Below are 52,447 nucleotides of genomic sequence, written 5' to 3'. Positions count from 1 at the left end.
CGCGCAATGATAAGCAGGCCGCGCCGGGACGTAAAATCCCGGTCAGCGTCGACGAATGTTTCACCTGTTTGTCAGTAGGCTCTGGAGTGCCCGGCTTGCCTGGCGCTGAGCGCGCATCCTGGCGCGAACCATCGGCAAAGTTACGGTCTAAACCGGGCATACGCCCCGCCCATTCATCACAAGGTAATCAGATCCGTGAAATCCCTTCTGGCGCTCATCTCTCTGCTGGCATTGCCGGTCATGGCTGCCGAGCCGACGCTGTACGGCCGATACGAATACATCCAGGTCTCGGAGATCGGCGAGACGTTCAAAGCCAAGATGGACACCGGCGCGCTGACCGCCTCGCTGTCGGCCAAAGACATTGAACTGTTCAAGCGCGATGGCGATGACTGGGTGCGCTTCCGTCTGGCGACCAAAGACGCCGACAGCAAGGTGTACGAGCACAAGGTGTCGCGCATCAGCAGGATCAAGGGCCGTTCCGAGGGCGACGATGACGAGGAGCCCGCTGACCCGACCAAGCGCCCGGTTGTTGATTTGGAGCTATGCCTGGGCAACGTGAAACGCACCGTGGAGGTCAACCTCGTCGACCGCAGCCACTTTAACTACCCGTTGCTGATCGGCGCCAAGGCCCTGCGCGAATTCGGCGCAGCGGTTAACCCGGCTCGCCGTTACACGGCCGACAAGCCTGAGTGCTGATGGCTTCCAGCAGAGATGTCTGCGTCGGGAAGCGGGGCGGATCAGAAGCCCTGGTCCCTCGCGGGGCAAGCGCTTCTTGATGGACGTCAGCTAGGTCAGGAAGGCGGCTGAGTCTCCAGCATCGACGGCCGCTGACTGACTTCGTAATACCAGCTCGCCAATCGCGGGTACCTGCCGCGCCAGCCTAGATCGGGCTGGCGGAAATCCAGATATCCCAGGGCGCAGGCCACGCTGATGGACGCTACATCAAAGTGCGAACTCAGCTCGGTCACCGCGTCATTCTCGAAATAGGCAAGGGTGCGGGCAATTTTTTCCCTTTGACCATCCAGCCACTCCGGCCAGTGCTTTTCCTCGGGCCGCAGGAACGTCTCGTACCGAATCAACAGCGCAGCGTCCAGAAGGGCGTCCGCCAATGACGCAAGCGTCAACCGCCGCCAGCGCGCCGAGCCTTCTTTGGGGATGAGGGGGTTGCCGACATGCTGCTGGTCCAGGTATTCGAGGATTACCCGGCTGTCATGGATCACGTTGCCGTCGGCCAGGCGCAGCGCCGGGATCTTCCCGCACGGGTTGTTGGCACAGACTTCGGCATCGGGACTGACAGGCGTGAGCGCAACGGCGTGCAGCGTGATTCGGTCTGCCTGACCCGTCTCGTGCAGCAGAATAAGCACCTTTCGAGCGAAGGGCGAAGCAGCGTTGTAATACAGGGTCATGCTGGGCGCAGACATGGACATTCCTCTGATCGGCACGGCCCTCCAGACTAGTCAGGGCCAGTGCGCTGTGCAATATCCCGATGTCACTCCGGACCGACTATAGTCGGCCCGGATTCAACGGTCAGGCTGTCGGGACGACGTCTGCCGAATCAGTCGGTGCGCTTCCGGATTGCTCCGAAGGAGTGCCGGTCAGCAGCGGCTTGGCGACAAACCAGATGATGGTAGCGGCGATGAGATCAAAAGCCGCCAGCGCTACAAATAACGGACTGTAGCCGACCTTGGTGACCATGATGCCGAGCACCAGCGTAAACAGGGCCGCGCCGAGGAAACCGAACATCCCACCCAGGCCGGTCGCTGTCCCCACTTCGTTCTTGCCAAAGGAGTCGGAAGTGATTGCGTACAGAGCACCCGACAGCGTCTGGTGCGCGAAGCCCCCGGCGCACAGCAGTGCGATGGCGACGTAAGGGCTATCGACGAGGCCAATGCAGCCAGGGCCGATCATGCACAGCGAGCCCAACACCATCACCATCTTGCGCGACGTCAGCAGCGACACGTTGAAGTGCTTGTAGAAGAAAGGACTCAGGTAACCGCCCAACACGCAGCCGATGTCGGCCGCGAGAAACGGCAGCCAGGCAAACATCGCGATTTCCTTGATGTTCATGTGGCGTTCGGTCATCAGGTACAGCGGAATCCACGCGTTGAAGGTCTGCCAGGCCGGCTCGGAGAGCATGCGTGCCGAAGCGATCGCGTAGAAGTTACGAGTACCGACGATTTTCTTCCAGCTGGCGTGCTTGGTTGGCGCGTCCTTGAGGTGCGATTCCTGGCCGGCCAGGATGTAGTCGCGCTCTTCATCTCCCAGCAGGCGCTGGTTGCGCGGATGCTTGTAGAAGAACAGCCAGCCCGCGCTCCAGAGCAGGCCCAGCGCGCCAACGATAATGAACGCGATCTGCCAGCCGCTGTGCAGAATTGCCCAGACCACAAGCGGCGGCGCCAGCAACGCACCGATGGACGAACCGATATTGAACCAGCCAATGGCAACGGAGCGCTCTTTGGCAGGAAACCACTCAGTGGTCGCCTTGATCGCTGCCGGAAATCCTGCCGCTTCAGTGATGCCCAGCAAGCTGCGCAGGAACGCCAGGCTCTGCCAGCCGGTGGCCATCGCCGCCGAGGCGCACGCAACTGACCAGGCGATGGCGAAAACCGCGAAGCCGATTTTGGTGCCGATGGCGTCGATCACGTAGCCGGCAACCGGCTGCATAAAGGCATAGCCCATCTGCCACGCGATGACGACGTGCGAGTACTGCTCTGTGGATATGTTCAGCTCGCTCATCATGGTAGGAGCAGCGACGGAGAGGGTGTTGCGTGCGAGATAGTTGACGATCAGGCCGCCGGTTATCAGCGCGACCATCCACCAACGGATGCCTTTGATTTTCATCGAGTCCACTCTGGGTATTGTTTTTATTGGGCGGCGATCGTTATACGTCGTCGTACGACTGGATTTAGTCAAACGCACGATTTCTTGTCAATTGAAATACCCATGAATTGCCATTGTATTTCTATATGTAACTGGATTGTCACCGGCGGGGCTGGGTTTTGGGTGATTGAGTGGCTGTGGAGTCGTGAGTTTCAGGGGCAGAACCCAAGCCTGCTGGATCTGTAAATTGCGGGAGGTCATGTGATGACCAGGATGGCGGAAAATGCTTGCCCCGCGCGAGGAGGAGCGTGGGACAAGCCAGTGGCTGGTGAGGCAAGGCGATTCGCTATTTTGGCTCCTCGTCACGCCACCAGCTGTATATCACTAGGTCTACACCGAGATAAAAAATGCCAAATAACAGTGTTTCGTAATCCAGGAAATAAGCACCTCGCACTTCTTCCACTGCAACAATCCAAGAGATGACGTACTTGAAGTAGAAGACTATCAGCGCCAAGCCAGTCAAGCATTGATAGAGTCTTGGTACGGTGATTCGACGTATACCCCAGATTACAAAACACATGATTGCCAGGGACAGACCAGTTCCCATCAGCGGCCGCCGTTCACTTTCAGGATTAAGGATGCTGACGAGCGTTGAGGACCGATGCCACCGGACACTTGGGCATCAATACTGACGATGACGTCTCCTGAATGAAAGGTCGGTAATCTGTTTTTGGTCGCCGAGGCGGATGTTGTTCCAGCGATCTTTTCCGCGATGCTCCCTAACGGTGACGCAAGTTTTCCTCCGATGGAGCCAACCAGGGTTCCTATCGTAGCCCTCTGATCATTAAGCAGGTCTGCTGAGTTTCGGCTCACTGGTTGTGACACCGCAAGCACCATCCGGCAAGGCCGCCCCTGTGCAAGCATTCGCTCGTAGGTTTCCTCGATCAACCGGATGACCTCAAAATGACCCTTGGTTATTTCCGGTAGGTTGATCGTTCTCAACGATGCGGCATCGTGCGGCTGCACGGTGAAGTGAATAAGCGTAAACACGACACCGTAATGGCCGACATGTTGGGTACGTTCGAAGTCCATGACATGTCCCTCGCTCAGCAATATTGCTTATTGCCGATCCTGTCCCATCCGCCCGTCACGCTGCCGGCCGCGCTTCCGTCGTTTCTTTTTTGCAGGGTGTAGGTCGAGCGGATCCGGCCGTAGTTGAGCTGGATGAGTTCGGTGGGAATGCCGTCGTTGGCGAGTTGGTTGTATTCGGCAATGATCACTTCTTCGAGAATGATCTCGTAGAACTTCATTTTGTCGCCCCCTGCACGGTGTACGGAAAGCTTCACTTCCTTGAAGTGCTCTCCGGCGCAGTTGGCTGCCATCAGCTTGCAGCTCGACTTGTCGAGCATCTTGGTCAGCGTCAGGTTGCTGAGCGTGGTACGCCCGGAAGTCGCGCCGCCTGCCGTGCTGGCTGTAACGGACGCGCTCTGGTAGGTGCCGAACGAATACCCGGTGATTTCAATCCAGTCTTTGCACTGCTCGTCCAGTGCTTCGCCAGGAATGCCTTCGATCCTCAAAAATGCGTCGAGCGCCATGGTGGGTCTTCCCGATGGATAGTGTGGATGCCCTGCCAGGGCGGAATATCGATTATCGGGAGGGTGACTCGCAGGGGGAGGCCAGCTTAGGAGTCGGAGCGTGCAGGACGCGTAGTGTTGTTTTGAGGGAAGCTTCTTACAGACTTGTTCGACTGATAACCAAGGGATGCCAGGCAGGATGCGATGTATCACCGCGGATGCGCGCGCCCCTGCCATCGTCAAAGCAAACCGGTCTCTGGGTACGGTTCGATGTAAATCATGTAGAAGCGGGGGTTCGGTGAATCAAACCCGCTTGCGCGCCATCAATCCCTTGCAACTAAGCCAGGCGGGGATCGCCATGCCAATCCACGAGAGCACGTCCCACGCTCCATCGCCGAGCAGGGCAGCGAACAGGCCGATCACGGTCAGCAGCGCGATCCAGCCCGGTTTGGCGAATGTCTTCCAGAACGCTGAGTGCTTTTTGTGTCGGGTCATGCCACTTCTGCCTCGACTGCGACGGTTTTAGCCGCAGCGACTGTGGCGCGACGGCGGACCCACCACAGGTACAAACCACTGCCCAGCACAATGATTGTCAGTACATCCAGCGCGGCCCACAGGATTTTCATCGGCATGCCGCCGTAGTCACCGAAGTGCAGCGGCTGCGACAGCAGGAGCGCGTCCATGTACCACGGGCGTCCCAGCGTCGCGGTCACGTGCAGGTCCTGGGCGTCGATCAGGACAGGGGTGAGCAAGTGGGAGGTCAGGTGCGTGTCGCCTTTCATGAATACGGCGTAGTGGTGTTCGCTGGAAAAGCGCGAGCCGGGGAAGGCGATAAAACTTGGCTCGGCGCCGGGGACGGTGGCTTTGGAGATATCGATCAGCCGGGTCGCCGGTCCGCGCTCGGCCAAGGGCGGGGCATCTTTGTACGGTGCGATCATGGTCATCAATGCGTCGGTGCGCCATTGGGCAATCACCAGATCCGCGCAGGCATTGAGCACGCCGGTCAGGCCGACGACGATGGCCCAGGTCAGCGTAACGACGCCAATCAGGTTGTGCAGATCAAGCCAGCGCACCCGCGTGGATTTATTCGGCCGCACCGTGGCGAAATCAAGACGGCGCATGAAGGGCGCGTACAAGACGATGCCGGAAACAATTGCCATGACAAACAGCAGGCCCATAAACGCCAGCAGTAGCTTGCCCGGCAGCCCTGCGTACATGTCGACGTGCAGGCGCAGCATCACCATCATGAAACCGCCATTGGCATTAGGCGTTTCCATCGCCTCCCCGGTGCGCGCGTCGAGCATGAAGCTATGGGATTCGTTGGGATCGCCGCCGGCGGTCTTGCCCATGATTGCGTAGACGCCGTTCGGGTCATCGTCGTCCCAACCGAAATACTGCATCACGTCGCCAGGACGATGCGCCTCTGCCGACCGGACCAGTTGCTCAAGGTCCAGGTGCGGTGTGCCGGCGGGCATTTCCTTAAACTCAGGAGCGTCGCCGGTCAGGTGAGCGATTTCGTGGCTGAAGATCAGCGGCAGGCCTGTGATCGCCAGCATCAGCAGGAATGCCGTGCAGATCAGGCTGGACCACGTGTGGATGAACGACCAGCGGCGGATGGTTTGGCTCTTCATGGGAGAAATCCGGAGTAGGCGAAAGCAACAAAGGCCGCTCTGTGGGGCGGCCCTTGCTTCGGGTAATGAGAGTTTAAACCATTACCATTTGTAGTTCACGCTCGCAACCACGCTCCGTTGGTCGCCGTAGTAGCAATAAAAGCTGTCACAGGTTGAGAGGTAGTCTTTGTCAAAAATGTTGGTCGCCTTGACTGCGACCGTCGTGCCCTTGAGCGTAGGGACTACCTGTCCAAGATCGTAATGCACGGCCGCATCGAACACGGTGTAGGCATCTGCCTTACCTAGCCATGTGTTGGCTTGATCGCCATAAGTGTTACCTGTGTAGCGAACGCCCCCACCAATACCGAAACCGTCCAGCACGCCGTCATGCCAGGTGTAATCCGTCCAAAGCGAGGCCTGCTGGTTAGGCATAAGTTGTAGGCGGTTACCCTTGAAATCACCTTTTTGCACGTCAGACTTCGCAAGCGTATAGGCGGCAATGATCTTCAGGTTATCGGTGAGGTCTGAGACGGCTTCAAGCTCTAACCCCCTCACTTTCACTTCACCGGTCTGACTGGTTATCGTGACCCCGCTGCTGTTGGTCGTCGTTACTGCGACGTTTTTCTGTGTCAAATTGTAAATGGCTGCGCTAAGAAGGGTGCTGCTGCCTGGGGGTTGATACTTGATGCCGAGCTCCCACTGCTTCCCTTCCGTAGGTTTAAAAGAGTCAGTCGGGGAGGCAGTTGCGTTACTGGTAGGCTGGAAAGATTCGGCATAGGACAGGTACGGTACGAAGCCAGATTCGAATACATAGCTGATTGCAGCGTTTCCGCTAAAGGCCTTGTCGCGTTCCGTGTTCGTTGCATCATCTTTGTTGAAAAACCTGGTGCCAGTGTGAACCCAGTCTTCACGACCGCCGAGCGTCACCCTCCATTGATCGAGCGCCATCTGGTCTTGAACATACACGCCAGTTTGAACGGTTTTCTGATCGTAGTCGTAGAACGCCGAGGAACGGGGTGGCCGGGTGATGGGTAGACCATACACGGGATTATTCACGTTGATACCCGGTGCGCTGCCAAAGATCGACGTGTAGTTGGTGTTGCTACGCTGCTGATCGAGACCAATCAACAACGTGTGAGCTATTTCGCCGGTGGTGAAGTCGCCTTGTAGGTTGTTATCTATGGCGAACTGAGAGATGTCCTCATCAGTGCTGGTAGTGGTGCGGGAGCCCAAGTTCCCTAGATTATCAACTTGGGTAAATGGGTAGGAGCCTGGTGTTATGGCTTGGAATGACAAGTCTGATTTCGTGTACCGCAGATTTTGGCGAAACTGCCAGGTCTCATTGAAACGGTGCTCGAATGCATAGCCCACCGCGTAAAACGTACGGTCGTAATACTCCCAGTTCGGATCCCCCAGATTTTTGTGGTGTGAGATGTCGCCAAAGGGCATCGTGATCTTCGTGCCCTGAATCGGGCGGAACTGACTGGTGATACCTGTATCGTCGCGGGTGAACTGGCTGAGCAAAGTCAGCTTGGTGTCCGGGTCGATGTTCCATGTGAGGCTTGGGGCGATGTTATAGCGCTTGTTATCGATATGGTCGATTTGAGTGCCGCTGTCACGCACCACTCCGCTTAAGCTGTAGAGAAACTGTCCCTCATCATCGATCATGCCTGTCGTCGCGAAGTCGATCTGGCGATGGTTGTCGCTGCCGTACTGCACCTCTAATTCATGGCTAGCCTCGGCTTGGGGGCGCCGGCTGACCATATCAAGCAGACCGCCAGGTGGCGTCTGCCCATATACCGATGACGCTGGCCCCCTAAGCAGAGCGACCCGGTCCAGGTTCCACGTGTCGAGTTTCGGATTCGCGTATACGCCCTTTGCCAAGGGCAGACCGTCGAGAAATTGAGTGGGCTCGAATCCTCTTACGCGCAGCCAGTCAGCGCGAGTATCACTGCCAAAACTGCTGGAAACGATACCCGGCATGTACTTCACAGCATCATCGAGATTTTGCACACCACGATCCTGCATCTGCTGTCGGGTCGCGACAGAAATAGAGCGCGGGGCTTCAACCAGCGCGGTGTCGGTTTTGGTACCCGCGGCGGTGCGCGTCGCCACGTACCCTTGCGCCGGCCCCCACGCATTTTCGAAACTTTCCTGACTGCCCTGAATGCTCGTGGCGGGCAGTGCCATCGCCCCTTCAGGTGCTGCCACCAGCGTGTAGGTGCCTGCCGTCGTCAGATTCAGTTGCAAGCCTGTGCCACGCAACGCCTGGCCCATCGCGCCAGAGGCGTCGGATTGTCCTTGGACCGGCGCCGATGTGCGACCTGCTGCGAGGGTCGGATCCAGCGACAGGGCCAGGCCTGCCTGACTGGCGATCTGCGTCAGTGTGGTGGAAAGCGGCGCGGCCGGAAGATTGTAGTCGCGGACGCTGGAAGTCTGGGAAGCGGCCATCAGCGGTGCGCTGAGCATCGGCGCGGCAATGGCGACGGCAATAGCCAGCAGGCTCGGTCGCAGGAAGGTTTGAAGCGTGCGGGACATGAACGGCACCTCGATGGAAATGGTTCTCAATGCCTATGTGCCGAACGAGATCAGAAAAGTGATAGGGCCGAGCGAAAATAATCTGGAGCAGTTGGCGAAGCTTTGGTTACAGCGCAGTGGCCGGCGGCTTATCGCGTCCGACCACCGTCACCCACCAGTGCGTCCGCGCTTCGATTTGCACCGGCAGCGTAGGTGTCAGAGCCTTGAGCGCCAGGTCAGTGTTGCTCAGCGGAAAACTGCCGGTGATGCGCAGGTCCGCCACGTCACTGGCTACGCCGAGATGGCCCTGACGATAACGGGCGAGCTCCGCGATCACATCGCCCAGACGCGCGTTATCGACCACCAGCATGCCGCGCATCCAGGCCCCGGTGCCGGGCGCAAGGGCGACCATCGGGCCGAGGCTGTTGCGTTGAATCAGCATCTGCTGGCCTTCGTGCAGCACCAGCTCGTGGGATGACGCCTGCGGATGAGCGGCCACTGCGGACTGCAGCACGCTCAACAGCGTGCCGTCAGCCTGCCGTTTTACCAGAAACTGTGTGCCCAGGGCGCGCATCTGCCCTTCGGGGGTTTCGACGATGAAAGGCCGCGTGTCGTTGTGGCTCCCGGTTTCCACGAAGATTTCACCTTCCTGAAGCACCACCCGTCGCTGTTTGGCGTCGAATCGCACGTCCACGGCGCTGTGCGTGTTGAGCCGGATCAGGGTGTTGTCCGACAGGCGAATCGTGCGTTGCTCGCCAGTGGCAGTGCGCAAGTCCGCAAGCCAGTAATCGACCGGAAGCAGGCGATCACCCAGAAACAGCGTCAAGCCCAGCGCCAGCGCGACGCCTGCAACCCCGCGGCCCAACTTGCGCAGGCGCACCCCCATGCCCTCACGGGAACGCAAAAGCGCCGAGCGTGCCGGGCCGGTGGTGCCGGCGAAACGCTGATCGACCATTCCCAGCTGCATCCATGCCCGCGCATGCTCGTCGCTGGCGGCGTGCCACTTGGCAAACTCGTGGCGCTCGGCTTCACTGCCGCGGCCGCAGTCCAGGCAAAGTTGCCAGGCAATGGCGGCGTCCAGTACCTGAGACGAAACGGGTCGAGTGGACACACGGCTCATGTTGGCTCGCCATACAAAGCGACGTAGCACTGGCGCAACCCCTGCGCCAGGTACTGACGTACGCGGGGCACCGAGACGCCAAGCCTGGTGGCGATCTCTGCGTGGGGCATTCCGTCAAGGCGGTTATACAAGAACGCGGCGCGCGCCTTGCTGGACAGCTTGCCCAACAGGCGATCAATGGCCTTGAGGTCTTCGAGAATCAGTTGTTGCTCTTCCACCGAAGGCTGCTCGTCCTCAGGAATCAGCATCAACTCATTCAGATACGCTTGCTCCAGCGCTGCCCGGCGAAAGTGGTCAAACAACAAACCTTTCGCGATCGAGACCAGAAACGCCCTCGGCTCGCGGGGTTCAAGCAATTGCTTGCGGTCCAGCAGGCGGATGAAGGTGTCCTGGCTGAGGTCTTCGGCGCGATGCGGGCAGGCGACATTGCGTCTGAGCCAGCCCAGCAGCCAGCCGCGATGGTCGCGATAGAGCGTTCCGACGAGCTGCTGCTGAGGACTTTGAAGTGACGACACAAGCGCACCGAGGAGAACAGAGGGGCTAACGAGAATTGTTCGCGATTGTGTCAGAGCAGCCCAATGCTGGCAATTGCTGCATGTAGGAACAAGCTGAACGGTTGATGTGCGAATCGCCCATTCATCTTGTAAGGCTGGTGATTGAGCTGGTGAGGAGGTGTACGGAAGCTAAAACGAATGGGACTGCTGCTGCCGTCGCCATTTCGCCACGCCGTGTTCCAGCTGCGCGGGGCTTTCGATCCCTTGCCGCCTGGCGTGGCTGAAGAGGATCAACGCGAGCTCGGCAGTCACCAACGCATCGGCACTGGCGTGATGACGCTCTTGAGCATGAAGCCCGAAAAACCGCGTCCAGTCGTCCAGGCCGGCCTGACGCAAATTCGCGTTCGGGCAAATGAAGGGCGCGATGTGAGCGACATCAGTGAAAGGGTGCAGCAAGCGATAGTCGAGGCTTTCCTTTAGTGCGCGGCCCAGCATGTGCTGGTCGAACGCGGCGTGAAACGCCAGCAATGGGCTGTCGCCCACGAACGCCATGAAGTCCAGCAGCGCCTCAACCGGCTCACTGCCTGCCGCAATCGCGCTGGGCCCCAGGCCGTGAATCAGCACGCTCGGGCTGAGTTTGTGGTCGGTGCGCATCAACGTGCGCTCAAACTGCTGTCCCAGATCGATCGCGCCATCTTCTATGACGACCGCGCCGATGGACAGCACCTCGTCCCGCTGCAAATGCAGCCCGCTGGTTTCAAGATCGACCACGACCCACCGTTGCTGGCGCAGCGTTTTCTGATCCAGCGCGCCTGGGCCGGGCAGGGCGAGCAGGCGCAGTTGCTGTTCGGGCGTGAGTTCTGGAGCGGCAGCGCGTTTGGGTGGCTTGAGCCAGCGGAACAAATTCATGATCGGTCGCTTACAGTTGGTAGCGCACGGTGAGGCTGGTCTGCAGCCGCTGCGCCTGACGGAACGACTCACGCAAAATCCGCCGGTCCAGATGATTGAGCACATCCGGGTCGATGCGGTTGGAGTACGGGAGGTTTTGCCGATTCTGCTGTTGATGCTGTTGCATACGGGTTTGCTGGATGAAGTGGTAAGCCTCTTCGTAAGCGGCACCGTCCAGCGGATCGATCACTTCTTTGGTCACCAGCTGACGCAATCTTTCCAGTGTGTTGCTCGCCTCGACGCCGTTGGCCAGCGCCAACAGTCGCGCACCGTCGACGAAAGGCGTCAGACCTTGGGTTTTAAGGTCCAGCGTGTCTTTTTCACTGCCTTTACGGGCGACCACGAAATCCTTGAAGCGGCCCACGGGGGGGCGTTGACGCAGGGCATTGTCGGCCATCATGCGCTGGAACAATGCGTTGTCAGCCACCTGAGCAAGAATGCTCTGACGCAGCTGATCGCCGCCGCTCTCATCGCCCCACACCACGCGCAGATCGAAATAAATAGAAGAGGACAGCAGATTCTCCGGCGTGGCTTCGCGAATGAACGAGCCAAACCGGCGAGCCCACTCGATGCGCGACAGACACAGCTGCGGATTGCTCGCCATGATCCCGCCCTTACACAGAGCGAACCCGCACGCCGCCAGGCTCTGATTGATCCGCTCGGCAATGGGCAACAACCGTCCGCGAATCTCGGCGGCCTCGGCGGCGTCCTTGGCCTCAAACAGAATGCCGTTGTCCTGATCGGTGTACAGCGTCTGCTCACGGCGGCCTTCGCTGCCGAAACACAGCCAACTGAAAGCAACGCCGGGATCGCCTTTTTCTTCGAGCGTGAGCTCAATCACGCGACAGACCATGTGATCGTTGAGCAGCGTAATGATCTGGGTAATCTGCGTGGACGAGGCGCCGTGGGCGAGCATCCGGTCCACAAGCTGGACAATGTCGCCGCGCAGGTTGCTCAGCGAGTCGATGCGCGGCGCGCTGCGGATGGTCCGCGCCAGATGCACCAGATCGACACGCTGCAACGAAAACAGGTCGCGTTCGGACACCACGCCGCACAGGCGCTGATCCTTGACCAGGCAGACGTGAGCAATGTGCCGCTCGGTCATGGCAATCGCCGCATCAAACGCGCTGGCGTCCGGGCTCAGGTAGAAAGGCGCCTGAATCATGCTGCGTTCGATGGGCTGGCTGAAGTCGGCGTTGATGTCCGCTACGACCTGACGTAAGTCGCGCAGCGTGAAGATGCCCAGCGGCGCTTTGGCCTCATTCACGATCACGATACTGCCCACTTGCTGCTCGTCCATCTGCCGCACCGCCTCGCGCAGCGGCGTGTCGGGAGCACAGGTGACCGGGTGACGCATCGCCAGCTCACCCAGCCGCGTATTCAGCGAATATTGCGTACCGAGTGTTTCCACCGCCTTCTGCTTTACTTGCTGATTCACCTGATCCAGCAGACTACTGACGCCGCGCAGCGCGAAGTCGCGGAACTCGCTCGAGAGGGCGAACAACTTGATGAAGGCTTGCTTGTTCAGCTGCAGGCAAAAGGTGTCCTCGGCGGCCAGATGCTCGGTGCGCGTGGCGCGTTCACCGAGCAGCGCGGCGAGGGGAAAGCACTCGCCCGTGGTAATTTCGAACGTGGTCTCGGTGCCTCGTTTCGCCGAATGCGGACGCTCGCCCACCACGCGTCCTTGTTTCACGATGTAAAAATGTTCTACTGGCCCATCGCTAGGCTTGATGATGCTCTCGTCTGTAGCGTAGAAACGTAGGTGGCACTGTTCGACAAGGTAGGCCAGATGGGCGTTTTCCATCTGGTTGAATGGCGGGAATTTTTGCAGGAACTGCATCGTACCGTGGATGTTCTGCAGAACGGCTGTTTTGCCTGCCTGGGTAAAAGCGTCCGCTTTGCTCATGACCGATACCGCTTGTTGTTATAGGTCCCATGGTCGACCGCTTATCGGGCAGTGCCCATTGGACGTAAGTCTTAGGTGACTGCAAAGGCGTTGGATCGCATCGAACGAAGGTGTAAAACCTCTGCAATGCAAGTAGCGCGAGGCTCTAGGGCCCGGCAGGAAGCCGAAAGGATGTGCAGCGTATCAATCGCTTGCGCTGTCAGAATTGGAGTCGACAGGAAGATGAGACGGGTATGTTCGATCACAGTATTTTAAGTGATGAAGAGCGCGAAGCCCTCAATGAGGTGATGCTCGCGCCTGCGTCACAATCGCCACAACGGGTGTTGATCGTCGATGACGACAAGGATGCTCGGGAAGTCCTGGCCGAAATTCTCAGTCTCAATGACATCAGCTGCATCACCGCCGCAGGCGGCACCAGCGCCATGCACTTGCTGCAAACCCGGCCGTCCATCGCGTTGCTGATTACGGATCTGCGTATGGCGCCGTGCGACGGGCTGGATCTGATCCGTCAGGTGCGCGAATCGGACCGGGCGGAGTTGCCGATCATTATCGTGTCCGGCGACGCCAACGTACGCGACGCCATTGATGCGATGCATCTGAGCGTGGTGGATTTCCTGCTTAAGCCGATCAACACCAAGCAGCTGTTGCGGCTGGTGAAGCGGGAGCTGGAGATGGCTTGATAGCGCTGGCGGTCGGCCGCGCTGGGCAATAAAAAAGGCGGTGTCCATTCACAGGGACACCGCCTTTCTGTTGGGCGCTTATTACGCGCTCTGTTTTGCCTTGAATTCCCGGCGACGGCGATGCAGTACCGGCTCGGTGTAGCCATTTGGCTGTCGTGCGCCTTCAATCACCAGCTCAACCGCCGCCTGAAACGCGATGTTGCTGTCGAAGTCTGGCGCGAGGGGGCGATACAGCACGTCGCCTGCGTTCTGACGGTCCACCACCGGCGCCATGCGCTTGAGGCTTTCCATTACCTGCTGCTCGCTGACCACGCCATGGCGCAGCCAGTTGGCAATGTGCTGGCTGGAGATGCGCAGCGTGGCGCGATCTTCCATCAGGCCGATGTCGTTGATGTCCGGCACTTTCGAACAGCCAACGCCCTGGTCAATCCAGCGCACCACATAACCCAGGATCCCCTGCGCGTTGTTATCCAGCTCGTTCTGAATCTCCTCGGCCGTCCAGTCGGTGTTGGGCGCCAGCGGAAGGGTGAGGATGTCATCGACGGAGGCCGGGGCGCGCTCAGCGAGTTCAGCTTGACGGGCGAACACATCGACCTTGTGGTAATGCAATGCGTGCAGCGCTGCGGCGGTCGGCGAGGGAACCCAGGCGGTGTTGGCGCCGGCCAGTGGGTGGGCGATTTTCTGTTCGAGCATCGCTGCCATCAAATCCGGCATGGCCCACATGCCTTTACCGATTTGCGCGCGCCCTTGCAGGCCGCATTTCAAGCCGATATCGACGTTTGAATTTTCGTAGGCGCCGATCCACTTCTCGGCCTTCATCTGCGCCTTGCGCACCACGGGGCCTGCTTCCATCGACGTGTGAATCTCGTCGCCGGTACGGTCCAGGAAACCCGTGTTGATGAACACCACGCGCTCGCTTGCCGCCTGAATGCAGGCTTTTAGGTTGACTGTCGTGCGGCGCTCCTCGTCCATGATCCCGACTTTCAGCGTGTTGCGCGGCAGGTTCAGCACTTGCTCTATGCGCTCGAACAACTCGGCGGTGAACGCCACCTCCTCAGGGCCGTGCATCTTGGGTTTGACGATGTACACCGAGCCCGTGCGGCTGTTGGCGCGAGAGGTGTTGCCCTTGAGATTGTGGATGGCCGCGAGGCTGGTCAGCAGGCCATCGAGAATGCCTTCGGGTACTTCGTTGCCCTGATTGTCAATAATCGCATCGATGGTCATCAGATGACCGACGTTGCGCACGAACAACAGCGAGCGACCATGCAGCGTCACGGGCTCGCCGGTGGGTGAGGTGTAGACGCGGTCGGCGTTCATCGTGCGTGTGAACGTGGCGCCGCCTTTTGAGACGTCTTCGGACAGGTCGCCATTCATCAGCCCCAGCCAGTTGCGGTAGACGATGACCTTATCATCGGCGTCGACGGCGGCGATGGAGTCTTCGCAATCCATGATGGTGGTCAGCGCCGCTTCCATCAGCACGTCTTTGACGCCGGCAGGGTCGGTCTGGCCGACCGGGCTCGTCGCGTCGATCTGGACTTCGAAGTGCAAGCCGTTGTGCTTGAACAGCAGCGACGTCGGCGCGGACGCCTCTCCCTGGAAGCCGATCAGTTGCGTGTCGTCATGCAGACCGGTATTGCTGCCGCCCTTGAGGCTGACGATCAGCCTCCCGTCGGCCAGTTTGTAGCCGATGGAGTCGACGTGAGAACCCGCCGCCAAAGGAGCCGCTTCGTCCAGAAACGCGCGGGCGAACGCGATAACTTTGTCGCCGCGTACCCGGTTGTAGCCTTTGCCCTTGTCAGCGCCGCCGGCTTCGCTGATGGCATCGGTGCCGTACAGCGCGTCATACAGCGAGCCCCAACGGGCATTCGATGCATTCAAGGCAAAACGCGCATTCATGACCGGCACCACCAGTTGCGGGCCGGCCATGCGTGCAATTTCTTCGTCGACGTTTTGCGTCGTGATCTGAAAGTCCGCCGCTTCTGGCAGCAGATAGCCGATGTCCAGCAGGAATGCCTTGTAGGCAACTGCGTCGTGGGCGTTGCCGGCGTTGGACTGATGCCAGGCGTCGATGCGTGTCTGGAACTCGTCTCGTTTGGCGAGCAGGGCTTTGTTCTTCGGCGCGAGCTCGTGGATGAGCGCCTCGGCACCGGCCCAGAATGCAGCGGCGTCGAGGCCGGTTCCGGGGATGGCTTCGTTATTCACGAAGTCCAGCAGGACGTTGGCGACCCGCAGGCCACCGACTTGAACGTGTTCCGTCATTGCTTGCCTCACTCTGCTCAGCTATCTGCGCTTCAATCACGAGCGCTTTCTTGTTAAAGCCATCGACGTCGCTGCGTGCCTTTCCAGAACATGCCGTTGCGGGCGGCTGGGCGAGGCGGCGGGCACCTGAAGTGGAACGCTTGAACAGGCTGGGGCCTTGCAGGAACGTCAGTCAGGCATCGGTTCGACATCTATGTAGTGAACGCAACGCGATACTACATGATGAATTGCGGCATGAAAAACAGCCTGAATGTGCACCGAGCGACTCAATTTAATCGTTCGGTCACGCCGCCGCATAGAATGTTCTCAAATAAAGCCAAGATTGTTCCAGATAATTATCCTGATCGTACACAAAAACCTAGTGGTGTAAGCGCAAGAGCGGGCTGCGTGGACGTGCCTATACTTCCCCACCATCCATGGGGCGTGTTATGAGAGAGGCCCGAGTCGCTGCAGATAAAAGGAGTCGTTTGTGGATCATCTTATCGTCACGGTGTCAGCGCCGGACAAGCCAGGCGTTGTCGAGCAGCTCGCTGAATGCGTTGCCGAGCATGGCGGCAACTGGCTGGAGAGCCGTTTATCCCACATGGCCGGGCAATTTGCCGGCATCCTGCGGGTCAGCGCGCCAGCCGATGCGCATCAACCGCTGCGCAGCGCGCTGGAAGGCCTTTCGGCAAAAGGGATCCGCGTGTTATTCGCCGAAGCCGTTCCTGAAACCGCACCTGAATGGAAACCCATAGCGATGGAGTTGGTAGGGAATGATCGACCGGGCATCGTGCGCGACGTCACCCGCGTGCTGACCGAGCAAGGCGTCAATCTCGAGCATCTGGTGACCACCGTCGAACCGGCGCCCATGAGCAGCGAAACGCTGTTTCGTGCTCACGCAGTGCTGGGGCTGCCGTTGGACCTGTCGCTGGACGTGCTGCAGCAGCGCCTGGAAACCCTGGCCGATGATTTGATGGTGGAGCTGCACCTGCCGGCCGATGAGTAAATGGGGAAGCCGCTGCAGGTCCGGCGTGTCGGCCGGCCTACAGCGATTTAACTGCTGCGGTCAGGCTTGAGCGCGTTTGCGCAGCGAGCGCCAGGCGTCGACGCTATAAACGATCAACCCGGTCCAGATGAAGGCGAAGGTCACCAAAGTGGCCGAGGGCATGTGTTCGTCGTACAGCACAACCGCCAATGCGAGCACGAGCGTCGGCGCGATGTACTGTAAAAAGCCCAGCGTTGCGTAGGGCAAGTGCCTCGCCGCAGCGTTGAAACACACCAGCGGGACGAGGGTGACCGGACCGGCGGCGGCCAGCCAGAGCGCCTGCGATGTGGTCCAGAACTCAGGCTGTGCGCTATGGGCAAGCGGGTTGAAAATTAACCAGCCCACCGCCAGCGGCACCAGAATCCAGGTCTCCACCACCAGACCGGGCAATGCGGCCACCGGCGCTTTTTTCCGGATCAGGCCGTAGAAACCAAAGGTGAACGCCAGCGCGAGGGATACCCACGGCAGGCTCCCCACTTGCCAGACCTGCTGCAACACCCCGACCAACGCCAGCATCACCGCCACCCATTGCAAGGGACGCAGCCTTTCGCGCAGCAGCACCATGCCCAGCATCACGTTGATCAGCGGGTTGATGAAATAACCCAGACTGGCTTCAACCATATGGTTGTTGTTCACGGCCCAGACATAGATCAGCCAGTTGGCCGCAATCAACGATCCGCTGCAGGCGAGGATGGCCAGTCGTGTGGGGTTATCACGCAATTCTTGCCACCAGCCGGGATGCTTCCAGACCAGCAGCAGGAGCGAGCCGAATATGGCAGACCAGATCGCGCGGTTGACGATGATTTCCAACGAAGGAACGCTGGCAAGCACCTTGAAGTAGATCGGAAAAAGTCCCCAGATAATGTAGGCGCTCAGGCCCAAAATGTACCCGCGACGCGGGTTGGCAGCTTGCATGGGTGGTCCTTCGGCAAGTTTTTTGTTGTGGTGTCAGGCGAATAAGCAGGTGTTGAGCGCGCTTGCCCGCGATCGCGGTGGATCAGTTGCAGGGTGGGTGCTGCAAAAACCATTCGCGGGCTAGCGCGCATCTACAGGAGTTCATCGTTTTAAAACAGCTTCAGCGGCTCCTCGTTCAACGCGGACAATTGCTCGCGCAACGCCAGCACTTGATCGCCCCAATAGCGTTCGGTACCGAACCAGGAAAAGCTGCGCGGGAACGCCGGATCGTCCCAGCGACGCGCCAGCCATGCGCTGTAATGCAACAGGCGCAATGCGCGAAGTGGCTCGATCAGTGCCAGCTCACGTGGATCGAAGTCGTGGAACTCGTTGTAGCCGTCCATTAACTCCGACAGCTGACTCAAACAGTCCTGACGATCGCCGGCGAGCATCATCCACACATCCTGCACCGCCGGGCCCATGCGGCAGTCGTCGAGATCGACGATGTGGAAGATTTCGTCGCGGGTCATCATGTTGCCGGGGTGGCAATCGCCGTGCATGCGGATGTTTTGATGGGGCGTAGCCGCGTAAGCGTCTTCAACGCGCTTGAGCAGGTCTTTGGCAACGGACTCGTAGGCCGGCAGCAGGCTGCGCGGAATCACATTGTTATCCAAGAGGTAGTTCAGCGAGTTGTGGCCGAAGTTCTGCACGCCAAGGGCTTCGCGGTGCTCGAACGGGCGCGTGGCGCCAACGGCATGAATGCGCCCCAACAATTGGCCGAGGCGGTACAGCTGATCGAGATTGCCGGGCTCCGGCGCGCGGCCGCCACGACGGGGGAAAAGGGTGAAACGAAAGCCTGCGTGCTCGAACAAGGTCTGGCCGTTGTGCACGAGGGGTGCGACGACGGGGATTTCGACGTCGGCGAGCTCTGCAGTGAAACTGTGTTCTTCGAGAATGGCTTCGTTGGTCCAGCGATCAGGCCGGTAGAACTTGGCGATCAGCGGCTGCTGCTCATCAATGCCGACTTGATAGACACGGTTCTCGTAGCTGTTGAGCGCGAGAATACGGGCGTCGGTGACAAAGCCGATGCTTTCGACGGCGTCCAGCACCAGGTCAGGTGTAAGTGTTGCGAACGGGTGGGCCATGCTAACTCCTGCGCGCAGCAGGCTGCCGCGTCGGGCCAGCCATGGTAACTCAGGCGTGTTGCACCTGACACCGGGCGTTACACCAGTGGCTATCCACCCTGTCTCATTTCGCCTGCCTGATGCACATTCAGCGCACGCAAAGCCTCGTCGCGAGCAAGCTCATTCCCTCAGGTATGCACCGTCTGTCACCCGGCGCATGAGTTCGAGTTCATCAAACCCAGCTTATGCGCCGATCACCCCGCCATCCTCCCGCGTGATCACCATCACCGAAGACCTCGGCTTGCCGTCTGGCAGATGTTCGGGGAAGGTCGAGCCACCGTTTTCGCCGGGGTGCTGAATCCCGACGAACAACGCTTTTTGATCAGGCGCGAAGCTGATGCCGGTCACTTCGCAGCCCACCGGCCCGACCATAAACCTGCGAATCTCACCGCTGACCGGGTCGGCGCAGAGCATCTGATTATTGCCCATGCCGGCGAAATCGCCCGCGTTGGTGGAATCGCCGTCGGTCAGAATCCATAGCCGTCCGGCGCTGTCAAAACCCAGGCCGTCCGGGCTGTTGAACATATTCTGCGGGTTGATATTGGCCGAGCCGCCCTGGGGCGTTCCGGCATGCACCCCTGGATTGCCCGCGACGACAAACAGATCCCACGCGAAGTCCATGGCGGCTGCGTCTGATCCGGTTTCCTGCCAGCGAAGAATCTGGCCGTACTGATTTTTTGCGCGGGGATTCGGCCCGCCAACGGGTTGCCCCTCATCGCCGCGCTTGATGTTGTTGGTCAGCGTGCAATACACCTGACCGTCTTTAGGGCTGACGACGATCCACTCGGGCCGGTCCATGCGTGTGGCTTTGACCTGGCTTGCCGCCAGGCGCGCATGAATCAGCACTTCGGCCTGACTGGCGAACCCGCTGGAGGCGTCGATGCCGTTCTTGCCGTGGCTCAATTCAATCCATTTGCCCTGGCCTTTCGGCAGCGCGGGATTGCTGTCGCCGCCATCGAACTGCGCCACATACAAAGTGCCGTGATCGAGAAGGTTGCGGTTGGCCTTGGGATGCTTGTGATCGATTTTGTCGCGGCTGATGAATTTGTAAATGAACTCGCCGCGCTCGTCGTCGCCCATGTACACCACGACGCGGCCGTCTTTCGTCTCCGTCAGGGCGGCATTTTCGTGCTTGAAGCGGCCAAGGGCGGTGCGTTTCACCGGCGTGGATTGAGGATCGAACGGATCGATCTCGACCACCCAGCCATGGCGATTGGGTTCGTTGGGGTTTTTGGCGACGTCGAAGCGCGGATCGTGCAGATGCCAGTTCACTTCCTTGCTGGCCACTGTTATCCCGTAGCGCTTGGTCGCGGCGTCGAAGGTCTGTGTGGGATTGCTGCTGCCAAAGCAGTCGGTGAAGTTTTCTTCGCAGGTCAGGTAGGTACCCCATGGCGTTTTGCCGTTGGCGCAATTCTGGAAAGTCCCGAGTGCGTTCTTGCCGGTCTTGTCGGCAGCCGTCTTCAACCATTCGTGGCCGGCAGCCGGGCCACTGATGTGAATCGGCGTGTTGCCATGGATGCGGCGGTTGTATCTGGAGCCCTGCACGAACACCCATTGCTGGCCTTCGCGCTTCACCTCGATCACCGAAACGCCTTCGCTGGCCTGCGCCTTGTGCACGTCTTCGGCCGATTGCGGGTCTTTGCCGTGATCGAACAGATAGCGGTAGTTGGTGTACTCGTTGTTGATCGCCATTAGCGCCCGGCTGGCGGTGTCCGGGTTGTCAGCGGGGAAGGTGAAGAGGCTCATGCCGTCGTTGTTGTCGCCGAATTGCACCTCCTGCATTTTCGCCGTGCCTTTGCCGCCAGGGTCGAACGCCGGGCCGTTCGTTTGCAGCGGCTGACCCCAACTGATCAGAACCGAAGAACGATACCCAGGCGGCAGGCTGATGCTGTCGGCGGTGGAGGAGGGGATGCTCTCGAAGCCGAGCAGCGTGCTGTTGGCCGCGCTGACACTGGCGGCTATGGCGCTGCGGCTGAGCAGGTTACCGCCCAGAAACATCGCGGCGCCGCAGAGGGCGCCCGCGCCGATGAACCTGCGTCGGGTCAGGCCAACCATGTTTTCGAGGTCGGTGGGTTGGTTATCTTTTAATAGCGTCATCACGGGCTCCCTGCGGTTTAGCGCAAAACCCTATGCACTCGAGATGACGCTATTGTGTCGGTCCGATGACGAGTCGGCCGCAGGCCTTAGGTGCATGTGCACTCTAAAGCGGCGTTCCGATCAGAATGTTGGACGGCGCGAATTGGACATTCACCTCGCCGCCGACCTTGAGCTGCAAGGCGTGCAGCCTCTGCACGTCAACGACGGCGCACAGGACCTGATGGCTGGAGAGGACTATTCTGACCTCGCTCGGCCCGTCCTCGGCGTCGAGAATTTCCTCGATTTTCCCGGCGAGGCAATTGTGTCCGGTTGTTTCGGAATGCTCGGGTGCCAGTAATTCCAGCCAGCCCGCCTTGATCAGTGCGAACACCGCCGTGCCGATTTCCAGGCCCAGTCGCAGGGTGCTGTCATGGGTGATCTGCGCCTCGATCGACAAGCCGCCCGCGAGCTGCAACGTGATCATGTCGTTGCGGCCCTGCGACCGGACGCCGCTGACCTGTCCATGCAGCTGGTTGCGCGCGCTGGTGCGCAGCATCAACCGGCTGAGCAGCGCCAGGTCGTCAGACTCTTCTGCGGTTTCCAGCAGTTGGGTTTGCAGCGCTTGCAAGCGCTGATAAAGCTTCAGTACGCGTTCGCCTTCAGCCGACAGTTTCGCGCCGCCGCCTCCACGACCGCCGACGCTGCGCTCCACCAGCGGCTGGTGCGCCAGATTGTTCAGCTCATCGATGGCGTCCCAGGTCGCTTTGTAACTCAGCCCGGCGCTCTTCGCGGCGCGGGTGATCGAACCCTGTTCGGCAATGTGCTGCAACAGCGCGATGCGATGCGGGCGACGGACCATGTGCTGGGTGAGGGAAGGCGGTAGTGACATAGGGGCTGGATGCGCTGGAGGGGATGACGCCGAAGTGTAAGCCAAAACGCTTTGTCTCAAACCACGCGGATCTCATTCACCCGGCTTCGCGGTTCTCGCCAGGCAATACACGTCAACCGACCTGGCGCCTGCCTTGAGCAACAGTCCGGCCAGCACACCAGCCGTGGAACCGGTGGTGAGAACGTCATCGATCAAGGCGAGGTGCTTGCCGAGAATCGCCGTGGCGTCCCTTATCGCAAAGGCGGACGCCAGGTTGCGCTTCCTGGCTTTCGCGTCCAGTCCCTGCTGCGAAGGTGTTTCTTTCACGCGGCGAATCACGCGCTCATCCACCGGCAGGTTCAGCCGCGCGCCGAGCCAGTTGGCCAACATTGCCGCCTGATTGAAGCCGCGTTGGCGCAGTCGTTTCTTGGCAAGTGGCACTGGAATCAGCCAGTCGGGTCGGCGCAGGCCTTCATCGAAGCGGTGCTGCAACGTGTCGCCCAGCAGTTCGGCGAGCAGCCGCCCCAGCGGCCATCTGCCTTGATGCTTGAAGCGTGTGACGAGCGCGTCGACCGGGAAGTCGTAAAGCCACGGCGCAACGACGTCGTTGAACGCCGGCGGCTGCCGATTGCAGGCGCCGCAAGTCAGCCCCGACATTGGCATGGGCAGGGCGCAACGGTCGCATTGGTCAATGAGCCATGGCAATTCACGCTCACAGGCCACGCAGATCGGGGTACTTGAATCGGTCGCTTCGTCGCACAGCAGGCATGACTGAGTGTTTTTTAACCAGATGTAAACTTCGTGCCCGTTATATGGTTGACAGCGCATGTTGCTTCCTTAAATATGCCGAACATCCGTGTTGTGCCTGTGGGTTTTCCGGTTTTGCCGATGGCGAAGCCGCCCGGGTCATCGTCCAGAAAACATCAAGGAGCCGCCCATGAGCGCCAGCATCAATGCCACTCTGCGTCACGACTGGAATCTAGCCGAGGTCAAGGCGCTGTTCACACAGCCATTCAATGACCTGCTGTTTCAGGCGCAGACCGTGCACCGCGCTCACTTCGACGCCAACCGCGTACAGGTCTCGACCTTGCTGTCGATCAAGACCGGTGCCTGCCCGGAAGACTGTAAGTACTGCCCGCAGTCGGGCCACTACAACACCGGTCTGGAAAAAGAGAAGCTGATGCAGGTCCAGCAAGTGCTGGAAGAAGCTGCACGTGCCAAGGCCATTGGCTCGACGCGTTTCTGCATGGGCGCGGCGTGGAAACACCCTTCGGCCAAAGACATGCCCTACGTACTGGAAATGGTCAAAGGCGTGAAGGCCATGGGCCTTGAAACCTGCATGACCCTGGGCAAGCTGGATCAGGACCAGACCCAGGCGCTGGCGGACGCAGGCCTCGATTATTACAACCACAACCTCGATACGTCGCCGGATTTCTACACCAGCATCATCACCACCCGTACCTACAGCGAGCGCCTGCAGACCCTGTCCTACGTGCGTGACTCCGGCATGAAAATCTGCTCCGGCGGCATTCTGGGCATGGGCGAATCCCTGGATGACCGCGCCAATCTGCTGATCCAGCTGGCCAACCTGCCAGAGCATCCGGAGTCCGTGCCGATCAACATGCTGGTGAAAGTGGCTGGCACACCGCTGGAAAATGCCGACGACATTGATCCGTTCGATTTCATCCGCATGCTGGCCGTCGCTCGCATCCTGATGCCGCAATCCCACGTGCGCCTGTCTGCAGGTCGCGAAGCCATGAATGACCAGATGCAGGCCCTGGCGTTCTTCGCCGGCGCGAACTCGATCTTCTACGGCGACAAGCTGCTGACAACCGCCAACCCGCAGTCTGACAAAGACATGCTGCTGTTCTCGCGTCTGGGTATCCAGCCGGAAGCGCGCGAAGAGCATTCGGATGAGGTGCATCAGGCGGCCATTGAACAGGCGCTGATCGAGCAGAAAAGCAGCGAGCTGTTCTACGACGCGGCGGTTTGAATCTTCATCAATGGCTTGACCTGAGGCCGGCATGTCTTTTGATCTGAACGCACGTCTCGCTGCCCGTCGTGCCGAGCATCTGTATCGTCAGCGGCCTTTGCTTCAAAGTCCCCAGGGCCCTGAAGTGGTGGTCGACGGCAAGCCGCTGCTGGCGTTCTGCAACAACGATTACATGGGTCTGGCGAATCATCCGGAGGTCATTGGCGCGTGGCAAGCCGGCGCCGAACGTTGGGGCGTCGGCGGTGGCGCCTCGCATCTGGTGATTGGCCACAGCACGCCTCATCATGCCCTTGAAGAGGCCCTCGCTGCGTTCACCGGGCGGCCTCGCGCGCTGCTGTTCTCCAACGGTTACATGGCGAACCTTGGCACCGTTACCGCGTTAGTGGGGCAGGGCGACACCGTGCTGGAAGATCGCCTCAATCATGCTTCGCTGCTCGACGCCGGACTGCTCAGCGGTGCGCGGTTTTCGCGGTATCTGCACAACGATTGCGCCAGCCTCGCCAGTCGGCTGGATAAAGCGGTCGGTGACACGCTGGTCGTCACCGACGGGGTGTTCAGCATGGACGGCGACGTCGCTGACCTGCCCGCATTGGCGAATGCCGCTAAAGCCAAAAACGCCTGGCTGATGGTTGACGATGCCCACGGCTTTGGCCCGCTGGGCGCGAACGGTGCGGGCCTTGTCGAGCACTTCGGTTTGGGCATCGACGATGTCCCGGTGCTGATCGGCACGCTGGGCAAATCCTTCGGCACGGCCGGCGCATTCGTTGCGGGCAGCAAAGAATTGATTGAAACCCTGATTCAGTTCGCCCGCCCCTACATTTACACCACCAGCCAGCCGCCGGCGCTGGCGTGCGCGACGCTGAAAAGCCTCGAACTGCTGCGCACCGAACACTGGCGACGCGAGCACCTTGGTGCGCTGATCAAGCAGTTTCGCGTCGGCGCCAAGGCACTCGGCCTGGAGCTGATGGACAGTTTTACGCCCATCCAGCCGATCCTGATTGGCGACAGCGATCGCGCTCTGCGGTTTTCACAATTGCTGCGAGAGCGCGGGGTGATGGTCACGGCCATTCGTCCGCCCACGGTGCCCGCGGGGAGTGCGCGTTTACGCGTGACCTTGTCCGCCGCGCACACCGAGGCGCATGTGCAGCTATTGTTGCAGGCACTGGAGCAGTGCTATCCGCTGCTGGACGCAAACCCATCACCGGAGCCAGACCATGCGTGATCAGTTGATCCTGTTACCGGGCTGGGGCCTCGGCGTCTCTCCTTTGGAGCCTTTGGCAGCGGCCTTGCGAGGGCTGGACGAACACCTGCGGGTCGCGATCGAGCCGTTGCCCGACATGGACAACGATGACCTTGAAGACTGGCTCGACGAGTTGGATTCGACGCTCCCCGATAACGTCTGGCTGGGCGGCTGGTCGCTGGGCGGCATGCTCGCCGCCGAACTCGCCGCGCGCCGGGGCGAGCGCTGCTGCGGTTTGGCAACATTCGCCAGTAACGTTTGCTTCGTGGCCCGCAGCGAGTGGCCCAATGCTATGCCGCAAACCGATTTCGACGCGTTCATCGCCGGTTGCAAAGCCGATCTGGACGTCACGCTCAAACGCTTCAGTCTGCTGTGCGTGCAGGGCGCGGAAGAGCCACGGGCGTTGTCCAGACAACTCAAGGCCTGCGCACCCCACGGTACCAGCGCCGGCTTGATCGAAGGCCTGAAGCTGCTTGAACAAATGGACACGCGTAAAGCGCTGCAGGCGTTTCGCGGCCCTCAATTGCACCTGTTCGGCGGTCTCGATGCGTTGGTGCCGGCGGAGGCCTCGGCGGATCTGCTCGCGCTGCAGCCTGACATCGAGGTCGGCATGATCGAGCAGGCCAGTCACGCTTTCATTCTGGAAAATCCGCACGGCGTCGCCGCTGCAGTTCATGCGTTTTTACACGAGTCCGGTGATGACTGATCTTTCCCACTGCGCGGTGTTGAAGGCCGTGAAACAACAACAGGCATCCGACCCTCATCTGCTGCCGGACAAACGTCAGGTGGCAGCCTCCTTTTCAAAAGCCGCTGCCAGCTACGACAGCGTGGCCGACTTGCAGCGAGCCGTCGGCACCGAGCTGATCACGCGGCTGCCTGATATGACGCCTTCTCGCTGGCTGGACCTGGGCAGCGGCACGGGTTGTTTCAGCCGTGCGCTGGCGCAGACGTTTTCGCAAAGCGAAGGCATTGCGCTCGACCTCGCCGAAGGCATGCTGCGTTATGCACGTCCCTTGGGCGGTGCCCATCATTACGTGGCGGGCGACGCGGAGAACCTGCCGCTTCGCGACGCGAGCGTCGATCTGATGTTCTCCAGCCTGGCGGTGCAATGGTGCCCGGACTTTTCAGCGGTGCTGAGGGAAGCGGGTCGCGTGCTGAAACCGGGCGGTGTGTTCGCCTTTGCCAGCCTCTGCGTCGGGACGTTGTTTGAGTTGCGCGATAGCTGGCAGGCGGTGGACGGCAGGGTTCACGTCAATCGTTTCCGCGCGTTTGGGGATTATCAGCGACTCTGCGCTGCCAGCGGTCTGAGCGTGCGCAGTCTCGACGTCTTGCCGCATGTGTTGCACTACCCCGATGTGCGCAGCCTGACCCACGAACTCAAGGCACTGGGCGCGCACAACATCAATCCGGGCCGCCCGGGCGGCCTGACCGGCCGGGCCAGGATTCAGGCGTTGATCAACGCGTACGAAGGGTTTCGTCAGGAAAAAGGCCTGCCTGCTACTTATCAGGTGGTGTATGCGATCCTCGCAAAACCCGGCGTTGTTTAAAAAATGATCTATTTGGTTAGCGTTCGTCCCACGGGCGCTATAGTAAGCAGGCAATAGTTTGAAATATCTGAACGGATGGTCGCCACGATGAGCGCTGCGTATTTCATCACGGGAACCGATACCGACGTCGGCAAGACCACTATCGCCACGGGGCTTTTGTACGCGGCGCGGCAGTCAGGTTTGAGCACGGCGGCAGGCAAGCCGGTCGCCTCTGGCTGCGACATGAAACCCAAGGGACTGCGCAATTCCGACGCCGTCGCCTTGCGGGCCGAATGTTCGATCCAGCTGACCTACAACGAAGTCAATCCGGTGGCCTTCGAGCCCGCCATCGCCCCCCATCTGGCCGCGCGCGAAGCGGGTGTAGCCCTGACGGTGCAATCCTTGCTCGGCCCGATGCAGCATATCCTCGACAAGCAGGCTGACTTCACACTGATCGAAGGTGCGGGTGGCTGGCGCGTTCCGCTGGCCGATCAAGCCAATCTGTCCGACCTGGCGATCGCCCTTGGATTGCCGGTGATACTGGTGGTGGGCGTGCGGCTGGGCTGTATCAGCCACGCGCTGCTGACAGCCGAAATCATCGCCAATGACGGCCTGCAACTGGCAGGCTGGGTGGCGAATATCATTGACCCGAAAACCTCACGGCTTGAAGAAAACCTGGCCACGCTCGCAGAGCGCCTGCCGGCGCCGTGCCTCGGTCGGGTACCGTTCATGAAGAAAGCGACCCCGGAAATGATCGCCGAGCATCTGCATCTGGAGTTGCTGGATTAGCCGGTAATGAGTCGCGGAGTGTGAGGCACGTCACAAGGCGCAATGCCACTAGTCGTATTGCGCTGTGATGAGGGTGCAATGCTGCTTTAATCGCAGTGTTCGTTTTATGAACAGAGGATCGTGCTCATGCAAATCTCACTGAACAACACACTGTACCCGGGCCTTAGCGCAATGCAGGTTGGACAGAGCCGTGTCGATCAGGCTGCGACGCAACTGGCCAGCCCAGCGACCGAAGTGTCGGGACGCAGCCAGTCTTCGGATTTCCAGCTTGAGCGCCTGCGGTCCGTCGACCGTCCGCAAAGCTCGGACATGGCCACGAACGTGGTCGAGCTGACCCAGGGCCGGATTCAAGTCCAGGCCGGTGTCAAAGTCGAAAAAGCCAGCGATGAAATGCTCGGCACGCTGATCGATACGTTCGCCTGATCTCCCCTCATTCCGTGCGCTGCTGCGCACGTTGCGGGCCGCTGCCCGTTTCCTGAATACTGCCTCATTCACGCGCCCATCCTGCGCGCGCTCTAGCGTGTTCTTTGCTCGCTCTCTCTGCAATCAACCCGTCTGTCTCAACGCCAAGGCGTCGTATGCGCACGCCTGCACGGTGCCCTCGTCAGGTGATGAAAGGTGCGGACCGTCGCTTGACAAGGTATAGGCGTAAACGTATGTTTCAAACACCTGTTTGATCGCCGAATCACTCCAAACGTCGGCGCCGGGGCGATGCCCCACAGTGACCACACGGTCATCCAATTCCAAGGTTCACCAGCAGAGGTTTATCGCTATGCCTGACTACAAGGCCCCCTTGCGTGATATTCGCTTCGTCCGTGACGAGCTGCTCGGCTACGAAGCGCACTATCAGAGTCTGCCAGCATGCCAGGACGCCACGCCTGACATGGTCGACGCCATTCTCGAGGAAGGCGCCAAGTTTTGTGAGCAGGTACTGGCACCGCTGAACCGTGTGGGTGACACCGAAGGCTGCACCTGGAGCGAGTCCGGCGTAAAAACCCCGACCGGTTTCAAGGAAGCCTACAAGCAGTTCGTTGAAGGCGGCTGGCCGAGTCTGGCCCACGATGTCGCCCATGGCGGCCAGGGTCTGCCCGAGTCGTTGGGTCTGGCAGTCAGCGAGATGGTCGGCGAAGCCAACTGGTCGTGGGGCATGTACCCGGGCCTGTCCCACGGCGCGATGAACACCATCTCCGAGCACGGCACCCCCGAACAGCAAGACGCTTACCTGACCAAACTGGTTTCGGGCGAGTGGACCGGCACCATGTGCCTGACCGAACCTCATTGCGGCACCGACCTGGGCATGCTGCGCACCAAGGCCGAGCCTCAGGCTGATGGCTCCTACAAAGTGTCCGGCACCAAGATCTTCATTTCCGCTGGCGAACACGACATGGCCGATAACATCGTCCACATCGTGCTGGCCCGCCTGCCCGACGCGCCTGCTGGCACCAAAGGCATTTCCCTGTTCATCGTGCCGAAATTCGTACCGGCCGCTGATGGCAGCGTCGGCGCGCGCAACGCTGTCACTTGCGGCTCGCTGGAACACAAGATGGGCATCCACGGCAACGCGACCTGCGTGATGAACTTCGACGGCGCCACCGGTTACCTGATCGGCCCGCCGAACAAGGGCCTCAACTGCATGTTCACCTTCATGAACACCGCACGTCTGGGCACTGCGCTGCAAGGTCTGGCCCACGCCGAGATCGGTTTCCAGGGCGGCCTGAAATATGCTCGTGAACGCCTGCAGATGCGTTCGCTGACAGGCCCGAAAGCACCGGAAAAAGCCGCGGACCCGATCATCGTTCACCCGGACGTACGTCGTATGCTGCTGACCATGAAGGCCTTCGCCGAAGGCACTCGCGCGATGGTGTACTTCACCGCCAAGCAAGTCGACATCGCCAAGTACAGCGACGATGCTGAAGCCAAGAAGCAAGCTGACGGCCTGCTGGCGTTCATGACGCCGATCGCCAAAGCGTTCATGACCGAAGTCGGTTTTGAGTCTGCCAACCACGGCGTGCAGATCTACGGCGGCCACGGCTTCATCGCCGAGTGGGGCATGGAGCAGAACGTTCGTGATGCCCGTATTGCGATGCTGTACGAAGGCACCACCGGCATTCAGGCGCTCGACCTGCTGGGCCGTAAAGTGCTGATGACCCAGGGCGAAGCACTCAAAGGCTTCACCAAGATCGTCCACAAGTTCTGCCAGTCTCAGGAAGGCAACGAAGTGATCAGCGAATTCGTGACGCCGCTGGCTGCGCTCAACAAAGAGTGGGGCGAGCTGACCATGAAGGTCGGCATGGCGGCCATGAAGGACCGTGAAGAGGTCGGTGCCGCTTCGGTGGATTACCTGATGTTCTCAGGGTATGCCTGCCTGGCGTACTTCTGGGCTGACATGGCTCGCGTCGCAGCCGAGAAACTGGCGGCCGGTACCAGCGAAGAAGCCTTCTATACCGCCAAGCTTCAGACCGCGCGCTTCTACTTCCAGCGCATCCTGCCGCGCACTCGTACTCACGTAGCCACCATGCTGTCGGGCGCGAGCAACTTGATGGACATGAACGAAGAGCACTTCGGCCTGGCGTACTGATTCACGCGAAGGGTTCTGATCAAGCCGCTTGTCCGCCAAGGACAAGCGGCTTTTTTGTGTCCGGTCGGTTTTGCCTGAGCGGCGCGCACATTCTCCTCATCTTATCTTCGATGCGGCCGATACAGGCACAATGCCATTTATTCAGCGCTTGCCTCATTCGGTCTGGAGATAGTCCTTTTGCTGCGCCCCTCCGCCGCACGGCTCAGTCATTTTTTACCTTCCTTGGCCTTGCTTGTTGCCGGACTGGCGGCCGCGTACGTGAAAGACCTCAACGTCTTCTTCACTTCGCTCTTCAATGTGCTGCCGACCCTGGTGCTATTGCTGGGCGGCGCGTATTGCGGCGTGTACAAGCGACAGCGTGAACTGTTTCTAATGATCACGGTGTACATCGCCTATTTCCTGCTCGACACGCAGACCGATTACTACCGCGATAACGGAAAGGTCCGAGAGGACGCCGCCGTGGTGTTCCATCTGTGCTGCCTCCTGCTGCCGGTCATGTTTGGCCTGTTTGCCGCATGGGAAGAGCGGACCCACCTCTTTCAGGACCTTGTGGCGCGACTGGCCGTGCTGGTCGCGGTAGGCAGCGTCGCGCTGGGTCTCGAACAGAGCTTCCCGGTCGGGCTGCTGGCCTGGCTTGCCGACATACGCTGGCCGGCGCTGCACGGAGACTGGATGAGCCTGATCCAGCTGTCCTACGTCACGTTTCTCATCGCTTTTGCGGTGCTGATTACCCAGTATTTCTACAAGCCGCGCCCTCTGCACGCTGCTCAACTGGTCGGGTTGCTCGGGATGTTCTGGGCGTTACCCAAAACCTTCATCCTGCCGTTCACCCTAAACATCATGTGCAGCCAGGTGATGCTAATGATTGCCGCAGCGGTTGCCCACGAGGCCTATCAAATGGCCTTCCGCGACGAACTGACCGGTCTGCCAGGTCGGCGCGCGCTCAATGAACGGCTGCAGCGACTGGGTCGCAATTACGTACTGGCGATGAGCGACGTCGATCATTTCAAGAAATTCAACGACACCCATGGTCACGATGTCGGTGACCAGGTGTTGCGTCTGGTGGCGAGCAAGCTGTCGAAGATCACCAACGGTGGCGGTCGTGCCTATCGCTATGGCGGTGAAGAGTTCGCCATCGTGTTTGCCGGCAAAACGCTCGAAGAGTGCATGCCGCATCTTGAAGTCATTCGGGAAACCATCGCCAGCTATCAGATACACCTGCGCAATCCGGACAATCGTCCGAACGATGACCAGCAGGGGCGCCAGCGTCGTGCAGGTGCGCAGGCTTCAACGGTTTCGGTGACCGTCAGCATCGGCGTGGCCGAGCGTCAGCCCGAGCATCGCAATCCGGAAGAAGTCCTCAAGTCCGCTGATCAGGCGCTGTATGCCGCCAAGGGCGCTGGCCGTAACTGCGTTATCAATCACGCCCAAACCAACAAGCGCGGTGCCGTCCGAATGGCCGCTGCCAGCTGAAGGCTGTTCCTCTCATTCTGTAAGCAAACGCACTTGAGCCTATGAGTGGGTGTATGTATGGGCGTTCCTTGCGCGTGACCAGATATCAGATAATAGTCACGTGTTGACCCTATGTGTCGCAAATGGTGTTCAGGTACACTCGCTTCACTGACCTATCGGCGCAGCAACACCTGTGCGGCGCCGCTCCTCTCCAGAGTTCTCTGCCGCTGAAACGAGGTTTGCCATGGCTGACTACAAAGCGCCTTTGCGCGATATGCGCTTCGTCCTCAATGAAGTGTTCGAAGTCTCCAGACTTTGGGCCACGCTTCCCGAACTGTCTGAAACAGTAGACGCCGAGACCGTTGAGGCGATTCTCGAAGAGGCGGGCAAGGTCACCGGCAGATCCGTTGCACCGTTGAGCCGCGCAGCCGATGAAGAAGGCTGTCACTGGAAAGACACCGTCGTCACCACACCGGCAGGCTTCGTTCAGGCCTACAAAACGTATGCGGAAGGCGGCTGGGTCGGCGTTGGGGGCAATCCGGCATTCGGCGGCATGGGCATGCCCAAAGCGGTCTCGGCGCAGGTCGAAGAGATGGTCAACTCCGCCAGCCTGGCGTTCGGGCTGTACCCGATGCTGACCTCCGGTGCCTGCGTCTCGATCAATACCCACGCCAGCGAAGCATTGAAAGCCAAGTACCTGCCGAACATGTACGCCGGCGTGTGGGCGGGTTCAATGTGCCTGACCGAAGCCCATGCGGGCACCGACCTGGGCATCATTCGTACAAAAGCAGAGCCACAGAGCGATGGGTCCTACAAGATCAGTGGCACCAAAATCTTCATCACCGGCGGCGAGCACGACCTTACCGAGAACATCATCCATCTGGTGCTGGCCAAACTGCCCGATGCCCCGGCAGGGCCCAAAGGTATCTCGCTGTTCCTCGTGCCGAAGATCATGGTTAACGACGACGGCAGCCTGGGTGAGCGCAACACGGTGTTCTGCGGGTCCATCGAGCACAAGATGGGTATCCAGGCGTCGGCAACCTGCGTGATGAATTTCGACCAAGCCGAGGGCTACCTGATCGGCGAGCCCAATAAAGGCCTGGCGGCGATGTTCACGATGATGAACTACGAGCGTCTGGGCGTTGGCATTCAAGGCCTGGCTTCCGGCGAGCGTTCGTATCAGAACGCGATCGAATACGCCCGCGACCGCCTGCAAAGCCGGGCACCAACCGGGGCGCAGTCCAAAGACACCCTCGCTGACCCGATCATCGTTCACCCTGATGTACGGCGCATGCTGTTGACCATGAAAGCGCTGAACGAAGGGGGTCGCGCGTTCTCTACGTACGTGGCACTCCAGCTGGACACTGCCAAGTACAGCGAAGACGCTCAGGTGCGCCAGCGCGCCGACGCATTGGTTGCGCTGCTGACGCCCGTCGCCAAGGCCTTTCTTACCGACATGGGCCTGGACACCACCGTTCACGGTCAACAGGTGTTCGGCGGTCATGGCTATATCCGCGAGTGGGGCCAGGAGCAGTTGGTGCGTGACGTGCGCATCACTCAGATCTACGAAGGCACCAACGGTATTCAGGCACTGGACTTGATGGGCCGAAAGGTCGTGGCCAGTGGCGGGGCCTATTACAAGTTGTTCTCCGACGAAGTCCGCGAATTCATCGCTTCGTCCGACAGCTCGCAGGCCGAGTTCACCAAGCCGCTTGCCACTGCGCTGACCACGCTGGACGAATTGACCGACTGGGTGCTGGACCGGGCGCGCAGCAACCCGAATGAAATTGGTGCCGCTTCTGTCGAGTATCTGCATGCGTTCGGATACACGGCGTACGCCTACATGTGGGCGATGATGGCCAAGGCCGCATGGGGTAAAGAAGGTCAGGAAGATTTTTACGCCAGCAAGCTGGGCACCGCGCGGTTCTATTTCGCACGTCTATTGCCCCGTATTCAGTCGCTCTCGGCGTCGGTGAAGGCGGGCAGCGAGTCGCTGTACCTATTAGAGGCGTCACAGTTCTGACGTAGCGAAACCCATGTAAGCATTTGCTTACATGGCGTGATGGCATTCGGCTCTAGCGCTTCAGTGGATCCAAGTTTAATCTACACACATGGACGTCGCGCAGGATGCGCAAACAGATAACAGGGACACGTAAGGGATCGCCTGCCAGGACGGCGGGAAGAAATGGAAGTCACGGGAAACAGTCTGGAGAACCTCGCTTAGGCGGGGTTTTCTTTTTTCTGCGTTCTGGAAAACGACTACGCCGCGGGCCGCTTCGCCTGATGTACTTGCGCGAAGCTGATGGCTTGATGATATGCGCCGTGGAACCCCTGTAACGGCCCAGGGTCGATTAGCTGTGCGGCCCCCATTGGGCTGTTAATCAGGAGCATCACCCATGGACATCATTCGCATCATCATCGCCATCCTGCTTCCACCCTTGGGCGTATTCCTGCAAGTCGGCCTCGCCGGCGCCTTCTGGCTGAATATTCTGCTGACCCTGCTGGGCTACATCCCGGGGATCATTCATGCGATCTACATCATTGTCAGTCGCAAGTAACGCCGCCAGATCCCAGGATCACGACGGATCTCAGCTGATCCGTAGGAGCCCAATCAGGCCTCAACGCTTATTACGGCAAACGCCTTCCCCGTCAGCCGTCAATCACCTTTCGGTAAAACGCCCATTCGGTCTCCAGTGCATGGGCCAGGTTGGCGGCTTTGCGGAAGCCGTGGCGTTCGTCGGGGTAGAAGTGTCCTTTAGCCGGTATACCGTTTTCCAGCAGCGCGTTGAGCATGTCGCGAGTCTGTGCGGGAACGACGACCGCGTCGAGTTCGCCCTGGAAGAAGATCACCGGGACTTTGATCTGGTTGGCATGCAGCAGCGGCGTGCGTTCCCGATAGCGCGCCATGTCGACGTCGGGATCACCGATCAGCCAGTCCAGATAATCCGCCTCGAACTTATGCGTGGCCTCGGCCAGCGCCAGCGGATCGCTCACCCCATATAGGCTGGCCCCGGCGCGGAAAACATCCTTGAACGCCAATGCGCACAGCGTCGTATAGCCACCTGCACTGCCGCCGCGGATGAACGCGTTTGCCGGGTCGATCAGCCCTTGATTGCCGAGGTAATCGACCACTGCGCAGGCATCCTCGACGTCGACCACGCCCCATTCCAGAAACAGCGCCTGACGGTATGCGCGTCCATAACCGGTGCTGCCACGATAGTTGAGGTCTGCGACGGCAAAGCCCCGCTGGGTCCAGAACTGGATACGCGGGTCCAGCGCGGGATAGCAGGCCGAAGTAGGTCCGCCGTGGATAAACACCACCAGTGGCGGCTTTACATCGCCATTCATGGCCGGATAGAAATACCCATGTGCTTCGCTGGCGCCGCTCGGATAACGCAAGGTTTGCGGCTGGCTGATGCGCTCGACGGGAAGCGGGCTCACACCGCCGGCCAATACCTGCACGTGTTTGTCAGTGCGATTGATGGCGATCACTGCGGAGGGGCTGACGGGCGACGCCGCGATGCAATAGAGGTAATTCGCGTCAGCCGCGACGCTTCTGAAGCGGCTGTAATCTCCGCTGAAATTTTCAACAGCGTCCAGCGCCGAGCGCATGCCCAGCAGACCTTTGCCGTCCTCGAACCAGGCGGCTACATAAGCGCCATCGCTGAGTGGCATCCACGTCGAGGCGCCCAGTTGCCATGGCGCTGAGGCGTGATCGGATTTGGCGGCGGGCAGCGCTTCAAAGCCGTCCAGCGTTTCAGCCCACGGTTGCCAGAAACCGGCGCGGTCGGTCAGGCAATACAAGCGGCCCGTTTCATCGAAGCGGGGTTGCTGAAGAGATTCCAACCCCAACCCGCCGGCCAGACAGTGCGGCCGGCCCCACGTGAGATCTGCCTGGCGTTCGACGCTCATCAGTCGCGTGGACGTCCACGGCTGATGCGGCCGCCACCACTCGATCCACACCAGCCGATTGCCGTTCGGACTGACCGTGGGCGAGGCGTAAAAGTCGGCGCCTTCGGCCAGCACATGCCGTCGGCCGTCGGCTACATCAATGGCGACCAGCCGGTGAGTGTCCTTATCTTCCTCAACCGCCAGAATCTGCCCCCGCGCGTACCGGACATCGCCGAATAGCGTGTCGCCCTGTGTCAGTGGCCGCGGCGTTAGAGCGTCGAAGGGCTGAAGGTAAATCTGCTGGTCAGCCTCGTTGACGAACACGACGGCATCGTCAGTCAAACAGAAAGACCCGCCGCCATATTCGTAAACCCGGCTGCGCGCACTGAAACCCTCAGGCGTCAGGCAAGAGGCCGTGCCGTCGTGCCAGCGCCAGATGCGCGTTGCGGCATCCTGCGGGCGGAATTCACTCCAGAAAAGCCCCGCGGGGCTGACGTTGATTTCGGCGAAATCGGCGCCTGCCGCCACGGCCTGGGCGGCAGTCAGCAGGTCAGGACTTGGCGATGAGGCGTGAGTTTCGTTCATTGCGGAAGGCCAGTTGCTCGATGGTCTGGCTAGCATACTCGGCTTCATCACGGGCTTGGGTGATCAGGTGATGCTGCGGCGACTTGCTGCACACCGGGTCGGCGTTGCTCGCATCGCCGGTCAGCATGAACGCCTGACAACGACAGCCACCGAAGTCCTTTTCCTTCTCGTCACAGGAGCGGCAAGGCTCGGGCATCCACTCATAACCGCGAAAGCGATTGAAACCGAACGACTCATACCAGATGTGCTGCATGCTGTGATCGCGCACGTTGGGAAACTGGATCGGCATCTGCCGCGCCCCATGACATGGCAGTGCCGTGCCATCCGGTGTCACCGTCAGGAACAGATTGCCCCAGCCGTTCATGCACGCTTTCGGGCGTTCTTCGTAGTAATCGGGGGTGACGAAGATCAGCTTCACCGGGTGGTTCTCGGCGGCGAGCTTGACGCGGTACTCGTTGGTGATGCGTTCGGCGCGGACGAGTTGGTCCTTGGTCGGCAGCAAGCCCACCCGATTCAAGTGCGCCCAGCCGTAGAACTGACAGGTTGCCAGCTCCACGAAGTCCGCTTCCAGCGCCACACACAGCTCGATGATCTTGTCGATCTTGTCGATGTTATGCCGGTGGGTCACGAAGTTAAGCACCATTGGGTAGCCATGCTTCTTCACGGCGCGGGCCATTTCCAGCTTCTGCGCGAAGGCCTTCTTTGAACCGGCGAGCATGTTGTTCACTTGCTCATCGCTGGCCTGGAAGCTGATCTGGATGTGGTCCAGCCCGGCTTCCTTGAAGTCGATGATCTTCTGCTCGGTCAGGCCAATGCCGGACGTGATCAGGTTGGTGTAAAAACCCAGCCGCCGCGCTTCGGCGATCAGCTCGGCCAAGTCCTGACGCACCAGCGGCTCGCCGCCTGAAAAGCCGATCTGCGCCGCGCCCATTTGCCGGGCTTGCGCCATCACTTTGAACCACTGCTCGGTGCTCAACTCCTGACCCTGCTTGGCAAAATCCAGCGGGTTGGAGCAATACGGGCACTGCAACGGGCAGCGATAGGTGAGCTCGGCAAGCAGCCACAACGGCAGTCCGACCGGGGGCGTGGGCGGAATGTAGACGTCGGACGGGGTGATGACTGATTCAGGCAAGTTCGATCCAGAGTTCTGCACGGGCGACCTCCATGAATTGCTCGACATCAGTGCCGAGCTCGGGAAAGCCGGGGAATTTTTCATCGAGCAACGCGATGATCGCGCCGACGCTGCGCTGACCATCGATCAAGCCGCCGATCGCGCTCGCGCTGTCATTGAGCTTGATCATGCCCTCGGGGTAGAGCAAGACGTGACCGTTCTGCGCGGGTTCGAACTGGAAACGATAACCGCGGCGCCAGCTGGGCACCTGTTCGCGATTGAAGCTCATAGGGTGATTCCTTTGTGCCAGACACGTTGCTCGGTCACGCTGTGGTAGGGAGGCCGGTTCAGCTCGTAGGCCATGCTCATGGCATCGAGCATGCTCCACAAAATGTCGAGTTTGAACTGCAGAATCTCCAGCATGCGCTGCTGGCCTTCCCACGTGGTGTAGTGCTGCAGCGTGATCGCCAGACCGTGCTCGACATCGCGGCGGGCCTGACCGAGCCGGGTGCGGAAATACTCGTAGCCTGTCGGGTCGATCCAGGGGTAGTGCTGCGGCCAGCTGTCCAGCCGAGACTGGTGGATCTGCGGCGCAAACAGCTCGGTCAGTGAACTGCTGGCCGCTTCCTGCCAGTTGGCGCGACGGGCGAAGTTGACATAGGCATCGACGGCGAATCGTACGCCGGGAAGGACAAGCTCTTGCGAGCGCATCTGATCCGGATCAAGGCCCACGGCTTGGCCGAGTCGAAGCCAGGCTTCGATACCGCCGTCTTCACCGGGCGCACCGTCATGGTCGAGCAGGCGTTGAATCCACTCGCGGCGGATCTCCCGGTCCGGGCAGTTGGCCAGGATCGCGGCGTCCTTCAGCGGGATATTCACCTGATAGTAAAACCGGTTGGCGACCCAGCCCTGGATCTGCTCACGGGTCGCACGCCCTTCATACATCGCCACATGGAAGGGGTGATAGATGTGGTAGTAGGCACCTTTGGCGCGCAGGGCCTGTTCGAATTCTGCGGGGGACAGCGGCGTTGCATCGCTCATGTCGGCACTCTTCTAAAGAATCTCTGCAAAATCCTGCGGGAGTGAGCTTGCTCACCAAGAGGCGATGACATCCGACGTCGGCGGCTGTCGCTTTGCCTTCGTGAGCAAGCTCTCTCCCACATTTCTTTGTATACGCTCCTACAGCTCGATGCTCATGCCATCGAACGCGACCTCGACGTGACGCCTTGCCAGTTCAGCGCGCTCGGGCGAGTCTTCGTCGAGTATCGGATTGGTGTTGTTGATGTGGATAAGCACCTTGCGCTGTCGCGGCAGTTTTTCCAGCACTTCGAGCATGCCCCCGGGGCCGTTCTGGGCCAGATGACCCATCTCGGTTCCGGTGCGGGTGCCGACGCCACGGCGCTGCATCTCATCGTCGTCCCACATCGTGCCATCGACCAACAGGCAGTCGGCGCCGCTCATTTTCTGCATGAGGGCATCGTCGACTTTGCCCAGGCCAGGCGCGTAGAACAGTTTGCCGCCCGTGCTCAGGTCCTCGACCATGAGCCCGATGTTGTCGCCTGGGTGTGGGTCGAATCGGTGTGGCGAATAGGGCGGTGCAGCGCTGCGCAGCGGAAATGGCGTGAAGCGCAGATTCGGGCAGGCCGGAATGACAAAACTGCCTTCCAGTTCGATGCGGTTCCAGGCCAGCCCGCCATTCCAGTGCGTGAGCATGTTGAACAGCGGGAAACCGGTGCTCAGGTCTTCGTGAACCATGTCCGTGCACCAGACCTGATGCGGGCAGCCTTCGCGCAGGCTGAGCAGGCCGGTGGTGTGGTCGATCTGGCTGTCCATCAAAATAATCGCGCTGATCCCGGTGTCTCGCAAACCGCGGTTGGGTTGCATCGGAGCAAAACCCTGAAGCTGGGCGCGAATGTCAGGAGACGCGTTGCACAAGATCCAGTTCACTCCGTCGTCCGAGAGCGCGATGGACGACTGGGTACGTGCGTGGGCCCGCAAGCTGCCGTCGCGAAAGCCTGCGCAATTGGCGCAGTTGCAGTTCCACTGAGGAAAACCACCGCCAGCGGCGGAACCGAGAATCTGGATGTGCATGTGAACCCCGTAGCGACGGGCCATTCCGGCCCCTGAAATCAGAATCGCGTTAACAAAAAAGCCCCGGCGAACCGAGGCTTCTCACCGCGCAACAATCAACGGCTTGCGAAGTACATGGTGACTTCAAAGCCGATACGCAGATCAGTGTAAGCAGGTTTAGTCCACATAATTGACTCCTTCTGGGTTAGTGCAGCGGTGGGTGAGTACATTCGTTAGTGCTCCTGCGAGCGGAGACGTTCAAATGCTTAGGGGGCTATGTTACTAAAATTATCGGACGGCCAATGATGAAATATCCGATAAAGATTCTTGCAGAGCGGGCAATGATCAGTGGGTTATGGCCCGTGATTGAGGCGGGCTAGAGCGGACTCGGACGGTTCGACAGGCAGAGTCTGGCGCTGCCAGGCTGTGCAAGCCGATGGGCGGCTTCGAGCAAACCAGCCTGCTGAAGATGTGCAAGAGAATGTTGCAGCCGGGCGATGTAGTCGCTGCCGTGTCCTGCCAGATGCGCTTGCCAAAGCAGTTCGGCCGCTTGCTGATGCTCTATGTCAGCCGTCTCGAGCTGGTGCTGCAGGATTTTTACCCGGGCGGGTAAGTCTGCCACGTCGATCAAACTCGGCAGACCCTCGATGAAGGTCGTGATGTGGGCGACCAGTTGCTCCGCGCTGGCGCTGGGGGACTGCACGCCGAACAGCAGACCGCCATGACCGGAGATGTGTCGGAAACCGCTGAAAACGGCGTAGCCCAACTGCAGCTCGACACGTAGGCGCTGGTAGAACGGGGCCTGCATCAAGTGTGCGAAGAGTCGCCAGGTGGCTTCGTCGTCGAGAGAGCCGGACGGCGTTGGATAGAAGATTAACAGTGCGTTTTCTGAAGACTCCGACGGTTCGATTTCCCAGCGAGTGCCCGCAGCCCGCGGTATCGCGCGGGCTGGATGCTGCGGCAGGCCGGGGACTTGTCGGCCAACAACCCGACTCAAAACATTCTGCGTTGAACGCGGGGCGCCCGTGACAAACCCCATCCACAACGCTTCCGCCCAAACGTGCTGCAGGTCGTTCGTCTGCGGAGCGCTCGGGCTGTTCACATAATGATCAGGTAAAGCCTTCAGCAAGTGACGGATGGGAATGGCGGCCGGTTCATTGTCCCGAGCACCGAAGCGCGCCAGGGCTTGCGCATCCGGCTGGCCGAGCAGACGCAGCGCCTGTTCCAGCACCGCAGGCAGCGGCTCCGCCAAGCCTGAGGCGTTCAATTGCCAAAACTTGCCATAACCACTGAATGCCAGTCTGACCCCCGCTTGCATGGCTTGGGCGGTCAGCGTCTTCAGCATTTCTGTCAGCACCCGGGCAAGCGTTGGTTGCGCATTGACCAGCGTCCATCGCAGATAAACAGCAGCCTCGCCGTTCGCTGGCAGCGCGTCGCTGAATGTCAGCGCAGGCAGGGGAAATGCGGCTGAAGGGGCTGGCGGGGTCGGCTTCAGAAATGGATTGGGTTCGGGCAAGCGCCAATAGACACTGGAGGTGTCGTACGCCGCAGACGCAACTTGCGCCTGCAACAGCGACTCTGGAGTCAGCTGGTTGAGCAGTGCATCGACCGCGTCTACCGATAGGCGGGTCTGGCGGGGTTCAGCGCTGAAATACCGCGCCAGCGTCAGCGCGTCGCTGACGGCCAAACGCCGCTGTTCCAACCGCGCGTACTCTTCGAGCAACTGACGGTAACGGGGTTTGAAGAAGGCGAGCCAGCTGAAAACCAGCCCCGATACGTGCGTTGACGCGTCTGTGGTGGTCGAGGCGAGAGCGATCTCGACGTTGATCAATGCCTGGCCCGCAAACTCATACAAAACCTCGGCTTTCAGCGCCTCAATCAAACCGCGTTCCACCAACTCCGTTACCAGGCCGCCCGCTTGGGCATTGTTCATCCAGGTGCAGAGAAACGCAGCGGCTTGCTCTTGGCCCGCCGGTAAGTCTTCGCACGCGAAGGTCAGATGCATCCGATGCTGGCCAGTTACAGCGATGGGCGTGGGTCCATCAGCGAGCAGATCAGGTGGCCTTCGTTGCTCAACCCGGATGCCCTCAACGAAATACGCTCCAAACCGCGCGGCCAACTCCTCCAGTTCATCCAGGGGTTGAGGCCCCGCGAGGCTCAGCGTCATCTGCCCGGCCTGATAGAACTGCCGATAAAAACCGTGAAGCGCGTCTTGAAATGCCTGACGCGGCACCGGAAGGCTGAAGCGATTGCCGGCATGAAACCAGCGCAGCGGGTGCAAGGCTGACAAGGGCTGCTGACGTTTCAGCACGTCACGCGCTGCATCGTCCCGTGACCAGGCGATGAATTCTGCATGCAAGACCTCTCGTTCTCGCAACTGATCAGCAAGCGTCATACGCGGATGGGCGAGCATTTCGCACAATCGGTCGAGACCGTCGGCGAACACAGCGCGCGGCAGCTCGAAGAAAAAGTCAGTGGTGCGCTCGCGTGTGCTGGCGTTCACTTGTCCGCCATGACGCTGCACGAAAGCCATCAGCGTTTCGTCGGCCGTATAGCGCTCCGTGCCCAGAAAGAAAAGATGCTCGAGAAAATGCGCCAGCCCCGGCCAAGATGCCGAAACATCATGACTGCCTGCGGCGACCCGCAGTGCCGCGGCGCAACGCTTCAAGCGCGGCGCTGAAACAAGCACTACATTCAAGCCGTTGGGCAAGGTCAGGGATCGTTGGGTGATGGTGCTGGGCATGGCGTCTGTGATGTCGGGTGACTGAGCCGCCATGCTAGCGGATAACGGAGGTGCAGGTGTTGGAGGTGCGCAGTGCAGATTTCGATGATCAGCCTAGGGTTTACCCAGCCCTGAATAAAACCCCGGCCGGCGGTCCTTGAAGTACGTGTTGATCGCCTGAGACTCGCTCATCGATTCACGGTCCAGATCCGCCATGACCAATGCCTCATCCTGACCAGCAAGACCGATTTGCCGACCGTCCGGCGCGCAGATACTGCTCAAACCGCAGTAATGAATCTGGCCCTCGCTGCCGCAGTAATTGGCGTAAACCAGATAGCACTGGTTTTCGAACGCGCGGGCCCGCACGGTCACTTCAGCAACGAAGTCGTAGGGCGCCATGTTCGCGGTCGGGACAAGGATCAGATCGGCACCGGCCAAGGCCAGACGACGCGTGTTCTCGGGGAATTCAACGTCGTAGCAGATCAAGAACCCCAGCTTCCAGCCGCCGAATTCCACCACCGGAAAGTGCTCCTCGCCTGCGCTGAACATCGCGTTGTCCAGCTCGCCGTACAGATGGGTCTTACGGTAATTGCAGAGCCGGACACCTTGCGCGTCGATCAGCTGAATCGCGTTGTACACCTGATCGTCATCGCTCAGCTCCGGGTAGCCGTACAAAATGGCGATACCTGTGGCTTGAGCGATCTCGGCGATCTTCAGTGCAGCCGGGCCGTCGCATGCCTGCGCCAGCTCCCGCGCCGCGTGGGCACCGATGTTGTAGCCGCTGAGAAACATCTCAGGGCACACCAGCAGCTTCGCCCCTCCTGCCGATGCTTCGATCGCCTGAGTTTCCAGGCGCTTGATATTGGCACTGACGTCCAATGGCAACGGTGGGCATTGGTAGAGAGCGACGCGCATGACGGCTTCCTTATTCTGGCAGGACAATCGGGCCGATTTCGTGGAACACGTCGCCGGGCCCCGGGTTCTCGGCGTGCGTCTTGCCGCCGAAGTGGGTCATGATGCCCCATACCGCATTCAGCGACGTCTGCACGGCGCCCTCGACCCAGGCTGGCGTCCAGGACACATCGTCCCCCGCGATGAAAATCCCGCGTTGTTCGTCAGGCATGTCCTTTTGCATGAAATGCGCGTACATGCGCTGGTTGTAGCGGTAGTGGCCCGGCAGTGCGCCTTTGAAAGCGCCTAGGAAGTGCGGGTCCGATTCCCACGACACGGTGATCGGGTCTCCGATGACGCGCGCGGCGATGTCGACTTTCGGATAAATCTTTTTCAGCGCGCCGAGCGCCAGGCTGACGCGTTTTTCCACGGGGTGAGGCAGCATTTTCAGCGCGTCGCTCATCCACGAGTACGACAGGCAAATCACACCCGGCTTCTCGACGCCGTTGGAATAAGTACCGTTGTCGAACAGGTAGGTGCCGCGGGTCAGCCGATCGGTCAGGGTCATGCTCATCAGGTCGCGGCCGGTTTCCGGGTCCTTGTCCTTCCAGAAGGGCCGGTCGACCATGACGAAGGTTTTCGACGACTGCATGTAGCGCGTGCGGTCCAGCGCCATCCACATCTTCTGGGAAAACAGCGACTCCTCGCACTCGATCTGTGTAGTGAGCAGCCAGCTTTGGCAAGTGGCCAGAACCGCATCGTAATGGCGGACGTCCCCCAGATTATCGGTGACCGCGAACTGGCCATTGGCGGCGCGGCTGATGCCCTTGACGCCTGTGCGTGGGGCGCCTCGGTGCAGCGTCGACAGGCTGGTGCCTTCGGGCCAGTGCGCGCAGCGCTCCGGAGTGTGTCGCCAGATGCCCAGCGGGACTTGCCCGACGCCGCCGACAATGAGGTGCTGATGGTCGTCGCAGTTGGTCATGACCACGCGGAAGATCTCGAGCATTGAGTTCGGGAAGTCCGAGTCCCAGCCACCGGTGCCGAAACCGACCTGACCAAACACCTCGCGGTGGTAGAACGACAGTTTGGCGAAGGCTTTGGAGGTGGCGACGAAGTCGTAGAACGTGCGGTCGTCCCACAGCGGCACCAGTTTGTCCCACAACGCCTTGAGCCGAGGCACATCGCGGTCGCGAATGGCCTGCTGAATGTCGGCGAATTGCGAGCCGTCTTCCAGCGCGTCGGCCCAGGCATCGGCGACTTCCTGAAACAGCGCAGGCAAGTCCGACAGCTTTTGGGCGTAGTGAGTGCTGCCTTCCAGATCGATCACCGTGCTGCCGGACGCAGCCGTCAGCGGGTTGGGGAAGGGCTTGGATTCCAGGCCGAGCTTGTCCACGTAATGATAAAAAGCGGTGGAGGAGACTGGAAAACGCATGCCGCCCAGCTCGGCAATGATGCCCTCAGCGCCTTCGAACTGTTGCGAACGCAGTCGGCCGCCCATTTTGGAGGCTTCGTAAACGACGGGCTTCAGGCCCACCTTCATCAGTTCATAGGCCGCCACGAGACCCGCGATGCCTGCGCCGACAATCGCCACTTCTTTGCCGAGGTTTTCCGTAGGAATACTGCCCAGGCCCGCCGGGTGCTCGATCCAGTCATCGAACGCGAACGGGAAGTCCGGACCGAAAATCGTGATCGGTTTTTTTCCGTCGGCGGGGTGGCGATTGTTCTTCATGACTGACCTTGTTCGACTGGTACGCGAAAGTGAACAAGTCTAGATAACAGTTGAGAGGTTAATAAGGCGCAGAGTGTCGTCGTTGTGTAGAGAATCAACGCAAAGTGACGAAATTACTCGTCACTTTGATTCGGTGGGAAGATCAGGATGGCTGTCCGCGGTCGATCTTGCTGCTCAGGATGATCGACGTTGTGGTCTTCTCAACCCCATCGACACTGCCGATCAGATCAAGCATCTCATCCAGCTGCTCGGGCGAATCCGTACGTAACCACGCCACGTAATCGAATTCGCCACTCACCGCACACAATTGCTGCACTTGAGCGAGCGCACTCAGCCGCCTTAGCACTTCTTTGCCGGAACGAGGCTGGACGGTGATGCCGACGTAAGCCTGCAAACCACCGTCGACCAGCCGCTGACCCAGACGCACACCATAGCCGGTGATGATTTTCGCTTTTTCCAGACGCGCCAAACGCGAAGTGACTGTGGTTCGCGCGATGCCCAACTGCCGAGCCAGATTGGCGACCGGTTCCCGGGCATTGATTTGCAGCGCAGCGATCAGTTTGCGGTCGATGTCATCGAGCGCTGGGGGGCGGGTGTCAGGCAAGGGCGGGTCTCCTTCGGCAAGCGGGGCATGTTAGGAGATTCTGTCGCGATGTGGGTGATATTCGAACAGCAAGCCCCAGCGAAAGCCGAGAGACGCGGGCTGTTGATCCTGCATCGCTGGGTCCGGGAAAGCTTGTCCAGCTACAGCAGGACTTTTCCGCGCTGTAAGGGTTTTGTCATTCTTCTGTCACCCCCGGCGTGCCTAACTTCTCTCCCCACACCCTCTGAATCCACGCCGGGAGCCTCGTCATGACTCTGGATTTCTCCGAAACCACCCGCTACATCCAGGCCGACATCCTCGACAGCTTCGACGAAGAACTGGAAATGGAATACGACGACGCGCGCCTGGATGGCTTGTTGGCTGACTTGGGTGAGGAGGTGCCCAAAGGGATTGATCGCCGCCTGTACTTCCGGGAGTTGCTGCGCCTGCAGGGCGAACTGGTGAAACTGCAGGACTGGGTGGTGAGCCAGAAGCTCAAGGTGGTCGTGCTGTTTGAAGGCCGCGATGCGGCCGGCAAAGGCGGTGCGATCAAGCGCATCACGCAACGGCTCAATCCACGGGTTTGTCGCGTGGCCGCACTGACCGCGCCGAGTGAGCGCGAGCGCACCCAGTGGTACTTCCAGCGCTACGTCACGCACCTGCCTGCCGCTGGCGAAATGGTGCTGTTCGACCGCAGTTGGTACAACCGGGCCGGCGTCGAACGTGTCATGGGCTTCTGCGATGACGAGGAGTACGAAGAGTTTTTCCGCACGGTGCCCGAGTTCGAAAAAATGCTGGTGCGCTCGGGCATCATCCTGATCAAGTACTGGTTCTCCATCACGGACGATGAGCAGTACCGGCGCTTTCTGATGCGCATCCATGACCCGCTGAAGCAGTGGAAGCTTTCGCCGATGGATCTGGAATCCCGTCGTCGCTGGGAGGCCTACACCAACGCCAAGGAAGAAATGCTCACGCGCACTCACACCGACGTCGCGCCATGGTGGATCGTGGAAGCAGACGACAAGAAACGCGCGCGCCTGAATTGCATCCACCACCTGCTGGAGCAAATCCCGCGCGGCGATACCGAGACACCGCAAGTAGTGTTGCCGGAGCGCGAGTACAACGCCAATTACCTGCGCGCCCCGGTCCCACGGGAGATGGTCGTCCCGCCGGTGTATTGATTTGGATATTCGTCATCCAGAAGCCGGTGTGGTTCAGATTTTCCACGCCGGCGCTGTCTTGGCCAGGCGCTGCTGCAGGCTTTCCAGGTTTTGGGTGAACTGGCGGGTCATGAGCTGATAACCGAGCACCTCGGTAGAGGCTGTCGGGACGTCTGGCCCGACGGTCAACGTCTCCGTCGGCCGCTGCAAACGCTCTGTCGCGCCGGTTTGGAGTGCGCGGGCCATGCCGATCAGCATGCGGCGGATGCGGCGTTGCTCTGCCGTAACGCCCGTACTGCCGGCGTCGGCGGGCCGCAGGTTCGAGAGAATTTCCAGGAGGCTGAGGCACATGCGGTAATGGCTCTGGATGGCGTCCAGCTCAACAATCGAAATCTTCACTTCCTTGGACACTGACGGCATCAGCGAGCGCAGCTGCAACAGCGTTGCACCCATTCGCGCGGTCAGTTTCACGTGCTCATCGGCGGCAATCGACTGCCCGCTGGCAATACGGTCGTAGGCCAACGCACAGTCCCGCAACCCATTTGCCAGGTTGTATCGCCACGAATACACCGCGTACAGCGGCAGCGCGAACGAAAACGCGAGGGCGAGGGCGATGCCGATCAGGATGTCCACCGTCCGCCACAACCCGTCCGTGATCGGGTTATCACCGTGCCCCGCCACGATGAACAGGGTGATCGCTGACAGCAGCGCTGTGTACCCACCTTTGCCGATTGCGTGGTAGGCGAAGAAGCCACAGATCAGCGACATGATCACGTACGTCAGCAACGGCATGCCCAGGTAGCTTTCCTGCGCCACCACTGCCAGACCCAGCGCGGCGCCAATCAATGTCCCGTAAGCACGCTCCACCGACTTCTTGCCGATATTGCCGTGGTGCTGCAACCCGCCAATCACGATCAGCATGGTCACCGACGCCCATTCACCGTGGGGCAGATGAACACCGGTCGTCAGAAGAATCGACACCAGCAGCCCGACCACGATACGCCCGGCGTGAATGTAGCGCGCATGACGATAGCGGCGGTAGGGGTCCAGCAACGGACGCAGGGCGCGGCGGAGCCATGCGGGTAGGGAAGGTGTATTCATGGGGTTACAGACCATGGGGAAGATGAATATATCCGAAGCCTGCTAAATGCGGGGGGTCACCCTCGGAGTCATCTCATTCATAAAATCATCACATGTGAGATGTTGCGTATCAGGATGCTTGAGCGTAGGGTGCGTTGCTATCACATGTGATGTTCAGGAAACACTTCAATGGCTCGGAAAACTTCAACCGATTACATGCGTGAAATGCGCGCTCGGCTGACGGCGGCCGGGTACGTGAAACGAGAGCTGTACGTGCTTCCAGAAAATGCGGAAGTGCTGAGAGACATCGAAAAAGTGCTGCGCCAGCCCTATTTGGGTAACCGGATCAAACTGGAGGGATTCATGACTGAGAATACCAATTGGACGATCAACACACTTCACTCGGCGTTTGCCGAACTGGACGTGGTGAAAAACAAAGATATCGAGCTGACCCTCATTCAAGGCGCCGAGCCGAGTCTGAGCCTGGTAATGAACCAGTTCGGCGGCTTGCCCATCATCATTGCCATTGCGGGCGACCAGATCCTGGTTGATTCCGTTCTGGTGTACGCGTCTGAGGTCAAAGACCCGGCCGCATTCAACGACGCTGTGCTGCGCAGTCGGGAGCTCTTCCCGCTGTCGTCGATCGGCATCGAGACGCTGCCAAACGGCGAAACCTTCTACAACATGTTTGGCGCACTGAGCGCTGCCTCTTCGCTGACGGTCATTGTCCATGAGGTGCTCACTTTGGCAGAAAACGTGATTCACGCGGCCGACGCCTACGAAGATTTTTTTAAGTTGATCCACAGTAATCGGGAGACACATCAATGAGCCTTTGGAAAAAAATGGTCACAGCGCTGCGTGGTGGTGCTTCCGAAGTGGGTGAAGCCATCGTCGATGCTCAGGCACTGCGAATCCTCGATCAGGAAATCCGTGACGCCGATGCCTCCCTGCTTGCGGCGCGCAACCAACTGATCCAGATCAAAGCCAAGCACAAACTTTCGCTCCAGCGTGTCGAAGAGCACGACAAGAACATCGCCAACTGGGAACAGAAAGCGCTCGCGGCGATGAATAAGGGCGAAGAAGCCCTTGCCCTCGAATGCGCCGAAAAGGTCGCCGAGCTGACGGCCCTGCGCGATCAAGAGAAATTGGCGGCCGACCAATTCGGCGTTCACGTGGCCAAGCTGACCGCGCAGGTCATCAAAGCCGAAAGTCAGATCAAAGGCTTGCGTCAGCAGACCGATATGGCCAAGGCCCGCGACAGCGTGCAGAAGGCGCAGATCAACGCCGCTGCTGCAACGGGCGGTGCCAATGGCCGACTCGAAACCGCCGTGGGTTCGCTGGCACGCATCAAGCAGCGTCAGGATGAGCAGGACGCCAGGCTTGAAGCGGCGGATGAGCTGGCAGAGGCGGCCAATGGCGGCGATCTGGAGCGTCGCCTCCAGGACGCAGGCATTGGCGCGAAAACAGGCGGCGCAGCCGACGTTCTGGCCCGATTGAAGGCACAGAGTCAAAGCGGTAACGCGGGGCAATAAGTCCCGTCCAACAAGGGCAGCCGGTTTTCCGTCTGCCCTTTTTCAGTTTCGGTGGTGGACAGATGATTATCGGAAGCGGACTACGAACGATACTCTGCCTTGCCGCTTTGATGGTCGTTGTGCAAGTGGTTAACTCCCTGACCGCCAACAGCCTGTTGTCTCACGGCCTAGTGCCCAGAACGTTTTCCGGACTGCAGGGCATCGTCTTCTCCCCGTTTCTGCATGGTTCGGTCCGTCATCTGTTGAGCAACCTTTTGCCCTTTGTGGTGTTGAGCTGGCTGGTGGCGACCGAGGGGCTTCAGCGTTACCGCCGTGTTGCCCTGCTCATCATGTTGCTCGGCGGGATAATGGTCTGGGTGGTTGGCCGGCCGGTCATCCATGTGGGCGCCAGCGGCGTCATCTTTGGCTTGTGGGCGTACCTGCTGGCGCGCGCGTGGTATCAACGCAGCCTGGCCAGTTTCGCGATTGCGCTGGTGACCCTGCTGGGTTACAGCGGATTGATTTTCGGCTTCATCCCGGTGCCGGGCGTATCGATTGAGTCACACCTGTGCGGCGCGCTTGCCGGTATTGTGACGGCCTGGTTGATGCACTCACGACGGCTCCTTGAGCGAGGTCCGGCGCAGTGATTGGCAGCATTCTTTACATCGCCTCGGCGCGAATTCAAGGAGAAGAAACATGAGCTGGATCAAACGCGCATTGGGCCTGGAGTCGCCCATTCCCCCGGTAGGCTCCAACGCCCCCGCCAATCCAAACCTGGCGAATCCGTTCGGGCTGGCTCCCGGCCGTATGCTTGACCTTGACGACTCGCTCAAACTGATGCTCGACGGTCATTCGGAGCTGGTGGTTCCCGACGAAGAAGTGGTCTGGTCAGTGGGTCAGGTCGACCTTGGGCAATCGGTTCGTCTGGTGCGGTTCTACTTCGAGAACGAGGATTACTGGCTGCAGGTGATGATGAACGGGCCCGCTGCTGAAGACGTCCAAGACATCATCCTGTTCGGTTACAGCAGCGTCGTCACCATCAACAGTGAGGCAGAGCTCAAGCGTCTGGTGGGGCCTGCGTCCAAGGTCGGTCTGCCGGTGTATGAACATGATGGTTGGGAGTACGGCCGTCAGTGGGGCACGGAGCAGGGCCAGACCGAGCTCACGCCCATGGACGAGCAGGTCGTCAGTCCGGACGGTGCCTACCGCATCAAGCACCTGAGCATGTTGTACGCGCGGGACACGGGTCTTGTAGACCGCCGCGAGTTTCTGCTGTTGTCTGTCGAAGAAGACGAGGAGGGCGTCGTCTCCTTCACCACGTCGGTCGGCGTGACCCTGCAGTCCACTGATTTCACCGTCATTTAAAAGGAAGTAAAAAATGCTTGAAGCGCTTCGTATGTCCGTCAGCTTCCAGTCGGTGCTGAGTTTTCTGGTGTACATCATTGTGGCCGGCGGATTGTTCGCGTTGTTTCAGATGGCCTACACGCGTCTGACGCCGCACAAGGAATTCGTCCAGATCCGTGAGGGCAATGTTGCCGCCGCCGTCGCCCTGGGCGGTGCGCTGATCGGCTTCGCACTGCCTGCCAGCAACGTCATCACCTACAGCATCAGCGTACTGGATGTGGTGATCTGGGCAGTGATCGCTGCAGTCGTACAGCTGCTGGCCTTCACTGCCACCAGCATGGTGCTCAAGGATCTGTCCGCACGTATTACCCGAGGCGAGCTTGCCGCGGCCATCTACGCCGCCAGCGTCTCGATCAGTGTCGGTTTTCTCAACTCGGCCTGCATGACGCCGTCGACCTGATCGCCTGTTATCGAAAGGAGTTATCGATGAGACGTAGTTCCCTCAAGCTGGTTCTGGCCAGCACCCTGCCGCTGGCGATCAGCGCGTGCAGCAAATCCGACACGGTCGAGGTTTCCGCGCAGCAAACCTATCCGTCAGTGCAGGCCTGTGTGGATCAGAAAGTCCCGGTAGACGTCTGCTCGGATGCTTACATGAGTGCACTGGCGGAGCACCGCCGCGTTGCCCCGACCTATGACGACAAAACGGCGTGCGAAGCTGATTTCGTTCCCGACTACTGCCAACAGAATGCCGATGGCAAGTTCACGCCCAAGCTTGGCGGCTTCCAGCTGGAGGTCTCAGGCGAGCTGCCCAAGTCTCAGGTCGACGCAGCGAAGGCACAGGCCGGGCAGTCTGGCGGCGGCGGCGGCGGCGGTGGTGGGTTTGGTTCCGGGGTGAACGGGTTCCTGATGGGCATGCTTGTCAGCAATATGGTAAATGGGTTCACCGGCGGTGGCGGTCGTTACTACTCCCAGCCTATCTACCAGGAGCGGGATTCGCGGGGTGGATATGGGTATTCCACGCTGTCGCGCCAGATCGAGCGCGGCAAAACCTTCGGCAACTCCACCCAGGCGCGAAGCAGCTCGACCGGCACGTACAGCACAAGCACCCTTGGTCGTAACTCCTCCGTCTCATCTTCCGTTTCCCGTGGCGGTTTTGGCAGCCAGGCCACCGCTCGCAGCGGTTGGGGTGGCAAAAGCAGCGGCTCAAGCTTCGGCGGATAACAAGGACGTTACCCATGAAAAGGATCAGCATTCAGGAACGTCCTGACTGGCGCCAGACGGCCGAGCGTGAAGGGTTCAACTTTCACACTATTGATGGTGAGCGTTATTGGGATGAGCGCGCCTACTATCAGTTCACCGAAGCGCAGATCACACGTGACATTGAAGCTCCCACCCAGGAACTTCACGCCATGTGCCTGGATGTCGTGGAAAAGGTGGTGGAAAGCGAAGAGCTATTGACCCGCCTGGCCATTCCGCAGCCGTTCTTTGATCTGGTCCGCACCTCGTGGAAGGAAGGGCACCCGCACCTATATGGTCGCTTCGACTTCAGCTACGACGGCGTCAACCCGGCCAAGCTGCTGGAGGCGAACATGGACACGCCCACGTCAGCCTATGAAGCGGGCGCGTTTCAGCTTATCTGGCTTGATGAGCAGATACAGCGCGGCGTATTGCCGGCCCACGCTTCGCAGTTCAACTCGATGGCGGAAGACCTGGTCCGGGCTTTTGCGGCGATCAGGGCAGGCGGGCCTTTCTACTTTTCCTGTATGTCTGGCTCGATTGAAGACCGAGGAACAACCGAGTTCCTGCGCAAAATGGCTGAGCACGCCGGCATCGAAACCCGCCACATCGACATTGAGGACATCGGCCTTGATGCCCAAGGAAGATTTGTTGACCTTGAAGGCCGCTGGATAGAGCGAGTCTTCAAGCTGCACGCCTGGGAGCATGTCTTTCATGAGCCCCACGGCCAAGCCATCCCGCAGTGCGACACGCAGTTTATCGAACCTGCCTGGAAAGCCATCATCTCCAATAAGGGCATTCTGCCTTTGCTTTGGGAATTAAACGAAGGGCACCCCAATCTGCTGCCATCCTTCGTCGACCCGGACCCGCAATCAGCGGTGCCGAAGGGCTGGGTGCGCAAGCCGTACTTTTCCCGCGAAGGCGCCAACATCGAAATTCGCACCCCGACCGACCAGGTCATTTTCGAAGACGGCCCTTA

Annotated in this window: 49 protein-coding genes; 21 read left to right on the top strand and 28 right to left on the bottom strand. The window is 59.9% G+C overall.

What is annotated here, in order from left to right; all coding sequences use genetic code 11:
- Positions 1 to 195 precede the first annotated feature (195 nt).
- Positions 196 to 696 carry an ATP-dependent zinc protease gene (locus VF672_RS00460; RefSeq protein ID WP_331100236.1) on the top strand — a complete coding sequence of 167 codons (501 nt, stop codon included), beginning with the start codon at positions 196 to 198 and terminating at the stop codon, positions 694 to 696.
- Positions 697 to 791: 95 nt separating this feature from the next.
- Here the strand turns inward: VF672_RS00460 and VF672_RS00455 are convergent, their stop codons facing one another.
- The 11 genes from VF672_RS00455 to VF672_RS00405 form a co-directional block, all read right to left on the bottom strand.
- The gene (locus VF672_RS00455; RefSeq protein ID WP_331100234.1) at positions 792 to 1,421 is read right to left on the bottom strand and encodes a glutathione S-transferase; all 630 of its coding nucleotides are present in this window, start codon (positions 1,419 to 1,421) and stop codon (positions 792 to 794) included.
- A 106-nt stretch (positions 1,422 to 1,527) separates the two neighbouring features.
- Positions 1,528 to 2,841 carry an MFS transporter gene (locus VF672_RS00450; RefSeq protein ID WP_331100231.1) on the bottom strand — a complete coding sequence of 438 codons (1,314 nt, stop codon included), beginning with the start codon at positions 2,839 to 2,841 and terminating at the stop codon, positions 1,528 to 1,530.
- A gap of 585 nt (positions 2,842 to 3,426) precedes the next feature.
- Positions 3,427 to 3,912, bottom strand: coding sequence for a hypothetical protein (locus tag VF672_RS00445; RefSeq protein WP_331100229.1), 486 nt, complete (start codon positions 3,910 to 3,912; stop codon positions 3,427 to 3,429).
- 14 nt (positions 3,913 to 3,926) lie between these two features.
- Positions 3,927 to 4,415 carry an Hcp family type VI secretion system effector gene (locus VF672_RS00440; protein WP_331100227.1) on the bottom strand — a complete coding sequence of 163 codons (489 nt, stop codon included), beginning with the start codon at positions 4,413 to 4,415 and terminating at the stop codon, positions 3,927 to 3,929.
- 282 nt (positions 4,416 to 4,697) lie between these two features.
- Positions 4,698 to 4,889 (bottom strand): hypothetical protein, encoded by a 192-nt coding sequence (locus VF672_RS00435; protein WP_331100225.1) that lies wholly within the window; start codon positions 4,887 to 4,889, stop codon positions 4,698 to 4,700.
- A complete protein-coding gene (locus VF672_RS00430; RefSeq protein WP_331100223.1) occupies positions 4,886 to 6,025 on the bottom strand; it encodes a PepSY-associated TM helix domain-containing protein in 1,140 nt (379 codons plus the stop codon). Before VF672_RS00430 ends, VF672_RS00435 begins: the two co-directional genes overlap by 4 nt.
- Before the next feature lie 81 nt (positions 6,026 to 6,106).
- Positions 6,107 to 8,542: a TonB-dependent siderophore receptor gene (locus VF672_RS00425; RefSeq protein WP_331100221.1), complete on the bottom strand. Its 2,436-nt coding sequence runs from the start codon at positions 8,540 to 8,542 to the stop codon at positions 6,107 to 6,109.
- Positions 8,543 to 8,648: 106 nt separating this feature from the next.
- Complete coding sequence (locus VF672_RS00420) at positions 8,649 to 9,641, bottom strand: FecR family protein (protein ID WP_331100219.1); 993 nt, start codon at positions 9,639 to 9,641, stop codon at positions 8,649 to 8,651.
- Positions 9,638 to 10,156 (bottom strand): RNA polymerase sigma factor, encoded by a 519-nt coding sequence (locus tag VF672_RS00415; RefSeq protein ID WP_331100217.1) that lies wholly within the window; start codon positions 10,154 to 10,156, stop codon positions 9,638 to 9,640. The genes VF672_RS00420 and VF672_RS00415 overlap by 4 nt, the downstream gene beginning before the upstream one ends.
- Positions 10,157 to 10,324: 168 nt before the next feature.
- Positions 10,325 to 11,044 carry a 3'-5' exonuclease gene (locus VF672_RS00410; protein WP_331100215.1) on the bottom strand — a complete coding sequence of 240 codons (720 nt, stop codon included), beginning with the start codon at positions 11,042 to 11,044 and terminating at the stop codon, positions 10,325 to 10,327.
- A 10-nt stretch (positions 11,045 to 11,054) separates the two neighbouring features.
- Positions 11,055 to 12,989, bottom strand: a complete 1,935-nt coding sequence (locus VF672_RS00405; protein ID WP_331100213.1) for a putative nucleotidyltransferase substrate binding domain-containing protein — start codon at positions 12,987 to 12,989, stop codon at positions 11,055 to 11,057.
- A gap of 233 nt (positions 12,990 to 13,222) precedes the next feature.
- Between VF672_RS00405 and VF672_RS00400 the strand changes: the two genes are divergently transcribed.
- Positions 13,223 to 13,669, top strand: a complete 447-nt coding sequence (locus VF672_RS00400; RefSeq protein WP_331100211.1) for a response regulator — start codon at positions 13,223 to 13,225, stop codon at positions 13,667 to 13,669.
- An 81-nt stretch (positions 13,670 to 13,750) separates the two neighbouring features.
- Here VF672_RS00400 and VF672_RS00395 read toward each other — a convergent pair whose 3' ends face one another.
- Positions 13,751 to 15,928: a malate synthase G gene (locus VF672_RS00395; RefSeq protein ID WP_331100209.1), complete on the bottom strand. Its 2,178-nt coding sequence runs from the start codon at positions 15,926 to 15,928 to the stop codon at positions 13,751 to 13,753.
- Positions 15,929 to 16,397: 469 nt separating this feature from the next.
- Between VF672_RS00395 and VF672_RS00390 the strand changes: the two genes are divergently transcribed.
- Positions 16,398 to 16,916, top strand: a complete 519-nt coding sequence (locus tag VF672_RS00390) for a glycine cleavage system protein R (RefSeq protein WP_331100207.1) — start codon at positions 16,398 to 16,400, stop codon at positions 16,914 to 16,916.
- 60 nt (positions 16,917 to 16,976) lie between these two features.
- Here VF672_RS00390 and rarD read toward each other — a convergent pair whose 3' ends face one another.
- From rarD to VF672_RS00365, 5 genes are all read right to left on the bottom strand, one after another.
- Entirely contained in the window at positions 16,977 to 17,870 is an 894-nt protein-coding gene (gene rarD, locus VF672_RS00385; protein ID WP_331100205.1) for an EamA family transporter RarD, read from the bottom strand.
- Positions 17,871 to 18,019: 149 nt separating this feature from the next.
- Positions 18,020 to 18,994 carry a serine/threonine protein kinase gene (locus VF672_RS00380; RefSeq protein WP_331100203.1) on the bottom strand — a complete coding sequence of 325 codons (975 nt, stop codon included), beginning with the start codon at positions 18,992 to 18,994 and terminating at the stop codon, positions 18,020 to 18,022.
- Between the two features lie 222 nt (positions 18,995 to 19,216).
- A complete protein-coding gene (locus VF672_RS00375) occupies positions 19,217 to 21,130 on the bottom strand; it encodes a PhoX family phosphatase (protein WP_331100200.1) in 1,914 nt (637 codons plus the stop codon).
- 103 nt (positions 21,131 to 21,233) lie between these two features.
- Complete coding sequence (locus VF672_RS00370) at positions 21,234 to 21,998, bottom strand: TOBE domain-containing protein (protein ID WP_331100197.1); 765 nt, start codon at positions 21,996 to 21,998, stop codon at positions 21,234 to 21,236.
- A gap of 72 nt (positions 21,999 to 22,070) precedes the next feature.
- On the bottom strand, positions 22,071 to 22,805 hold the full coding sequence (locus tag VF672_RS00365; RefSeq protein WP_331100195.1) for a ComF family protein: 735 nt from the start codon (positions 22,803 to 22,805) through the stop codon (positions 22,071 to 22,073).
- A 109-nt stretch (positions 22,806 to 22,914) separates the two neighbouring features.
- Between VF672_RS00365 and bioB the strand changes: the two genes are divergently transcribed.
- From bioB to VF672_RS00315, 10 genes are all read left to right on the top strand, one after another.
- Positions 22,915 to 23,970, top strand: coding sequence for a biotin synthase BioB (gene bioB / locus VF672_RS00360; protein WP_331100193.1), 1,056 nt, complete (start codon positions 22,915 to 22,917; stop codon positions 23,968 to 23,970).
- Between the two features lie 31 nt (positions 23,971 to 24,001).
- A complete protein-coding gene (gene bioF / locus VF672_RS00355) occupies positions 24,002 to 25,192 on the top strand; it encodes an 8-amino-7-oxononanoate synthase (RefSeq protein WP_331100191.1) in 1,191 nt (396 codons plus the stop codon).
- Entirely contained in the window at positions 25,185 to 25,916 is a 732-nt protein-coding gene (locus tag VF672_RS00350) for an alpha/beta fold hydrolase (protein WP_331100189.1), read from the top strand. Before bioF ends, VF672_RS00350 begins: the two co-directional genes overlap by 8 nt.
- Entirely contained in the window at positions 25,909 to 26,757 is an 849-nt protein-coding gene (bioC, locus tag VF672_RS00345) for a malonyl-ACP O-methyltransferase BioC (protein ID WP_331100187.1), read from the top strand. The genes VF672_RS00350 and bioC overlap by 8 nt, the downstream gene beginning before the upstream one ends.
- 87 nt (positions 26,758 to 26,844) lie before the next feature.
- Complete coding sequence (gene bioD / locus VF672_RS00340; RefSeq protein WP_331100185.1) at positions 26,845 to 27,525, top strand: dethiobiotin synthase; 681 nt, start codon at positions 26,845 to 26,847, stop codon at positions 27,523 to 27,525.
- A 126-nt stretch (positions 27,526 to 27,651) separates the two neighbouring features.
- On the top strand, positions 27,652 to 27,948 hold the full coding sequence (locus tag VF672_RS00335) for a pyrroloquinoline quinone biosynthesis protein PqqE (protein ID WP_237251556.1): 297 nt from the start codon (positions 27,652 to 27,654) through the stop codon (positions 27,946 to 27,948).
- Between the two features lie 349 nt (positions 27,949 to 28,297).
- Positions 28,298 to 30,103 (top strand): phenylacyl-CoA dehydrogenase, encoded by a 1,806-nt coding sequence (locus VF672_RS00330; RefSeq protein WP_331100180.1) that lies wholly within the window; start codon positions 28,298 to 28,300, stop codon positions 30,101 to 30,103.
- Positions 30,104 to 30,280: 177 nt separating this feature from the next.
- Entirely contained in the window at positions 30,281 to 31,576 is a 1,296-nt protein-coding gene (locus tag VF672_RS00325) for a GGDEF domain-containing protein (protein ID WP_331100178.1), read from the top strand.
- 223 nt (positions 31,577 to 31,799) lie between these two features.
- Entirely contained in the window at positions 31,800 to 33,578 is a 1,779-nt protein-coding gene (locus VF672_RS00320) for an acyl-CoA dehydrogenase C-terminal domain-containing protein (protein ID WP_331100176.1), read from the top strand.
- Positions 33,579 to 33,951: 373 nt separating this feature from the next.
- Positions 33,952 to 34,113 (top strand): YqaE/Pmp3 family membrane protein, encoded by a 162-nt coding sequence (locus tag VF672_RS00315; protein ID WP_331100174.1) that lies wholly within the window; start codon positions 33,952 to 33,954, stop codon positions 34,111 to 34,113.
- Positions 34,114 to 34,204: 91 nt separating this feature from the next.
- Here the strand turns inward: VF672_RS00315 and VF672_RS00310 are convergent, their stop codons facing one another.
- From VF672_RS00310 to VF672_RS00265, 10 genes are all read right to left on the bottom strand, one after another.
- A complete protein-coding gene (locus tag VF672_RS00310; protein ID WP_331100172.1) occupies positions 34,205 to 36,031 on the bottom strand; it encodes a S9 family peptidase in 1,827 nt (608 codons plus the stop codon).
- Positions 35,997 to 37,184, bottom strand: a complete 1,188-nt coding sequence (gene pqqE / locus VF672_RS00305) for a pyrroloquinoline quinone biosynthesis protein PqqE (RefSeq protein WP_331100170.1) — start codon at positions 37,182 to 37,184, stop codon at positions 35,997 to 35,999. The genes VF672_RS00310 and pqqE overlap by 35 nt, the downstream gene beginning before the upstream one ends.
- Positions 37,156 to 37,431: a pyrroloquinoline quinone biosynthesis peptide chaperone PqqD gene (pqqD, locus tag VF672_RS00300; protein WP_331100168.1), complete on the bottom strand. Its 276-nt coding sequence runs from the start codon at positions 37,429 to 37,431 to the stop codon at positions 37,156 to 37,158. Before pqqD ends, pqqE begins: the two co-directional genes overlap by 29 nt.
- Entirely contained in the window at positions 37,428 to 38,183 is a 756-nt protein-coding gene (gene pqqC / locus VF672_RS00295) for a pyrroloquinoline-quinone synthase PqqC (protein ID WP_331100166.1), read from the bottom strand. Before pqqC ends, pqqD begins: the two co-directional genes overlap by 4 nt.
- Before the next feature lie 138 nt (positions 38,184 to 38,321).
- The gene (pqqB, locus tag VF672_RS00290; RefSeq protein WP_331100252.1) at positions 38,322 to 39,233 is read right to left on the bottom strand and encodes a pyrroloquinoline quinone biosynthesis protein PqqB; all 912 of its coding nucleotides are present in this window, start codon (positions 39,231 to 39,233) and stop codon (positions 38,322 to 38,324) included.
- A gap of 95 nt (positions 39,234 to 39,328) precedes the next feature.
- Positions 39,329 to 39,400, bottom strand: a complete 72-nt coding sequence (pqqA, locus tag VF672_RS00285) for a pyrroloquinoline quinone precursor peptide PqqA (RefSeq protein ID WP_008365141.1) — start codon at positions 39,398 to 39,400, stop codon at positions 39,329 to 39,331.
- 188 nt (positions 39,401 to 39,588) lie between these two features.
- Positions 39,589 to 41,955: a pyrroloquinoline quinone biosynthesis protein PqqF gene (pqqF, locus tag VF672_RS00280; protein WP_331100163.1), complete on the bottom strand. Its 2,367-nt coding sequence runs from the start codon at positions 41,953 to 41,955 to the stop codon at positions 39,589 to 39,591.
- Positions 41,956 to 42,048: 93 nt separating this feature from the next.
- On the bottom strand, positions 42,049 to 42,849 hold the full coding sequence (locus tag VF672_RS00275; RefSeq protein WP_331100161.1) for a carbon-nitrogen hydrolase family protein: 801 nt from the start codon (positions 42,847 to 42,849) through the stop codon (positions 42,049 to 42,051).
- A gap of 10 nt (positions 42,850 to 42,859) precedes the next feature.
- A complete protein-coding gene (locus tag VF672_RS00270) occupies positions 42,860 to 44,554 on the bottom strand; it encodes a flavin monoamine oxidase family protein (RefSeq protein WP_331100159.1) in 1,695 nt (564 codons plus the stop codon).
- A 142-nt stretch (positions 44,555 to 44,696) separates the two neighbouring features.
- A complete protein-coding gene (locus tag VF672_RS00265; RefSeq protein WP_331100157.1) occupies positions 44,697 to 45,158 on the bottom strand; it encodes an Lrp/AsnC family transcriptional regulator in 462 nt (153 codons plus the stop codon).
- 248 nt (positions 45,159 to 45,406) lie between these two features.
- Here VF672_RS00265 and ppk2 point away from each other — a divergent pair, with 248 nt between their 5' ends.
- Positions 45,407 to 46,318 carry a polyphosphate kinase 2 gene (ppk2, locus tag VF672_RS00260; RefSeq protein WP_414705546.1) on the top strand — a complete coding sequence of 304 codons (912 nt, stop codon included), beginning with the start codon at positions 45,407 to 45,409 and terminating at the stop codon, positions 46,316 to 46,318.
- A 33-nt stretch (positions 46,319 to 46,351) separates the two neighbouring features.
- On the opposite strand, the gene VF672_RS00255 is transcribed toward ppk2, so the two are convergent.
- Positions 46,352 to 47,398: an FUSC family protein gene (locus tag VF672_RS00255; protein ID WP_331100155.1), complete on the bottom strand. Its 1,047-nt coding sequence runs from the start codon at positions 47,396 to 47,398 to the stop codon at positions 46,352 to 46,354.
- A 168-nt stretch (positions 47,399 to 47,566) separates the two neighbouring features.
- Here VF672_RS00255 and VF672_RS00250 point away from each other — a divergent pair, with 168 nt between their 5' ends.
- The 7 genes from VF672_RS00250 to VF672_RS00220 all read left to right on the top strand — a co-directional run.
- Positions 47,567 to 48,205: a YjfI family protein gene (locus VF672_RS00250; protein ID WP_331100153.1), complete on the top strand. Its 639-nt coding sequence runs from the start codon at positions 47,567 to 47,569 to the stop codon at positions 48,203 to 48,205.
- Positions 48,202 to 48,909 (top strand): PspA/IM30 family protein, encoded by a 708-nt coding sequence (locus tag VF672_RS00245; RefSeq protein WP_331100151.1) that lies wholly within the window; start codon positions 48,202 to 48,204, stop codon positions 48,907 to 48,909. The genes VF672_RS00250 and VF672_RS00245 overlap by 4 nt, the downstream gene beginning before the upstream one ends.
- Before the next feature lie 62 nt (positions 48,910 to 48,971).
- Complete coding sequence (locus tag VF672_RS00240) at positions 48,972 to 49,535, top strand: rhomboid family intramembrane serine protease (RefSeq protein WP_331100149.1); 564 nt, start codon at positions 48,972 to 48,974, stop codon at positions 49,533 to 49,535.
- A gap of 49 nt (positions 49,536 to 49,584) precedes the next feature.
- Positions 49,585 to 50,253, top strand: a complete 669-nt coding sequence (locus tag VF672_RS00235; protein ID WP_331100146.1) for a DUF2491 family protein — start codon at positions 49,585 to 49,587, stop codon at positions 50,251 to 50,253.
- A 13-nt stretch (positions 50,254 to 50,266) separates the two neighbouring features.
- The gene (locus VF672_RS00230) at positions 50,267 to 50,692 is read left to right on the top strand and encodes a DUF350 domain-containing protein (RefSeq protein ID WP_331100145.1); all 426 of its coding nucleotides are present in this window, start codon (positions 50,267 to 50,269) and stop codon (positions 50,690 to 50,692) included.
- A gap of 26 nt (positions 50,693 to 50,718) precedes the next feature.
- Complete coding sequence (locus tag VF672_RS00225; protein ID WP_331100143.1) at positions 50,719 to 51,453, top strand: DUF1190 domain-containing protein; 735 nt, start codon at positions 50,719 to 50,721, stop codon at positions 51,451 to 51,453.
- 14 nt (positions 51,454 to 51,467) lie between these two features.
- Positions 51,468 to 52,447: glutathionylspermidine synthase family protein (locus tag VF672_RS00220; RefSeq protein ID WP_331100140.1), on the top strand; the 980-nt coding region annotated here is incomplete at its 3' end.

Source organism: Pseudomonas sp. (assembly GCF_036387035.1).
Taxonomy (GTDB): Bacteria; Pseudomonadota; Gammaproteobacteria; order Pseudomonadales; family Pseudomonadaceae; genus Aquipseudomonas.
This window is presented reverse-complemented; position numbering and strand designations above follow the sequence as displayed.

Excerpts from the sequence above, each read along its gene's own strand:
- VF672_RS00455 (WP_331100234.1), bottom strand. The coding sequence starts at position 1,421 with ATGTCTGCGCCCAGCATGACCCTGTATTACAACGCTGCTTCGCCCTTC.
- VF672_RS00450 (WP_331100231.1), bottom strand. The coding sequence starts at position 2,841 with ATGAAAATCAAAGGCATCCGTTGGTGGATGGTCGCGCTGATAACCGGC.
- VF672_RS00445 (WP_331100229.1), bottom strand. The coding sequence starts at position 3,912 with ATGGACTTCGAACGTACCCAACATGTCGGCCATTACGGTGTCGTGTTT.
- VF672_RS00440 (WP_331100227.1), bottom strand. The coding sequence starts at position 4,415 with ATGGCGCTCGACGCATTTTTGAGGATCGAAGGCATTCCTGGCGAAGCA.
- VF672_RS00435 (WP_331100225.1), bottom strand. The coding sequence starts at position 4,889 with ATGACCCGACACAAAAAGCACTCAGCGTTCTGGAAGACATTCGCCAAA.
- VF672_RS00430 (WP_331100223.1), bottom strand. The coding sequence starts at position 6,025 with ATGAAGAGCCAAACCATCCGCCGCTGGTCGTTCATCCACACGTGGTCC.
- VF672_RS00425 (WP_331100221.1), bottom strand. The coding sequence starts at position 8,542 with ATGTCCCGCACGCTTCAAACCTTCCTGCGACCGAGCCTGCTGGCTATT.
- VF672_RS00420 (WP_331100219.1), bottom strand. The coding sequence starts at position 9,641 with ATGAGCCGTGTGTCCACTCGACCCGTTTCGTCTCAGGTACTGGACGCC.
- VF672_RS00410 (WP_331100215.1), bottom strand. The coding sequence starts at position 11,044 with ATGAATTTGTTCCGCTGGCTCAAGCCACCCAAACGCGCTGCCGCTCCA.
- VF672_RS00405 (WP_331100213.1), bottom strand. The coding sequence starts at position 12,989 with ATGAGCAAAGCGGACGCTTTTACCCAGGCAGGCAAAACAGCCGTTCTG.
- VF672_RS00400 (WP_331100211.1), top strand. The coding sequence starts at position 13,223 with ATGTTCGATCACAGTATTTTAAGTGATGAAGAGCGCGAAGCCCTCAAT.
- VF672_RS00395 (WP_331100209.1), bottom strand. The coding sequence starts at position 15,928 with ATGACGGAACACGTTCAAGTCGGTGGCCTGCGGGTCGCCAACGTCCTG.
- rarD (WP_331100205.1), bottom strand. The coding sequence starts at position 17,870 with ATGCAAGCTGCCAACCCGCGTCGCGGGTACATTTTGGGCCTGAGCGCC.
- VF672_RS00380 (WP_331100203.1), bottom strand. The coding sequence starts at position 18,994 with ATGGCCCACCCGTTCGCAACACTTACACCTGACCTGGTGCTGGACGCC.
- VF672_RS00375 (WP_331100200.1), bottom strand. The coding sequence starts at position 21,130 with ATGACGCTATTAAAAGATAACCAACCCACCGACCTCGAAAACATGGTT.
- VF672_RS00370 (WP_331100197.1), bottom strand. The coding sequence starts at position 21,998 with ATGTCACTACCGCCTTCCCTCACCCAGCACATGGTCCGTCGCCCGCAT.
- VF672_RS00365 (WP_331100195.1), bottom strand. The coding sequence starts at position 22,805 with ATGCGCTGTCAACCATATAACGGGCACGAAGTTTACATCTGGTTAAAA.
- bioB (WP_331100193.1), top strand. The coding sequence starts at position 22,915 with ATGAGCGCCAGCATCAATGCCACTCTGCGTCACGACTGGAATCTAGCC.
- bioF (WP_331100191.1), top strand. The coding sequence starts at position 24,002 with ATGTCTTTTGATCTGAACGCACGTCTCGCTGCCCGTCGTGCCGAGCAT.
- VF672_RS00350 (WP_331100189.1), top strand. The coding sequence starts at position 25,185 with ATGCGTGATCAGTTGATCCTGTTACCGGGCTGGGGCCTCGGCGTCTCT.
- bioC (WP_331100187.1), top strand. The coding sequence starts at position 25,909 with ATGACTGATCTTTCCCACTGCGCGGTGTTGAAGGCCGTGAAACAACAA.
- bioD (WP_331100185.1), top strand. The coding sequence starts at position 26,845 with ATGAGCGCTGCGTATTTCATCACGGGAACCGATACCGACGTCGGCAAG.
- VF672_RS00335 (WP_237251556.1), top strand. The coding sequence starts at position 27,652 with ATGCAAATCTCACTGAACAACACACTGTACCCGGGCCTTAGCGCAATG.
- VF672_RS00330 (WP_331100180.1), top strand. The coding sequence starts at position 28,298 with ATGCCTGACTACAAGGCCCCCTTGCGTGATATTCGCTTCGTCCGTGAC.
- VF672_RS00320 (WP_331100176.1), top strand. The coding sequence starts at position 31,800 with ATGGCTGACTACAAAGCGCCTTTGCGCGATATGCGCTTCGTCCTCAAT.
- VF672_RS00315 (WP_331100174.1), top strand. The coding sequence starts at position 33,952 with ATGGACATCATTCGCATCATCATCGCCATCCTGCTTCCACCCTTGGGC.
- VF672_RS00310 (WP_331100172.1), bottom strand. The coding sequence starts at position 36,031 with ATGAACGAAACTCACGCCTCATCGCCAAGTCCTGACCTGCTGACTGCC.
- pqqD (WP_331100168.1), bottom strand. The coding sequence starts at position 37,431 with ATGAGCTTCAATCGCGAACAGGTGCCCAGCTGGCGCCGCGGTTATCGT.
- pqqC (WP_331100166.1), bottom strand. The coding sequence starts at position 38,183 with ATGAGCGATGCAACGCCGCTGTCCCCCGCAGAATTCGAACAGGCCCTG.
- pqqB (WP_331100252.1), bottom strand. The coding sequence starts at position 39,233 with ATGCACATCCAGATTCTCGGTTCCGCCGCTGGCGGTGGTTTTCCTCAG.
- pqqF (WP_331100163.1), bottom strand. The coding sequence starts at position 41,955 with ATGCCCAGCACCATCACCCAACGATCCCTGACCTTGCCCAACGGCTTG.
- VF672_RS00275 (WP_331100161.1), bottom strand. The coding sequence starts at position 42,849 with ATGCGCGTCGCTCTCTACCAATGCCCACCGTTGCCATTGGACGTCAGT.
- VF672_RS00270 (WP_331100159.1), bottom strand. The coding sequence starts at position 44,554 with ATGAAGAACAATCGCCACCCCGCCGACGGAAAAAAACCGATCACGATT.
- ppk2 (WP_414705546.1), top strand. The coding sequence starts at position 45,407 with ATGACTCTGGATTTCTCCGAAACCACCCGCTACATCCAGGCCGACATC.
- VF672_RS00255 (WP_331100155.1), bottom strand. The coding sequence starts at position 47,398 with ATGAATACACCTTCCCTACCCGCATGGCTCCGCCGCGCCCTGCGTCCG.
- VF672_RS00250 (WP_331100153.1), top strand. The coding sequence starts at position 47,567 with ATGGCTCGGAAAACTTCAACCGATTACATGCGTGAAATGCGCGCTCGG.
- VF672_RS00245 (WP_331100151.1), top strand. The coding sequence starts at position 48,202 with ATGAGCCTTTGGAAAAAAATGGTCACAGCGCTGCGTGGTGGTGCTTCC.
- VF672_RS00240 (WP_331100149.1), top strand. The coding sequence starts at position 48,972 with ATGATTATCGGAAGCGGACTACGAACGATACTCTGCCTTGCCGCTTTG.
- VF672_RS00235 (WP_331100146.1), top strand. The coding sequence starts at position 49,585 with ATGAGCTGGATCAAACGCGCATTGGGCCTGGAGTCGCCCATTCCCCCG.
- VF672_RS00230 (WP_331100145.1), top strand. The coding sequence starts at position 50,267 with ATGCTTGAAGCGCTTCGTATGTCCGTCAGCTTCCAGTCGGTGCTGAGT.
- VF672_RS00225 (WP_331100143.1), top strand. The coding sequence starts at position 50,719 with ATGAGACGTAGTTCCCTCAAGCTGGTTCTGGCCAGCACCCTGCCGCTG.